This window comes from Photorhabdus kayaii (genome assembly GCF_025384895.1).
GTDB classification, from domain to species: domain Bacteria; phylum Pseudomonadota; class Gammaproteobacteria; order Enterobacterales; family Enterobacteriaceae; genus Photorhabdus; species Photorhabdus kayaii.
Window position 1 is genome coordinate 1 of sequence record NZ_JAJAFZ010000037.1, and the last position, 49,412, is coordinate 49,412.

A 49,412-nucleotide genomic window follows, 5' to 3' on the forward strand; every position below is an offset into this window, starting at 1 on the left:
TAGAGAAACCCTGAGAGAAATTTCAGGGTTTTTTGCTGTTTATGAATATTAAAATCAATAATTACCTTATTCTATTTGATAGAATCGGATAGTTTTTATAGTTATTCTGCATTTAAGAGGTTTTTTACGTGGTAAAAAAAACCTATGCGATAAGATATGTTGCTGGACAACCTGTTGAACGTGTCTTTCCTATGTCGACTCATCAGCTTGGGAATACATTACCTGTAGGTACTCCTTTGACCACTGGTACAAATGAGCTTAGGGTTGTTGTATGGAATATCTATAAACAGCAGCGTCCTTCATGGCGAAAGGTTCTGAAAGAGCTGACTAACGAAAGCCAGTTGATTTTATTACAAGAAGCGCAGACAACCCCTGATTTAGTTGAATTTGCTACCTCAAATTACCTAATATCTGATCAAGTTCCTGCATTTCTATTACCACAACACCCCTCTGGTGTAATGACGTTAGCAACTTCTCATCCTGTCTATTGCTGCCCACTGAGAGAGAAAGAGCCCCTTTTACGTTTATCTAAATCCGCTCTCATCACTGTTTATCTTTTACAGGATAATCGTCAGTTAATGGTTATTAATGTGCATGCGATAAATTTCAGTTTTGGTGTGGATGTGTATAGCCGCCAGTTGAATAACATTGGTGCTCATGTTCGTTTACATAATGGTCCAGTCATTATGGCTGGTGACTTTAATGCATGGAGTAAGCAACGATTAAATGCTTTAAAACGTTTTACCAGATATTTACACCTTGAAGAAGTATCTTTTACTGATGACTATAGAACAATCGCGTTTGGCAGACCTTTAGATTTTATTTTTTTCCGAGAGTTGAATATAGCTAATGCTACTGTAATACTCACTGATGCCTCCGATCATAATCCTCTTGTTGTGAATTTTTATTAATTCTTTATTATAAGAATATATTCGTCTATTTTTCAATGAATTAAATTCTTATTTAATTCATTGAAAAAACATGACTTTATGACTTAAAAATATTATATCATTATTACTTCGTTGTAACTGTTTATTATATGTTTCGACGGGTTTATATTATTAAAAATAAAATTTATTTCTATTGATATGATATATAAATTATTTTAATTAATATGTTTTGATTATATTAAGGTAAATATTAAATATATTTCATTTGGATAAATTAAAATAAATGCCAGATTAATCTGGCATTTATGAATGAAAATTATTTGTTTATCTGATGGATTTGAGAAATATTTTTCTTTTTGCTAAAGAAATAGGTGATTGATAATAAGATTACCCATGTGATTCCCACAATTAATGCAATGCGGGTTTTCTCGAAATAGCCCAGTAATACAATAACAAATACCATAAAGATAATGGTTAATGCAGGTGCTATTGGCCACATAGGAACGGGGAATTTCAGGGTCTTAGCTTCTTCTTTGCTCATTTTGCGACGCATAGCAACCTGAGAAAGTAGGATCATTAACCATACCCATACAGTAGCAAATGTTGCGATAGAGGCAATGATAATGAAAATTTCTTCCGGAATCATATAGTTGAGTATAACCCCAATTAATAGAACCGCTGACATAACGATTACAGTCATCCAGGGTACGCCATTACGGCTCAGCTTGGTGAATGATTTAGGCGCTTGTCCTTCTTGGGCCATGCCGTACATCATACGGCCAGCACCAAAAATATCGCTATTGATTGCTGAAACTGCGGCAGTAATCACTACAATATTGAGAATGTTAGCAGCAGAATTGATACCCAAGCTAGAAAAAATCTGTACGAATGGGCTACCTTCTTGACCGATCTGATTCCACGGATAGATACACATTAAAATAAACAGAGTCAGTACATAGAACAGCAGAATACGGAAAGGGACAGCATTGATTGCTTTTGGAATCGTTTTCTCAGGGTTTTTTGCCTCACTGGCAGTAATACCAATGACTTCAATACCGCCAAAAGCAAACATCACAATAGCGAGTGAAGCTATCACGCCACTGATGCCATTAGGCATAAAACCGCCATATTCCCACAAACTGGCAATACCGGTTGCATGATCTGTTTCTTGGCCGAATCCATAAACCATGATGACCATGCCACCGATAATCATAGCGATAATTGCGGTGACTTTCACAATAGAAAGCCAGAATTCCATTTCACCGAAAATCTTCACATGACAAAGATTAATTGCGCCAATAAAGCAGATAATGCTTAGTACCCAGATCCACTGTTCCACATGAGGGAACCAGAGCTTCATATAAAAACCAAATGCAGTAACGTCAGCCAGGCAGACGATCAACATTTCGAATATATAATTCCATCCGGTTAGAAATCCGGCTAAAGGTCCGAGGTAATGGCTGGCATAGTGTGAAAAAGAACCGGCTACTGGATGGTGAACAGCCATTTCACCTAATGCACGCATCACCATAAATACGGCAGCACCGCCGATTAAATAGGCGAGTAATACGGCGGGACCAGCTTGCTGAATAGCCGCTGCGGAGCCATAGAATAGCCCTGTGCCTATTGCGGAGCCTAATGCCATAAAGCGGATGTGCCGCCCGGTTAGACCCCGTTTCAGCTGAGTTTCATTATTCTGCATTATTTATTCCTGTCACTTTCTCAGTGCTAGATATATTTTAAGCACACAATGCCTCGACAAGTCGCATGTTAGCTAAGCGAAGCAAACCCCGTACCTTATCATAAAGATTGATGTTCGAGGGATAGATATCTGCAATAATGCGCCCTTGCCTAATGAAACCAGAGATTTTTATGTTTTACCCGATTAACGAAATATTCCAGACATTGCAGGGAGAAGGTTTTTTTACCGGAGTCCCGGCAATTTTTATTCGTCTACAAGGGTGTCCGGTTGGTTGTAGCTGGTGTGATACTAAACACACTTGGGAGAAAAAAGCGGAAAAGCAACGGACACTGGAAACAATTTTGCTGAAGACGAGTGAAAGCAATGAATGGAGTGAAGCATCGCCTAAGCAAATTGCGGCGCTGTTTGTTCAACAGAAATATACCGCACGTCACGTTGTTATCACTGGTGGTGAGCCTTGTCTTTATGATCTTATTCCTCTGACCGAAGAGTTAGAAAGCCTTGGCTACCAATGCCAGATAGAAACTAGTGGAACGTATCATGTTAAATGTTCTGTTGCTACTTGGGTGACGGTTTCACCAAAAGTTAATATGCGTGGTGGTTATCAGGTATTGCAGCAAGCTTTACAAAGGGCTAATGAAATAAAATATCCGGTTGCGAGGGAAAGAGATATTGAAGCATTGGATGAGTTATTGGCGACATTAGATGGCAACTCATCACGCATTATTGCACTGCAACCGATTAGCCAGAAAGAAGATGCTACCCGTTTATGTATTGAAACCTGTATTGCCCGTAATTGGCGGTTGTCTATGCAAACACATAAATATTTGAATATTGCCTGAGAAAAGCTTACTGCACTGGAGGTTTCCTAGTGCAGTAAGTTGTTTTATTTGCCGCGGAAAATACATCCCGCATTACAGGTTTCTTTCACCATAACGGCACTGAGTTGTGGAACTATTGGTTTAACTTTATGCCAAATCCAGGTTGCCAATACTTCGCTGGTTGGATTTTCCAGTCCAGGGATATCGTTCAGGTAATGGTGATCTAGCTGCTCCAAAATAGGCTTGAATAGGGCTTTTAAATCGGCAAAGTCCATAATCCAGCCACTATGAGGATTGACCTCCCCGGTCATTTCCAGTCGTACTATAAATGAGTGTCCATGCAGACGACCGCATTTATGGCCTTCTGGGACATGTGGCAGACGGTGGGCGGCTTCAAACTGAAAATCTTTAAAAATCGTTGTGCTCATAGTGGTTCTCCCTGACTTCAAAAAACCCGCTATTCTACCCTATCTTCTGAATTAAACCTGGTTTTTTCATTTTTTTGCCATTGCTCTTATTAACTGTTTTATAGATATATTAAATCTGTAAATATGGTTAGGCGTTTTGGTTATTTGATATTGCGATAGTTTCTTTAAATAGTAACAAGTCGCTGAGATAACCTTACAAACCATCCCTATTTATTTTCTCTACTAAAAATAACGGACATTAGTAATCGTAAAGGGCAGCACAGGACATGAGCATAAAACCACCTTCAATTTCACTTCTTCCGGTTTCACCTGAACAGCTAGTGCGTTTGCAATCGGCAATTGGGGATTTTTCACCAACTCAATTAGCCTGGCTGTCTGGTTATTTTTGGGGAATGGTAAATCAACAACCACAGGTTCAGGCTGTGGCTCCGGCGGTTCCGGCACAGGAGACGATTACATTAATTTCAGCTTCACAAACCGGTAATGCTCGTCGTTTAGCTGAGCAGCTCCGTGAGGATTTGTTGGCACAGAAACTCAATGTCAATCTATTCAACGCTGGTGATTATAAATTCAAACAAATTGCTCAAGAAAAGATACTGATAATTATTGCTTCTACTCAAGGTGAAGGAGAACCTGCTGAGGAAGCAGTTGCATTGTATAAATATCTCTATTCTAAAAAGGCACCAAAATTGAATGGTACGGTATTTGCGGTTTTTGGTCTGGGTGATACCTCTTATGAGCGTTTCTGCCAGGCTGGAAAAGATTTCGATAATCGTCTGAATGAATTAGGTGCTCAACGGCTTCTGGAACGTGTGGATGCTGATGTGGAATATCAACAAGTTGCGGCTCAGTGGCGTAAACAATTAACTGGGATCTTGAAACAGCGTATTCCGGCTGCGACAGGAACTGTGACTACTTCTGCACAGAACAGATCGGTAAATGAAATTTTTTCAACTTCTTATACTAAACAGGCACCATTAACTGCGGCTTTAGCTACTCGTCAGAAAATAACGGGTCGTGGTTCTGATAAAGATGTTCGCCATATTGAAATTGATCTGGGTGATTCAGGTTTGCGTTATCAGCCAGGTGATGCTTTGGGTGTTTGGTTTGAAAATGATCCGGAGCTGGTGGATGAAGTGTTGAATTTGCTCTGGTTGCAGGGAACAGAACAAGTTGAGGTTAATGGTCAGAAATTGTCATTAAGAGAAGCGCTGATCAGACACGTTGAGTTAACCCAAAATACCAGTGTGATTGTGGAAAAATACGCCGTTCTCGCGAAAGATGAAAAATTATTTTCTTTGATTGCTGATAAACAAGCATTACAGCAATACGCTCACAACAAACCGATTGCCGATATGATAAGAGAAGCGGCTTCTCAACCAGAGGCACAGCAATTTATTGATTTACTACGGCCTTTGACACCAAGACTCTATTCAATTTCTTCTTCTCAGGCAGAAGTGGAGAATGAAGTTCATCTTACAGTTGGCATGGTTCGTTATGAAATTAACGGCCGGGTCCGCACCGGCGGCGCATCCGGCTATCTAGCGGATCGCTTACAGGAAAATGGCGATATTCGTATTTTTATTGAGCATAACGATAATTTTCGTTTGCCTGCTGATCCACGCACGCCTGTCATCATGATTGGGCCGGGAACCGGAATTGCGCCATTTCGGGCGTTTATGCAGCAAAGAGAGGCCGATGGCGCGGAAGGGAAAAATTGGCTGTTCTTTGGTAATCCACATTTTACGGAGGATTTTCTCTATCAAGTGGAGTGGCAGCGTTATGTCAAAGATGGCTTGTTGACCCGCATTGATCTGGCATGGTCCCGTGATCAGCGGCATAAAGTTTATGTTCAGGACAAGCTGCGTGAGCAAGGTGAAGAAGTGTGGTGTTGGATAGAGGAAGGGGCACATCTGTACGTGTGTGGTGATGCAAACCGCATGGCGAAAGATGTGGAACATGCGTTGTTGGATATTATTGCTGAGCATGGTGGCATGGATACCGAACAGGCAGATGAATTTTTAAGTGAACTGCGTCTTGAGCGCCGTTATCAGAGGGATGTGTACTAATGAACGATAAACAACATGGTCCTTTGATTGTCGAAGGTAAACTGGCTGACAGTGAGCGTATGAAGCAGGAGAGTAATTTCCTGCGAGGTACGATCAGCGAAGATTTAACTAATGGCTTGACGGGAGGTTTTGAAGGGGACAATTTCCTGTTGATTCGTTTTCATGGCATGTATCAGCAGGATGATCGTGATATCCGTGCTGAACGCACAGAGCAAAAACTGGAGCCACGTCATGCAATGATGTTGCGCTGTCGTTTGCCGGGTGGCGTGATTACGCCACAACAATGGTTGGGCATTGATAAGTTTGCTGAAGAGAATACCCTTTATGGCAGTATCCGGTTGACTAACCGCCAGACATTTCAATTTCATGGCATTCTAAAAGGGAATGTAAAACTTGCGCATCAATTGCTGAATCAAGTTGGACTGGATTCGCTCGCGACGGCGAATGACGTTAACCGCAATGTGCTTTGTACCTCGAATCCTATTCAATCAGAGCTACATCAGCAAGCTTACGAATGGGCGAAGAAAATCTCAGAACATTTACTGCCACGTACCCGTGCTTATGCTGAACTCTGGTTGGATAAAGAGAAAGTCGCAACGACCGATGAAGAGCCGATTCTTGGACCGACTTATTTGCCGCGTAAATTCAAAACCACGGTAGTTATTCCTCCACAGAATGATGTTGATCTGCATGCCAACGATCTGAATTTTATTGCCATTGCAGAAGGTAGCAAGCTGGTTGGTTTTAACGTGTTGGTGGGGGGGGGGTTAGCGATGACTCACGGTGATAAAAATACCTATCCAAGTATGGCGAGTGAGTTTGGTTATATCCCGCTGGTACATACGCTGGCAATTGCGGAAGCTGTGGTGACAACTCAGCGTGATTGGGGTAACCGGACTGAGCGTAAAAATGCCAAAACCAAATATACGTTGGAGCGGGTTGGAGTTGATACTTTTAAAGAAGAGGTAGAGAGACGCGCTGGCGTGAAATTTGAGGCAATCCGACCTTATGAATTTACTGGTCGAGGTGATCAAATTGGCTGGCTGAAAGGCATCGATGATAAATGGCATTTGACGCTGTTTATCGAGAATGGTCGCCTTTTGGACTACCCCGGCAAGCCGCTGAAAAGCGGTGTTGCTGAAATTGCAAAAATACATAAAGGGGATTTTCGCCTGACGGCCAACCAGAACTTAATCATTGCTGGTATTCCTGAAAGTGAGAAACAACGCATTGAAACCATCGCCCGTCAGCATGGATTGATTGACGATAAAACCACAGTTCAGCGTGAAAATTCAATGGCTTGTGTCTCTTTCCCAACGTGCCCATTGGCAATGGCTGAGGCTGAACGTTTTTTACCGGAGTTTGTCACTCATGTTGAACAATTGATGAATAAACACGGTATTGGTGATGAACATATTGTTTTGCGGGTGACGGGTTGTCCGAATGGTTGTGGTAGAGCGATGTTGGCGGAGGTAGGGCTAGTCGGCAAAGCGCTTGATCGTTATAACCTTCATCTTGGTGGTAATCGGATTGGTACCCGTATTCCACGCATGTATAAAGAAAATATCAGCTCACAAGAGATCTTATCCATCATGGATGAACTTATTGGGCGTTGGGCGATAGGTCGGCAGCCAAATGAAGGTTTTGGTGATTTCCTGATCCGCACGGATATTATCAAACCGGTACTGGATTCAGCCCGCGATTTTTACGATTGGCAGGAGGCGGTATGAGCCAATTCAGCTTGTCTCAATTTGTTAGTATGACTGCTGAACAGCAAGAGCAATCATTGGCTGAGATTAATCTTCGGCTTGAAATGATGGATGCTCACCAGAGGGTAAACTGGGTATTGGAAAATTTGCCAGGGGAGTTTGTTCTTTCCTCCAGTTTTGGTATTCAAGCGGCGGTATGTCTTCATTTAGTGACACAAGAATATCCTGATATTCCGGTCATTCTTACTGATACGGGTTATCTATTCCCTGAAACTTATCAATTCATAGATAAACTCACAACGCAGTTGAAACTGAATTTGCAAGTATTCAGTGCTGAGTATTCTCCGGCTTGGCAAGAGGCTCGTTATGGGAAATTGTGGGAACAAGGCGTAGAGGGAATAGAGCGTTACAATCAGATTAATAAGGTTGAACCAATGAATCGAGCTTTGAAAAATCTGAGAGCACAAAGTTGGTTTGCTGGTTTACGCCGTCAGCAATCTGAAAGTCGATCAAAATTACCGGTTCTGGCTGTACAGCGGGGAGTATTTAAGATTTTGCCGATTATCGACTGGGATAACCGGCGTGTGCATCAATATCTGACAAAGCATGGCTTGGAATATCATCCATTATGGGAACAAGGTTATCTCTCTGTTGGTGACATCCATACAACCCAAAAATGGGAACCGGGCATGAGTGAAGAACAAACCCGTTTTTTTGGCTTGAAGCGAGAATGTGGGTTACATGAGAATTAAAAATCCGGTATTTACTGAATGGGATTGATAATAAAGCCCTCGCTTTGCTTTGGGGCGAGGGTGATGATTAATATAATATAGTCTGAAAAACAATTTAGTCTTTTTTGCAGTGGATTTTTATGTATGTTTTATTCGTTCATTTAAAGTTTCAATGATGAACGCGATCACCGAAATCTGATGCTCGGCTGCTGCACAATGTAATCGCTCCCCAAATGATTCGGGGTAGCGCGGAGTATAGCCCTGTTCTAGAGAGGTTGGCTATATTCCATTACAGAACAATTAATTCCTTTTTGTCATTTTATAACTTTACCGCCGACTCATATATTCATTCGAAACAGTTTCAGTACTTATAAATATTTCACTGGATATCAAGGGCAATCGTGGATTACTTACCGATATTTGTTGAGCTAAAAGGGCGGCTTGTATTGCTTGTCGGTGGTGGAGAAGTGGCCGCACGTAAGGCGACTCTACTACTACGGGCAGGTGCATTATTACAAGTTGTAGCGCCTGAATTGTGCTCTGAATTACAACAGCGTTATCAAGCTGGTGAGTTGGAATGGTATAAGGAAGAATTCCAGCCTGAATATCTTGATGGCATCTTTTTGGTCATTGCTGCGACTGATGATTATATTCTGAATCATCGGGTTTTTGCTGAGGCGAATAGGCGCAGTGTTTTGGTCAATGTGGTTGATGATCAAGCTCATTGCTCATTTATTTTTCCATCAATTATTGACCGCTCTCCGGTTTTGGTGGCGATTTCATCGGCGGGAAAAGCGCCAGTATTGGCGCGTTTAATCCGCGAGAAATTGGAAGCGTTACTGCCTTCCAGCCTTGGCATGATGGCAAACATCGCCGGGAATTGGCGTGATCGAGTAAAACAGCGATTAACTTCCATGCGCCAGCGTCGTTCTTTTTGGGAACAGGCTTTCAATGGTCGTTTCGCTATGTTGGTTGCAAACGGTCAGATCCAACAGGCGGAAAAACAGCTTGAGCAACAACTAGAACAGTCTGATTCGCAGGGAGAACTGGCTTTGGTTGGGGCTGGTCCTGGTGATCCGGGATTGCTGACGTTAAAGGGGTTACAGGTTATTCAGCAGGCAGATGTAGTGCTTTATGATCATTTGGTGAGCAGTGATGTACTGGATCTGGTTCGCCGTGATGCAGATAAAATTTGCGTTGGCAAAAGAGCGGGTAATCACTCTGTTTCTCAAGAGGAAACTAACCGATTGATTGTGAAATTTGCCGGACAGGGGAAAAAAGTGGTTCGTCTTAAAGGCGGTGATCCCTTTATTTTTGGCCGTGGCGGTGAAGAACTACAAGTTGCAGCATCGGCAGGTATCCCTTTTCAGGTTGTACCGGGCATTACCGCCGCCATCGGGGCGGCGGCTTATGCAGGAATTCCGCTAACTCATCGGGAACATTCACAGAGTATCACTTTTATTACTGGTCATTGTCGAGAAAAGGGTAATGAGTTGGATTGGCCAGCTTTAGCCAGAGGCAATCAGACTCTGGTGATTTATATGGGGACGGTAAAGGCAGCCTTGATAAGTCATCAATTAATTTTACATGGGCGAGCGAAAGAGACACCAGTAGCCGTCATTGGTGGTGGTACTCGTCTAGAGCAGCAAGTGTTAACCGGCACTTTGCTTGAACTGGAACAGTTAGCACAGAGGGCACCGTCGCCGGCCTTACTGGTGGTGGGAGAGGTGGCTCAACTCCACCATCAGATAGCTTGGTTTGGGCAGCAGTCTATTGCCAAGATAAGCCGTCCGGCAGTAGTCGATTTTGCATAAGGAGTTGTAATGGATGAGAAAAGATTGACACACTTGCAGCAACTTGAAGCTGAAAGTATTCATATTATACGGGAAGTGGCCGCCGAGTTTGAAAACCCAGTGATGCTTTACTCTATCGGTAAAGATTCTTCGGTCATGCTTCATCTTGCACGCAAGGCGTTCTATCCGGGAACATTGCCGTTTCCTTTGCTGCACGTGGATACGGGCTGGAAATTTCGTGAAATGTACGAGTTTCGTGATCGTACTGCTAAGAATTACGGCTTTGAACTATTGGTGTATCGCAACCCGCAAGGGGAAGCAATGGGAATCAATCCATTTGTGCATGGTAGTGCCAAACATACTGACATCATGAAAACCGAAGGGTTAAAGCAGGCGCTGGATAAATATGGTTTTGATGCCGCTTTCGGCGGTGCTCGTCGTGATGAAGAGAAATCACGTGCCAAAGAGAGGATCTATTCCTTCCGTGATCGTTCACATCGTTGGGACCCTAAAAACCAGCGTCCTGAATTGTGGCGTAATTACAACGGCCAGATCAACAAAGGTGAAAGTATTCGCGTATTCCCATTGTCTAACTGGACTGAACTGGATGTTTGGCAATACATCTATTTGGAGCAAATTGATATTGTTCCTCTTTATTTTGCCAAATTACGCCCGGTATTGGAGCGTGAGGGTACGCTGATTATGGTTGATGACAATCGGATCGATCTGAAACCTGGTGAGGTTATCAGCCAGCGCAAAGTTCGTTTCCGTACTCTTGGTTGTTGGCCGCTGACGGGAGCAGTGAAATCTGATGCTGAAACATTGCCGGAAATTATTGAAGAGATGCTGATATCGACGACAAGTGAACGGCAAGGGCGGCTGATTGATAGTGATCAATCTGCTTCTATGGAACTGAAAAAACGTCAAGGTTATTTCTAAGGAGAACAACCATGTCAGCACTTGCACAGAATGAAACTATTGCTCATCAAATTAAACAACAGGGCGGCGTAGAAGCTTATCTGCACGCTCAACAAGAGAAAGGATTACTGCGTTTCCTGACATGTGGCAGCGTGGATGATGGCAAAAGTACTCTGATTGGACGCTTGTTACATGATACCCGTCAGATCTACGAAGATCAGCTTTCAGTATTGCAGAATGACAGTAAACGTATCGGTACTCAGGGTGAAAAATTAGATCTGGCTTTATTGGTGGATGGTCTTGCCGCAGAGCGCGAACAGGGTATCACCATTGATGTGGCTTATCGTTATTTTTCAACAGAAAAACGCAAATTTATCATTGCTGATACACCGGGACATGAGCAGTACACCCGTAATATGGCAACGGGTGCATCGACCTGTGATCTCTCTATTCTGTTGATTGATGCGCGTAAAGGTGTTCAGGAGCAGACCCGTCGTCACAGTTTTATCAGTACATTGCTAGGTATTCGCCATTTGGTGGTAGCGGTGAATAAAATGGATTTGATGGAATATCGTCAGGAAGTTTTTGATCAGATCAAACAGAATTATATGAATTTCGCTGCCCAATTGCCGATAGATTTGGACGTTCATTTTGTCCCAATCTCTGCACTTGATGGCGATAATATTGTCACTAGAAGTCGTAATATGGATTGGTATGAAGGACCAACGTTGTTGGATATCCTTGAAGCAGTTGATGTAAAAAAGGAAGCCTCGAAGCAGTTACTGCGCTTCCCGGTACAGTATGTTAGCCGGCCTGATCTCGATTTTCGTGGTTACAGTGGCACACTTTCGTCTGGGATTTTACGTAAAGGGCAGAAAGTTAAAATCATGCCATCCGGTATCTGCTCTCAGGTGGAGCGGATAGTGACTTTTAATGGTGATTTGAATTTTGCTGTTCCGGGTGAAACCATTACGGTGGTGCTGAAAGACGAAATTGATATCAGCCGAGGTGATCTCCTGATTTCTGCCGATGATGAGATGATGGTTACCCGGCATGCGCTGGTGGATGTGGTATGGATGTCTGAACAGCCTTTGGTGCAGGGGCAGAACCTTGATATCAAAGTGGCGGGTAAAAAGAGTCGTGGGAAAGTTGAGAACATTCAATATCAAGTGGATATTACTCACCTGACACAGCGGGTGACTGTTGATTTACCATTAAATGCCATTGGATCGGTGGAATTTTCTTTTGAAGAACCATTAATGCTCGATAGCTATCAGCAAAATAGCGACACTGGCGGCATTATTTTGATTGATCGACTGACTAATGTCACTGTTGGTGCGGGGTTGGTACGTGAAATTCAGACAGATGTTTATGAAGGGCCAAAAGAATTCAGCGAATTTGAACTGGAATTGAATCGGTTGATTCGTCGTCATTTCCCTCATTGGGGAGCCAGAGATTTACTGGGAGGTAAATAAAGTGGCAGACATTGAAAATTTGCCATCAGAAAATATTGTCTGGCATCCACATCAACTGACCAGAGCGCAGCGGGAGATTGAAAATGGGCATCCTGCATTGGTTATTTGGTTCACTGGTTTATCGGGTTCAGGGAAATCCACTGTGGCCGGGGCTTTAGAGCAGGCCCTGTTTCAACGGGGAATAAAAACGTATTTGCTTGATGGTGATAACTTGCGTCATGGCCTTTGTAGTGATTTGGGTTTCTCTGAACAGGATAGGCAGGAAAATATCCGCCGTGTGGGTGAAGTTGCCAGTTTGATGGTCGATGCGGGTTTAGTCGTGCTGACGGCTTTTATCTCCCCTCATAAAGCAGAGCGGAAAAAGGTTCGTGAACTGTTGGAACCGGGGAAATTTATTGAAGTTTTTGTCGATACACCACTGGAAATTTGTGAATCCCGTGATCCGAAAGGATTGTACAAAAAAGCCCGTGCCGGTGAAATTCGTCATTTCACGGGGATTGATTCAGTCTATGAGGTTCCCGATAACCCGGAAATTTATCTTCCAGGCCAGCAATCCGTTGAAATCTCCGTGGCCCAGTTGCTGGTGGAATTGGAAAAGAGCGGCATTATACGCTCAATGATTCATCACGGATAACGTCAACAAAAAGCACATTATTGCGTTTTCAGTGATGTGCTTGTGTAAAATAGCTGCATTCAACTATTTTTCTCATACCCTGTTTTGTGATAGTGGCGTCATTCTTTGAGTTATGGGATGATTGACAGATATTTTAGGGGGCGGAAATGGGTAAACTGACGCTACTATTGCTGGTTTTACTTGGATGGCTACAGTATTCACTGTGGCTTGGTAAAAACGGCATTCATGATTATGTGCGGGTTAAGAATGATGTTGCGATGCAAGAGCGTAATAACAGCAAACTTAAAGCGCGTAACGATCAGTTATCGGCGGAAATTGATGATCTTACGGGTGGACAAGAAGCTATCGAAGAGCGATCCCGTAGTGAATTGGGTATGATCAAACCGGGTGAAACTTTCTATCGTTTAATCGTTGATAAATCTAAAGAAAACACTTCGCGTCCCTCGACTCCAAATAATACTCAATAATTAAAATGAACAATCTATTACTTCGTTCCTGTGCTGATATTATTGCTTTGGTACCAGCAGCGGGTATTGGTAGCCGAATGAATTCGGATTGCCCAAAGCAATACCTGTCTATTGCTGGAAAGACTATTATTGAGCACACCTTGGCTGCATTACTTGCTCATCCCCGTATTCAGCATGTTGTGATTGTTTTAAATCCCGCGGACACACAGTTTCAATCCCTTGAGGTTGCATCAGATTCGCGCATTACTACGGTAACTGGTGGTGAACAGCGAGCAGATTCTGTGCTGGCTGGTTTAAATCATCTGGTTCATTTGACTGGCAATGATCATTGCTGGGTTTTAGTGCATGATGCGGCCCGCCCTTGTTTACACCATGACGATCTTGACCGTTTGTTACAATTAGCAGAAGCCGATGAACAGGGAAATATGGCATGCGGTGGTATTCTGGCATCGCCGGTCCGCGATACGATGAAACGCGGACGGGTTGGTCAGATTATTGACCATACAGTAGAACGGCAAGGTCTCTGGCATGCACTGACACCGCAGTTTTTTCCGTTGATGTTACTAAGGGATTGTTTATCAAAAGCACTTTCTCAACACGCTAATATTACAGATGAAGCTTCCGCACTGGAATATTGTGGTTATCAACCGGTGTTGGTTAACGGGCGTTCGGACAATATAAAAGTCACGCGTCCTGAGGATTTGGCATTGGCAGAATTTTATCTGTCTAGAAAATAAAGGAACAGACATCATGAGGATCGGACACGGTTTCGATGTACATAAATTTGGTGGTGAAGGACCGATTATTATCGGTGGTGTTCGTATTCCTTATGAACAAGGGTTGTTAGCGCATTCCGATGGTGATGTTGCTCTCCATGCAGCAACGGATGCTTTGTTAGGTGCTGCGGCATTGGGCGATATCGGGAAATTATTCCCAGACACTGATCCGGCGTTTAAAGGGGTGGATAGCCGTAAATTATTGCGCGAAGCCTATTCACGTATCAGAGAAAAGGGGTATCGGATTGGCAATCTGGATATTACGATTATCGCTCAAGCACCCAAAATGTTGCCGCATATTCCACAAATGAGAGTCAATCTGGCAGAAGATCTGCAATGTCACATTGATGATATTAATGTTAAAGCCACAACCACCGAAAAATTGGGATTTGTTGGGCGTAAAGAAGGTATTGCTTGCGAAGCGGTTGCTTTGCTGGTTAAGGAATAATTGATGGTATTGGCTGAATTAAATTGGCTGTATGGGCAATCGGAAGCGACGGGGATATTAAAGGCTTCGCCGGAAGATTTTATTGTCTGTGAAGATTTGGGATTTTCTCCTGATGGAGAAGGTGAGCACTTAATGGTGCATATTCGTAAAACGGGTTGTAATACTCAATTTGTTGCAGATAACCTCGCTCGTTTCGCTGGTATACCGTCTAGATCGGTCAGTTATGCTGGTTTAAAAGACCGTAATGCAGTGACAGAACAGTGGTTTTGTTTGCACTTACCGGGCAAACAAGATCCTGATTTTGCCTCGTTTCAGCTTGAGGGATGTGAAGTTCTGACGACAGCTCGTCAGAAACGTAAATTGCGCATTGGCGCATTGAAAGGAAACTCATTTACACTTATTTTGCGGGAAATCAGTCATCACCAAGTGGTTGAAAACAGACTACAGTTGATTCAGCAAAGTGGTGTGCCTAACTATTTTGGTGAACAGCGTTTTGGTCGGGATGGACAGAATCTGATTCAAGCGCAGCGTTGGGCAAATAATGAAATCCGAGTAAAAGAGAGAAATAAACGCAGTTTTTATCTGTCAGCTAGTCGTAGTGCTATGTTTAATGCGGTAGCCAGTGCGCGGGTTGCTCTGAAACAGCAACAACAGGTAATGAAGGGTGACGCCCTACAATTAACAGGGCGTGGTAGTTGGTTTGTTGCTGACGAAGCTGAATTGCCTTTATTGCAACAGCGGGTGATTGATGGAGAATTACAAATAACAGCACCGCTGCCTGGTGACAGTGAATTGGGAACACAGCACCAAGCTGTGGATTTTGAACGGCAATATTTGCAGCCTTATGAATCGTTGTGGGAACTTATCAAGCGTGAAAGGGTGGAAGGTTCTCGTAGGGCGATTCTGGTGCAGCCTCAGAATCTGAATTGGCAATGGCAAGATAATGACACGGTAAAAATCAGTTTCTGGTTGCCTGCTGGCAGTTTTGCTACCAGTGTGGTCAGGGAAATAATCAATCAGGATCAAAATAATGTTACGAATATTGTTGAGTAATGATGATGGTGTGACCGCTCCAGGGATTCAGGCTTTGGCGGCTGCATTGCGTGAAAGTTATCATGTGCAGGTTGTTGCTCCTGATCGTAATCGGAGTGGTGCATCTAATGCATTGACCCTTGATCGTTCATTAAGTGTTAATACGCTGGAGAATGGTGATATTTCGGTATTGGGCGGCACACCAACAGATTGTGTTTATCTCGGTGTTAATCGGCTGGTTCTTCCGCGCCCTGAAATTGTTGTTTCTGGTATTAATCGTGGCCCTAACCTTGGGGATGATGTGATTTATTCCGGTACGGTTGCGGCTGCGATGGAAGGTCGTCATCTGGGGTTGCCGGCATTGGCTATTTCACTTGATGGCGAATTGCATTATGAAACAGCGGCAGAAATCACATGTCGTTTACTACAGATGCTACAAACAACGCCTTTGAGAGCAGGTAATATTTTAAATGTGAATGTTCCTGATCTGCCACTTGAGCACATTAAAGGTTTTCGGGTGACACGTTGTGGTAGCCGTCATGCCGCGGAAGAAGTTTATTCTATGCAAGATCCGAAAGGTAACATGCTTTATTGGTTGGGGCCACCGGGAGATAAATATGATGCTGGTCCTGAAACAGATTTTGCGGCGGTGGAACAGGGATATGTATCTATTACGCCATTACAGGTAGATCTGACTGCGTATAAAGCGCAGGCGTTAGTAAGAGATTGGTTAGCTAAAGCTGAGGTTGATGGAGAATGCTGAGTCGGGCAATGAAAAATTTGCTGACACAATTACGCCAGCAGGGAATAGATGATGAACGTTTACTGGCCGCCATTTCTGCCGTGCCTAGAGAACGTTTTGTCGATGAAGCACTGGCACATAAAGCGTATGAAAATACGGCCTTGCCTATTGGTTATGGGCAAACGATTTCTCAGCCTTATATTGTTGCCCGTATGACTGAGCTGCTTCAGTTAACACCGGATGCTAAGGTTTTGGAAATTGGTACTGGCTCTGGTTATCAGACAGCAATATTAGCGCATTTGGTCAAACATGTTTTCTCGGTAGAACGGATCAAGGGCTTACAGTGGCAGGCTAAACGGAGATTGAAACAGCTTGATTTGCATAATGTTTCAACCCGTCATGGGGATGGTTGGCAAGGATGGCCGTCGCGTGGGTTATTTGATGCTATTATTGTGACCGCTGCGCCTCCGTATATCCCACAAGAATTGATGCTTCAGCTTGCTGATGGTGGTGTGATGGTTTTGCCCGTTGGCGAGCATACACAAATTCTTAAATCCATGAAACGTCATGGCAATGGTTTTCATAGTGAAGTGATCGAAGCTGTGCGTTTTGTGCCCCTTGTGCAAGGGGAACTGGCTTAAATTCATAGTCTATTGCAACTATTTTTCAATTAATGGTTATATTTGCTTTAATAAGCGAAATTATTTTCGTTTCGAGATTTTTGTGGTTATGTATAACCTTTAAGAATTATTAATTTTTTACGCTTATCTTTGCCGTTATGGGGGAAGGAAATATGAATTCGGGAAGCCCAATGAAAAAAATACAGCGGATTGTAACGTGTTTATTGATGGGAGTCTGGTTAGTAGGCTGTACAAATACACCAACTCGTCCTGCACCTATCACTAGTATTGATCAAAAACAAAGCAGCGGGAGTCGTTATCCGGTAATATCTCCCGGCCATGCTGCTGTATCTACGCCAATGCCATCTTCACCTTCGTCGATGAGTGAGTCTGATAGCAATTTGCAGGGGAAAATCGTTTATAACCGTGATTATGACAGTATTCCTAAAGGTAGCTATAACGGCAGTACTTATACAGTCAAGCATGGTGATACTCTGTTTTATATTGCCTGGATCACAGGTAGTGATTTTCGTGATCTTGCAAGCAAAAATAATATTTCAGAGCCTTACAGTTTGACGGTGGGGCAGACTTTGAGGACCGGTAGTAGCGGGATGTTAACCACTTATAACCATAATCAAATTCAAACAACCCTGGTTGATTCTCAATCAACTAATGCGTATCCTGCAAATTCCGGGAAGCAAAAGAGTGTAAAAATGTTGCCACGGGCAACTACATCAACAGTAAACGATACGTATTTAGAATCACCGACGACAACCGCAAGCAGTGGAAACAGCGCTGTCAGCAGTTGGATGTGGCCGGCTGAAGGTAAAGTGATTGAGAGTTTCTCTGATACCCAAGGGGGTAACAAAGGGATTGATATTGCAGGTAGCAGGGGCCAGTCAGTATTTGCAACAGCAGGTGGTCGAGTTGTCTACGCCGGAAATGCCTTACGTGGATATGGAAATCTGATAATTATAAAACATAACGATGACTACCTGAGTGCCTATGCTCATAACGATACAATGCTGGTTCGTGAGCAACAGGATATCAAGGCTGGGCAAAAAATTGCCGCTATGGGTAGCACGGGTACCAGCTCTGTAAGATTACACTTTGAAATTCGTTACAAGGGAAAATCCGTAAACCCGCTGCGTTATCTTCCGCAGCGATAAACTGGGCAGAGTGCTGAATTCTGCCTGCATTATCATGGGTAGGGGCAGCTTATGAGCCAAAATACGCTGAAAGTTAACGAGTTGTATGATGATGCGGATTTAGATGAAAGTGGTATTGAAGCTGACGACTTCGATGAGAAATTATTGAAGAACAATGGGGATGATCTAACTGATTTTGAGAATGATTTAGATGTATTGCAGGGCATGAGCCAGCGGGTTCTTGATGCAACACAGCTTTATCTCGGCGAGATTGGTTTTTCTCCTTTGCTGACGGCGGAAGAAGAGGTTTTTTTCGCAAGGCGGGCATTACGTGGTGATGTTCTTGCCCGCCAGAGAATGATCGAAAGTAACTTGCGATTGGTTGTCAAAATTTCCCGCCGTTACAGTAACAGAGGCTTAGCTCTTCTTGATTTAATTGAAGAAGGTAATCTTGGCCTTATCCGTGCTGTTGAAAAATTTGACCCGGAGCGCGGGTTCAGGTTTTCTACCTATGCAACATGGTGGATTCGGCAAACCATTGAACGGGCGATTATGAATCAAACCCGTACTATTCGGTTGCCAATCCATATTGTTAAAGAGCTCAACGTCTACTTGCGTACAGCGAGAGAACTTGCCCATAAATTGGATCATGAACCTAGCCCGGAAGAGATAGCAGAGCAGCTGGATAAACCGGTTGATGACGTAAGCCGTATGTTGCGATTGAATGAACGTATCATTTCGGTTGATACCCCTATTAGCAGTGATTCTGATAAAGCGCTATTGGATGTTTTATCGGATGAGAATGAAAGTGGGCCGGAGGGAACAACACAGGAAGACGATATGAAAAAGAGTATCGTCAAGTGGTTGTTTGAGTTGAATTCGAAGCAACGTGAAGTATTAGCGCGTCGTTTTGGTCTTTTGGGATATGAGGCTGAAACGTTGGAAGATGTGGGCAAAGAGATCGGTTTGACAAGGGAAAGAGTGCGTCAGATCCAAGTCGAAGGTTTGCGACGTCTGAAAGATATTATGCAAACTCAAGGTTTGAATATTGAAGCGTTATTCCGTACTTAATTGTTGAATAGTTTGGCTACTTGGGTTCTGAAGAACAGTTGCTCGTATTTTTGCATTGTTGATGCTTGGTATTATCAAGTTCTTCAGTACCCGGTAGGATTCCCTAATTTTGTCTTAGATGATGATAGTAAATTTCAATCAAAGATTTCTGATATTTAAATTGCAGTGATGTGATTAACGCCCTTTTTTAACTTCTTTCCTGATTCCCTTTTTCGGGAAGTTGTGTGGTGGTGATGTCTATATATTGTGAACGATGAGGATTACCACTAATGGTTATGATGTATAACCCCCCGCATCTCGGAATATTAGTTAAAGAGGCTATGGAGGCTCTGAATTTGAGCGCCAGAGGCTTGGCTAAGGCACTGGGTGTAGCGCCATCAACTGTGCAATGCTTGGTTGTTGGTAAGTCTGATGTTTCGCCAGAAATGGCACTGAAATTGTCTGTTGTTATTGGCAGTTCACCTCAAGTTTGGATGGGGATGCAGGTAGACTATGAGTTATGGCAGGCAAAACAGCATATCGATGTGTCTCACCTTCATCGATTGCACATAGCTTGATTAACATATTTCAATATCCCTAATTCTGAGCTATCTCAATTGTTTTGTCATTGGCCTGAAAGGTGAGTATAAGCTCACCTTTCAATCTATACCCGTCATCTTTCAAGTTGCCTCTTTGTTGGCCGCGCTCACTCACCCCGGTCACATAGTTATCTATGCTCCCGGGGATTCGCTCCCTTGCCGTCGCGATCCATCTTGAAATCCATAGGGTTATACATTCAGTTCAGATTACAGGAATGCCACTGTGGAATTTAAAATCGCTATCTGGATTTTGAATCAATTCAGCTTCAACTCGGCCAAAATAGTTTACCCGTTCGGTAATATCTTCATTAGCAATAGATTGCGCTAGTGAAAGATAGTCTTGGTAGTGACGTGCTTCAGAGCGAAGCAGAGAGATATAAAATTTACTCAGATCTTCATCTAAATGAGGGGCAAGTTTGGCGAAACGTTCACAAGAACGCGCCTCAATATAAGCGCCGATAATCAGCTTATCGACCAATGTATAAGGTTCATGGTTGATGATATGGCTGAGCATGCCTTTGGCATAACGGCTGGCAGTGATGCTTTCATAGCTGATATTGCGTGCGTCCATGATTTCTAGCACTTGATAGAAGTGATGCAACTCTTCTTTAATCAGCAGTACCATTTTATCAATCAGATCCTGGCTATAAGGTGAATTAGCTTTGGCGGTGATCTGTTTGGTCGCTTGGTTTTGGCCTCTTAATGAATTGAGAGCGCCAATTTTCTTGTAAGCAAAATCTTCATAAGGTTTAAACCATGCCAGAAGTGTATCCTCACTTCGCTGATCTACGGCATACTTGCGGATCAAAAACATAGCGCTCTGTGCTGCTTTCAGTTCGCATAATAGATGATCCCGTAAAAGCATAGGTAAATTTTCAGGCTGTTTTGCTTTATCTACCCACAAATCCGGGGTTTCACATTGCAAAAAATGGTATATCGGTTGTAAGAGGCTTTTGTCAAACATGTTCTTACACCATATCTTTTAGCCGATAAATCCATTCCAATGCTTGACGCGGAGTCAGTGAGTCTGGATTGAGATTTTCCAATGCTTCAATCGCCGGTGATGTCTCTTCTGTTAGTAGTGCAAGTTGTGGTGTATCGACATGACTTGCTGTTGCATGGTTGGATAGCGATTCCAGCTCTTTAAGTTTCTGGCGAGCCCGTTTAATCACTTCACGTGGAACGCCAGCGAGAGAAGCAACTGCCAATCCGTAACTCTTACTGGCTGCGCCTTCTTGCACGCTGTGCATAAATGCGATGGTATCTCCATGCTCTACCGCATCCAGATGAATATTAACCACGCCTTCAAGTTTTTCCGGCAACGTGGTCAGCTCAAAATAGTGAGTAGCAAACAGAGTCATTGCTTTAATGCGGTTTGCCAGATTTTCTGCACATGCCCATGCCAGAGAAAGGCCATCGTAGGTTGATGTTCCTCTACCAATCTCATCCATCAATACCAAACTTTGTTCTGTCGCATTGTGCAAGATATTGGCGGTTTCGGTCATTTCCACCATAAAGGTTGAACGGCCGGATGCCAGATCATCGGAAGCACCTACACGGGTGAATATACGATCAACTGGGCCGATGACCGCTTTTTCAGCCGGTACAAAGCTACCGATATAGGCCAGAAGTGTAATAAGCGCCGCCTGACGCATATAGGTACTTTTACCGCCCATATTTGGGCCGGTAATAATCAACAGACGCCGCTGTGAAGATAAAGAGAGTGGGTTTGAGATAAATGGTTCACTCAGAACTTGCTCAACAACCGGATGACGACCACCAGTGATTTGGATTCCCGGTTTATCGCTCAATGTTGGGCAAACATAATTCAGGGTTTCAGCGCGTTCTGCCAGATTTGCCAATACATCAAGTTCAGCCAGTGCTTCGGCGCTGGTTTGTAATTCGGCCAAATGAGGCAGCAGTAGATCGAATAATTCTTCGTAAAGCGCTTTCTCTATTGCCAGAGATTTCCCTTTAGAGGTCAGAACCTTATCTTCATATTCTTTTAGCTCAGGGATGATATAACGCTCAGCATTTTTCAGTGTCTGGCGGCGGACGTAGTGAATTGGCACCAGATGGCTCTGCCCTCGGCTGACTTGAATATAGTAGCCATGAACACCATTAAAGCCGACTTTCAGAGTATCAAGACCCAGCTTTTCTCGTTCACGGATTTCCAGTTGTTCCAGATAGTTACTGGCACCATCAGCCAGTGTGCGCCACTCATCCAGTTCACTGTTATAACCCGGTGCGATTACGCCACCATCCCGAACTAATACCGGAGGTGTTTCTACAATCGCTTTTTCAAGCAATTCCTGTAATTCATCAAACCTGCCGATATTTTTCTGCAATTGCTTGATATAAGGGGAATCTGAGGAGTCCATAACTTGATGGATATCCGGTAATTGCTGGAATGCATGGCGCATTCTTGCCAGATCCCTTGGCCGAGCAGAGCGTAGAGCCAAGCGTGCTAGTACACGTTCGAGATCACCTATCTGTAGCAAAAATGGCTGCAACTCCAAGCCAATTTCCTGCAAGGTAGCAATAGCTTGTTGACGATTTTCTAATATCTGGCGGTCCCTGACAGGCGCATGCAACCAGCGTTTCAACATTCGGCTACCCATTGGGGTAACACACAGATCAAGAACAGAAGCGAGAGTATTATCTGTACTGCCAGACAGATTTTGTGTCAGTTCCAGATTACGACGGGTTGCGGCATCCATAATAACCGTATCTTGCTGACGTTCCATCGTAATGCCACGGATATGTGGCAGCGCCGTGCGTTGAGTATCTTTGACATATTGCAACAGGCAACCAGCGGCACGCAGAGCAAGTGCTGCTTTTTCCACACCAAAACCGACGAGATCACGGGTACCAAATTGCAAGTTCAATTGCTGTTTTGCGGTATCCAGCTCAAATTCCCATAAAGGGCGACGGCGCAGGCCATGAAAATTTTCAATCAGCACCATATGCTCAAAACTTTCAGGATAGAGTAATTCAACAGGGCGGCTACGTTGCAATTCAGCGGCTATCGTTTCCAGCTCTGCCATTTCAGATATTTGGAAGCGGCCAGATGTCACGTCTAGTGTGGCATAGCCAAATCCTTGATTATCGTGCCAAATAGCCGCCAGCAGATTATCTTGCCGTTCCTGCAATAACGCTTCATCTGTCACGGTGCCGGGGGTAACGATGCGAACAACTTTACGTTCAACTGGGCCTTTGCTGGTGGCAGGATCGCCAATTTGCTCACAGATAGCGACTGATTCACCTAATTGAACCAGCTTAGCTAGATAGTTTTCTACTGCATGATGTGGCACGCCTGCCATAGGGATAGGATTGCCGGCTGATTGACCTCGTTTGGTCAGGGAAATATCCAGCAATTTTGCAGCCTTTTTGGCATCGTCATAAAAGAGCTCATAGAAATCCCCCATTCTGTAAAACAGCAGGATATCAGGATGCTGTGCTTTAAGGCGGAGATATTGCTGCATCATGGGCGTGTGGGTGTCGAAGGTTTCTGTATTAATCATGCAGTGGTCTTAGTTAAGTTTGTGAATCAATTCTTTCGTTATGGTATCGCACCAAGCTTTAAACTTACACAAGTAAAATCTGGAAGCAATTCGCAAATTTAGCTGTAATTTTGGTCTGGTTAATTTGACTCTGTGTGGAAGATAAAGCTGCGTTGCCGAGGTGGTTTAAAGAATTTCCCAATGTTGACTGGTTTTTGCTGTCTAACCAGAAGTTGTCTCTACTTGATGAGAAATATCTGACAGAAGTTGAAATCAAAGGAAACCAGCTAAAAGCCAGCATGCCTGAATTAGCTGCTTACGAAGTTTTAGATGCTGTGCCTGTATCGTTTTCTTTTGAACATGCTGCGGAACTTTTCCAAGGTTTAGTTAACCTTAGACCGCGCAAAGTAGAAATACTCCTTCATTCCAGCCATGCGATCCAAACTAACCGTTTATATCTTTTTTTGACCGATTATTATGCCCATGTATGGGCTAAGCGTATTGATAAAACTAAAATTGATTTAGGAGCAGGGAAGCGTCAAGTCGTGTTAGGAGGAAAGTTGGATAAACGGTATCAGATTACGGTTCCGGAAAAGTATTTTAATAATGGATTATTTCATGGATAAATATTCTCCGTATTACCGACAAGTAGTGTTGTTGATGAGTGTACTGCCTGTGGTGGCAACAGAGAACTGTTTTGCGTTGAAGGGTGGGACGGCGATTAATTTGTTTGTACGTGATTTTCCCCGTTTGTCAGTTGATATTGATCTGGTTTATATACCGCTGGAAAGCAGGGAGTTAGCGTTACCTAATGTTCGAGCGGCATTAACTAGGATTGCCACTTTACTCCAACAACAAGTGGGGATTTTTGCATCACTACAAGCCAATAATTCTGATGAAATGCGCATTATTGTTACTTCTCAACATGCGCAGATAAAAATTGAAGTCTCACCGGTTGCGCGCGGTACGCTGTATTCACCTCAGGAGCGTGATGTTGTTGAGGCTGTAGAAGATGAATTTGGTTTTGCTTCTATTCAGGTTGTTTCGATTGCTGATCTCTATGGTGGTAAATTATGTGCAGCGTTAGATCGCCAGCATCCACGTGATCTCTTCGACGTCAAGATGTTGCTTGAAACGCGGGGAATAGATCGTTCTATCTTTAATGGGTTCATTACCTATTTGCTTAGTCATCCCCGCCCATTGTCTGAAGTGCTTAATCCTCGATGGAAGGATATTTCTGAGCTCTATACCCTATGGATTTCAAGATGGATCGCGACGGCAAGGGAGTGAATCCCCGGGAGCATAGATAACTATGTGACCGGGGTGAGCGAGTGCAGCCAACAAAGAGGCAACTTGAAAGATGACGGGTATATTCAACCAAAAGTATATCTTTGTCATGAACAATAATGTATGAGTTTGAACCCGTATTGAGCTTACGTGTCGAATATTAGGTTAACTTCAGCAAATTAAGTACCACTGGCCCGATGCAGCGCAGTGAATATTTCCTTTAATGCATCGGGCCAGAAGATTACGCTTATCTTGTGAGAAGTTGGTTCCTTCCAAATTATTTGATCACAGAAGCGTCGATCAAGGTGATACCACCGATGAGAGCCCAGGTGGTCCACGATGATGTGGTTGATGAAGTGGTTTGCCAGAGGTGCCAGAGTGCTTTGTCAAGGCCAAGCACAAAGACCTCGATCCGACCGTCTGAATTCTTCGCTACCGTTGGGGCACTGGCGATAATGCCTGTAAATGAGCTCCAGTTAGACCACGGGCCGTTATGGGAAGTTTGCCAGGTGCGCCAGAGCGTGTTATCAGCGCCGCGAGCAAAGACCTCAAGCTGGCCGGAGATATTCTTCACCGCCGCTGGGGCGCTAGTGATCACCCCATCCAAACATTGCCAGTTTGACCATGAAACGGAATCAGAACCGATCTGTGAAATGTGCCGGAGTGTGCTATCGGCACCGCGAGCAAAGACTTCGAGCCGACCATCGCAGTTGTTGATGACCACTGGGTCGCTAGTGATTACACTTTTTAGTGACTGCCAATTTGACCATTGATCAGTGTGAGCAGCCGTTTGCCAAATGTGCCAAAGGGCATTATCGGCACCGCGAGCAAAGACTTCAATCCGACCATCGGCGTTGAGATGTGCAGCCGGGTTACTCGTGAGCGTGCCGCCCAGAGATTTCCAGTTTGACCACGAATTGGTATGGGCCGCGGTTTGCCAGATGTGCCATAGCGCGTTATCCGAGCCGCGTGCAAAGACCTCAAGTCGGCCGTCAGAGTTGAGACACACCTCAGGGTTGCTGGTTATACCTCCATACAGCGGCTGCCAGCTTGACCAGGTATTGGTATCAGCGGCGGTCTGCCAGTTGTGCCAGAGGGCATTATCCGTACCACGCACGAATACTTCCAATCGACCGTCCGAATTACGATGAACGGCGGGTTTGCTGGTTACTACTCCGTTAAACTTGTTCCAGCCGGCCCAAGAGGAGTTTGGAAGCGGTGCTGTTTGCCAATTGTGCCACACTGCGCTGTCAGTGCTTACACCGAAAACCTCAAGTCGATTATCGGCATTGTTTGCTACTGAGACAATTCCAGATAACGCTATCGCAGAGTTCTCGATTTCTACCTCACCTGCAACATATGCTTCGGTATTATCTGGATTTGGCATTTTAATAGGTTCTTTTTTCATATGTATATTCTCTTTAAAAATAATTTTTAGGATTCAGAAAATAATCATTTAATGAGAGAGGTATTCGTATTTATATATTGATGTTTTCACTCGTCTCCTATGTTATTTTATTAATGAAATAAAGGGTGGATGTTTTTTTGTTATTTATTGAGCTGTAAAATGTTAATTAAATATAGTCTCGTATTATGTAATCACATATTTTATATATTATTCTATACGAAATTATTTAAGTGGAATTAATTTTCACAAACTATTTTTCATTTTAAAGCCCCCGCTGGTTTCTATTTTAAATATATTTGTTTAATGTTTTTTTAATTTTTTTAAAATATTTTATTGAATCATTATTAAAGCACAAAATTCATAATCTGGCTATTGAGAAACGTAGATCCTGATTTAATCATGTACCTAAAAGAGGTTATTCTATTTGAAGTTGTTTTCCAGGCATATTCGACTAATAGTCTGTTTCAGATAGACAAAAATATCTCCTTGTCATCAACGATAATATGCCAACTCGAATCGATGCCAGGTTTGTGTATCGAATATGAGATTTTTACCGGCAAATTAGGTACCACTGACCCGATGCAGCGCAGTGAATATTTTCCTTAGCGTATCGGGCCAGAAGGTGACGTTCGTCTTGTGCAAAGCTGGATTCATTCCAGATTATTTGATTGCTGAAGCGTCGATTAAGCTGCCTTTGAGGGATACCCAAGCGGACCACGATGGTGTGGCTTGCCAGATGTTCCAGAGTGCGTTATCGGTGCCACGCGCAAAAACTTCAAGTCGACCATCGGCGTCTTCCACTGCCGTTGGTGCGCTGGTGATCGTGCCATTTAACGTGGCCCAGTTAGACCACGGACCGGAATGGGAAACCGTTTGCCAGATGTGGTAGAGCGCATTATTGGTGCCGCGTACAAAAACTTCAAGCCGGCCATCGGAGTTCTTCACCACCGCAGGAGCACTGGTAATCACGCCATTCAACGAAGCCCAGTTGGACCACGGGCCGCCATGGGGAATGGTTTGCCAGATGTGGTAGAGTGCGTTATTGGAACCGCGCGCAAAGACTTCAAGCCGGCCATCAGCGGTGCTGATGACGACAGGATCGCTAGTGATTACACCACCGAGTGAATCCCAACCTGACCACTGATTGGAATCAGGAGCGGTTTGCCAGATGTGCCAGAGTGCGTTATCGGTACCACGCGCAAAGACTTCAAGCCGGCCGTCGGAGTTGATATGAACCGCCGGGTTGCTGGTGATCACACCGTTCAAAGATTGCCAGCTTGACCACGGACCGGAATGAGCGGCAGTTTGTGAGATGTGCCAAAGTGCATTATCGGTGCCACGTGCAAAGACATCGAGCCGGCCATTGGTGTTGACATATACCGCGGGGTTACTAGTAATTGTACCCCCTAAAGATTGCCAGTTTGACCAACCGGCATTGGCGGCGGTTTGCCAGATGTGCCAGAGCGCATTATCGGTGCCGCGTGCGAATACCTCTAGCCGACCGTCTGTATTGATATAAACGACAGGTTTGCTGGTTACGTTTCCGTTAAGTGAGATCCAGCCGGACCAGGAAGAGCCTGAGTGTGGTGCCGTTTGTCTGTTGTGCCACACGGCATTATCAGTGCCCACACCGAAAACTTCGAGCCGTCCATCGGAGGTGTTTACTACTGAGACAATTTCAGACAACGCGATTGGTGCGTTTTCGATTGCTATCTCATTTGCAGCAAGTAACTCGGTATTATCTGGCTTTGGTATATTAATAGGTTCTTCTTGCATATATATCCTCGTTAAAAATAATTTTTTAGATTGACTAAATAGTCATTTAATAAGCAAGATGTTTAATTCTGTGAATCAACATTCTCACTTTTACTCTTTATTCTTTGAAGAAATAATTAATGCTTTATTTGATGTTGATTGATGGTCCGTGAAGTATTAAGTGGATGAGATGCTACATTATAAAACCTAGTGTGTTTATATATATTTTTACATACGGTCATTCAAAAATAATAAATTATGAATGAACTGTTTTGCTGTTTTAAGGTTTCATCTTTATTATATTTGAAAATATATTTTTATCATGATTGTTTTAATTGCATTAAAAACATCTGATAATCTTTGCGGAAGCGAACAGTTTGCCGACTGGCATTAAAAAAACACAGATTCTAGTTCATGAATATTCTATAAAACGGGGCTTTATTTGAAATTGCCTTCTTGGGTATATTCGACCAAGAGTCTACATTGGATAGACAAAACTATATCTTTGTCATCAACCACATGCGCAAGTCTGAGTGAATGCTTGGTTTGCGTGTTGAGAATTGGGTTGATTCCAGCAAATGAGATACTGCTGGCCTGATGCAGCATAGTGAATGTTCTCCTTTAATGCATCAAGCCAGAAAGTTATGCGCGTCTTGTGTGAAGCTAATCTTTCCAGATTATTTAATGGCTGAAACGTCGATTAAGTTGCCGCCGAGGGATGCCCAGCTAGACCATGACGATGATGTAGTTTGCTGAATGTGCCAGAGAGCGTTATCCGCACCGCGTACAAAAACCTCAAGCCGGCCGTCAGAATTCTTCGCTACCGCAGGAGCGCTGGTAATCGCGCCTGACAATGAAGCCCACTCAGACCATGAACCCGATGCTGCCGTTTGCCAGATATGCCAGAGAGCGTCATCGGGGCCACGCGCAAAGGCTTCAAGCCGGCCATCGGCGTTGATATGTACCGCTGGGTCGCTGGTAATGGCACCAGACAGTGACCGCCAATTTGTCCAACCTGAGTTAGGAGCGACCTGCCAGATGTGCCAGAGAGCGTTATCGGAACCGCGTGCAAAGACTTCAAGCCGACCATCAGAGTTGCTGATCACCACTGGATTGCTCGTTATCACACCACTCAGTGACTGCCAGTTTGTCCAAGGATAGGTATGAGAAGCCGTTTGCTTGATGTACCAGAGAGAGTAATCGTTGCTGCGCGCAAAGACCTCAGGCCGACCACTGGCGTTAACATATACTGTTGGATCACTGGTGAGCACGCCATTTAGTGACTGCCAATTAGACCACGGGCCGGCATGGGGAGCGGTTTGCCAGATGTGCCAGAGGGCATTATCGGAGCCGCGTACAAAAACCTCAAGCCGTCCATCGGAGTTGACATATACCACTGGGTTGCTGGTGATCTGACCACCTAAAGATTGCCAGCCTGACCAACCGGCACCGGGGACGGTCTGCCAGTTATGCCATAGCGCATTATCTGTGCCACGCACGAATACTTCCAATCTGCCGTCTGAATTAATGTAAACTGCGGGTTTGCTGGTCGCTCCTCCATTCAGCGAGTGCCAGTCGGACCAAGAAGATCCGGTGTTTGGTACCGTTTGCCAGTTGTGCCATACAGCATTGTCGGTGCCTATACCGAACACCTCAAGTCGACCATCGGCGTTGTTTGCCGCCGAGATAATTCCGGGTAACGCCGTCCAAGAAATTTCATTGGATACTTCTGTTTCGTTTTCAACAAATGACTTGGTATTATCTGGAGCTGATGTATTAATAGATTCTTTTTTCATATATATATCCTGTTTAGGCATAAATTTTTAGATTCACTAAGTAATCATTTGATAAGCAATATGTTTAATTTCACATTAATATTTCCGATTGCATTCTGTATGTTTTTATTCATAAAATGAATAAGTAATATTTTATTTGATATTAAACTTTAATTATTAAATTGCTGGGTGTGATTTTATATTATGGAGATCTATGTGTTGATATGTATTTTTAAATACGAATATCTAAAAAACATTAATTAGATATAAACTATTTTCTTATTTTAAAGTTTTCTTGGTTTTCTATTTTAAGTCTGTTTTTTACGGTTATATTTGTTTTTTATTCAAAATATCTGATGATCATTATTAAAGTATACAATTCGTCATCTGGCTATTGGGTTAACTCCAGAAAATTAAATACCACTGGTCCGATGCAGCGCAGTGAATATTTTCGTTAATGCATCGGGCCAGAAGATTACGTTTGTCTTATGCGAAGCTAATTCTAACGCTTTCCAAATTATTTGATCGCTGAAGCATCGATCAAGGTTCCACCAAGTGAGGCCCAAGAGGACCATGATGATGGACTCGTCCTCTTGATGTTCCAGAGTGCGTTATCAGTGGCGCGTACAAAGACTTCAATATAGCCATTAGCGTTTTCCACGACATCTGGGCCGCTAGAAAGTCCGCCACCCAATGAGGCCCAGTTGGACCATGAGCCGGAATGGGTATCATTTTGCCAGTTATGCCATAACGCATTATCGGAGCCGCGTACGAATACTTCTAATTGACCGTCTGAATTGAGATAAGCGGCGGGTTTGCTGGTCACACTTCCACCGAGTGAGCTCCAGCCGGTCCAGGAAGCACCTGTATGTGTCGTTTGCCCATTGCGCCACACTGCATTATCGCCACCTACACCGAAAACCTCGATCCGACCATCAGAGGTGTTCGTTACTGAGACAATGCCAGATACCGCGATGGTAGGGTTTTCGATTTCTACTTCGTCCGTAACAGATAACTCAGTATTATCTGGATTTAATGTTTTAATCGGCTCTTTTTTCATATGTATATCCTCGTTAAAAATAATTTTTTAGATTCACCAAATAGTCATTTAATAATTAATGTCTTAATTATTTAAAATTAATATTTTTGTTTATGTTTTTATTTCTTCTTAAAAAATAATGAATAATGTTTTATTTGAAATTAACTTATGACAATTAAGTTATCGATAAGATATGATTGTATATTATAAATATCTATAGGTTGATATATATTTTTACATACAATCATTTAAAAACAATTAATTACATGTAAACTATTTCATTATTTTAAAGTTTCATTTTATTTCTATTTTAAATATTTTTTTAAAGTTGTTTTAACTTCATTGGAAATATCTGATGGCATATTGTATTTATGTGAAAATTTAAACCAATGCTGAGGTTTTATATTGATATATTGATATATTGATTTTACTCTAATTACATTCTGTTGCCAAAAAGTGGCATATCATGGATATGCCACCAGCTTAACGAATGAATTTAAAAATAAGTTGTGATACCGGCACGAAACGTTCTTCCCGGTGAAGGGATATAACCGAGGCTAAGTGGCTGGATATAATATTTGTCGAACACATTATCCACACCAAACTCAAATTCGACATGCTTATTTATGCGGGCAGTCAGAGAGATATCGGCCACAGTTGCAGGTCGCCAGATAATGGGCGCCAATAAAGGAGCAGAACCGCGTCCTGGTTTTCCTGCTGGCACAGATCGTTGTCCATAATGGGAAACTCTGGCGTTGACAGATACATTGTCATTTAAGAATCGCTGTGTCAGATCGAGTGATACCGCATATTTAGGAGGAATGTGATTAGTCGCATAATCCGAAGGGAGGCTACGTGCCACGCATCCTTCATTTTCCGTACAGAATTTGACTTTTGTGTAGTAATTCATCGATAAACGCGCATCAAAGTGATCGCTATGGTAAATACTCGCCAATTCCAGTCCGGCAAATTTTGCTTCTTTAATATTACTGATGTACATACTCCAGTAATCATCCATCCATGCTCGGCTGATATAGTCCTTTACCCGGTTATCAAAGTAGGACATTTTGATATCGAAGCTATCATTTTGAGCAATGATATTTGGGAAGCGTGATGTCAGCCCAACTTCGATATTTTTTGAAATTTCAGGTTTTATATGATCGTCAACACTCATCATATAGCCACGAATACCTTCAACCATTGATGGAAAACGTGGGGAATAGGCATATTTGGCATGTAGTGCTGTTTCATGATTAAGTTCAAGCTTAGTACCTACCCAATAGCCGTGAGCATGGTCTCGCTTATTGTTTACTTTCCCAGAGGTGAGCTGTGGTAACCAAGAGCTACCCGGACGAGCTGGACTGTCATCTTCGATCTGGTAGGATTTAAAATCCCATCCGCCCATTAAGGTCAGACGGTCGGCAAGCATATAGTTCCCGTTTAGGAAAAAACGGCCTTCTTTACGCTCTCCTTCCCGATTAACGGCATATTTCCATTTACCTGCGCTTGGGCCAGTGCGTTCACGAATAAAGCTGGCGCCGTAGTTTAACTCAATATCTTGCATTGAAAGCTCAAATAATGAGGTGTTACTCAAATTCATCCCTACTGTACGCATGAATTTTTTATCACCGAGGGCATTATTTGCGGTTCGAGGGCGATCGTTAACCCGCGTTTGCCATACTCCGATATCCAAATTAATCCAGGGATTTGACGCAGGTTCCCATTTATAGTTGAGGCTGTGTCTATTCATGTTGAGTCGTGTCAGTGGCCCCTGTTCCAAGATCATAAATGTTTGGCTCAGGTTTGCCATATCCGCGACATAGGATTCTCCGTAGAGATTTTGGTAATGGCTAATGATAGCCGAGATTTCATGACCATCACCAAAACGAACTTTTCCTTTACCCAGTAATGACTGGCTATCTTCAGAAGTATTTGGGACGGCATCTCCCATTGCGTACAGCGAATAACCGGCCATTTGTTCACTGAATTGTTGAATGCGGCAATCTTGTGGATCACTCTCACACAAATAGCCTGGCATGCCACGTTCCTTAGCGCCCGGTCCGTGTTTACCTGAATGGTAATTACCTCGCTTGCGCTGAGAAGCACCAAACAGTAATTCATAGGAAGGTTCGGCTATCGCGAAAACAATACTCCCGGTGCGATTCTTTGCGTCGAAAAGAGAGGTTTTTGATGGGGAAGCCCAATCATTGCGTTGATAATCGTCAGGATTGGAATGGTTGTTCAACAGACTTCCTTTCAGGCGCAGTCCTGCCTTTTGTCCATCAAGGAGGATATCACTGGCTTCAATGGTTTTTATCTCCACGGTACCGCCAATGGCACCCATGCCGCCTTTTCCTGTCGGGCCTTTGCTAATATCTACCCGGCCAATGAAATCGGGATCAATAAAGGAACGGTTGGAGACACCTTGATAGCCGCGGTATAGCGCGGTCTGGTTAGATGCACCATCAACGGTGGTTAGGACTCGGCCTTGTCCTTGCAAGCCCCGGATATTCACATCCAGGCTGCCTGAACTACGCGCTTCGCCGGATAATACCCCCGGTGTTGTTTTGAAAATATCAACGGGGTGGATCACGCCAAATTTTTCAATATCTTTGCCTTTGATGGTGGTACTGTCGAATCGCAATGGTTCATTACCTGAATACCCGCGATTGCCAGCTACCGTAAGGGGGTTTAGTACGATTACACCTTCATTGGTCATATTCTTTGTCATTTTTACCAGCGTATAACTGCCATCGGTACGTTGGGACAGTTGTAAATGGCTGCCTGTGAGCAGTTGTACTAAACCTTGATGAGCGCTGAAACTGCCGTTTAATGAAGGTGCTGTTAGCCCGTTGGTTAAATTCGGATCGAAAGAGAGCGCCGTACCGGTTTGCGCCGCAAAGTGGGACAAAGAATTACCTAATGAACCTGGCGGAATATGAACGGCATAGAGTGTATCTGCTGGTGTGGTAGCGTAAAGGGGACATGCCGGTAGCAGTATTAATGGCAATAACAGTGTGGCTAAAGACTTTTTCTGCCAACGTGGTTGTGAATCTCGGCAGTTAATATGATATGGCACAGTAAGTTCTCCATAACTTTTTAAACTTCTTTTATTTCTATATTTCTATGCCGTATGAGATTGAAAAAAGTGTCAGTAAAAATGATTATTTTTATTAACTGGGTGAGTAGAGGGTAATCCAATAGCGGGTCAGGCTGCGTATTGAGAGCCGATAAGTTTGTAATAGCATATGCAGCGCCAGGTCCGTATCCCGTATGGGAAAAGCACCAGAAACCCGCAGATTAGCGACTGCATCATCACAACGGATGACACCGGAACGATAGCGATTCAGTTCAGTAACTACTGTTGCCAGCGGTAAGTTATCAGCTACCATCATGCCATGTAGCCAGCTTAGAGATGTTGTTGAACGGGGATGTTGTGGGGCAACGGCAAATTGAGTGAAATGAGTCGCCTCTCCAGCATGCAGTATGTGTGGCAAACCGTTATCTGGCGTAATGCGAACCGCTCCTTCTACTATTTCCACCTGAATGTATGAGGCTTGTTGGCGAACGCTGAATTTTGTGCCCAATGCCACAATAACGCCTTGTTTGGTTTGCACTTTAAATGGGCGTACCGGCTGGTGGCTATCTTTATGGGTTTCAATATAAATTTCCCCTAGCTTTAGATGAACGAGCCGTTGGGTATCGTCATAATGGACATCTGTTGAGCTTTGAGTATTTAAAGTCACTTGACTGTTATCCGGTAATGACCAGCACTGAATTTGCCCGGTTGCAGTGTGATAATCGCTGGTGAGAAGCTGAAATTGCTCAGAGCGCCAGAAGAGCGATGATGCGCCAGCCGGTATTAACAACATGAGTGTAAGCTTTCTGATGGCTTCTCGACGAGAAAGGGGCTGTTTGTTGTTTAACAGAGGTGAGGCGATATGCGGTGGTAAATGGTGTAACCGTGCTAACAGACATTGTGCCCGTTCCCAGGCTTGAGCATGTTCTGGACTTTGTGCACACCAGGCAGCGCAGGCATTCCGATCAGCTTCGCTGGCATGACTATCATGCAAAACGGTCAACCATTCTGCGGCTTCGGCAAGTATCGTTTCAGAAGGTGTACTTGATGAAGAAGATGTGTCGGTGGAAGCCATACCAATCCCTCTTATGTCATCGCTATCAGACATTGATAAAAGCCTTGTTTCATATAACGTTTTACTGTGGACAGCGAAATATTCATCTGATTTGCAATATCTTCATATTTCATCCCTTCTATCTGGGAAAGTAAAAAGACAGTTTGCACTGGCGCGGGGAGTTGACTAAGCATAATGTCAATTTCTTGCAGTGTTTCGAGGATGATAAGTTTTTGCTCTGGTGCGGGAATAAGCGGTTCAGGCAGACTGACGAGTAAGTCCAGATAAGATTGTTCAAGTGAGCGGCGGCGATACCAGTTAACCATCAACCCCTTGGCGATAGTGACGATGTAGGCACGAGGTTCATTGAGTGGCTGTGGTAAAGGTGAACGAAGTAACTTAACAAAAGTATCTTGGGTCAGGTCTGCGGCAGTTTCATCGCAGTTAAGACGATGCTTAAGCCAACGAAATAGCCAATCATGATTGTGGATGTACATGCACTGGATCTGTTGAGTGTCTGAAACATTAACGGTCATTTTCATGCGATGCTATCAATGTAAATGCAAATCATTATCATTTTTGTATGTTACAGGTAATTGCTTTCCGTTACCAATAAATAATGGATGCGAAGCGGCTGATCAAATGCATTTTTATTTACTATAAAGCAAATTAATGAATTAATTTGTAGTTTTGATCGTGATTGGCAGGGATAAATTATAAGTGCCTTAAACAGAGATCGAGAATTTAAACTAAACATTCCTTTATAGTGCTATAGAATATGAGTAGCACTTCAAGGCAATTTTAAGGTTAAATCAATGGAGAAACTGATTCTTATTTATGGCCTAATTGATTTGATCTCTTGTTCATCCTCTATTGAGTTTTACTGTTAGTCGCGTGTTTAACGTGTTGAGAATATTTGAATTGTTATTTTTTTAATAGTTTCAAATTGAATTTAATATTAAAAATATTTTCACAAGGGAAAATTTTAAATCATTTTAGATTTAGGGGTAAGGTAATATGATGTTGGGGTTATTGATGAGTGCCTAATATATCATGTAATTATCTTTTAATATTGATGTAATGTAGGCGGTTGGAATAATAAATTTGACGTTCAAAAATAGCAAAATTCAGATATATAGCTATAATAGATGATTATATATAAGATCATTACAGTGGTTAATATATTAAAAGCTTAAATGAACGAGGGATAAGATGGAAGGTATTTTAATTATTTGTATTGATTCGATTCTGAGATTTCGTTCAGATTACGATACGACAATAGCTGTACCGATGTTATCAGTCCAGGAACAGTTAGGGAAAAATGATCCGTTATTTTTCCTTAAATATTTCAGAAATAAGGTCCTAATAGAAAAAGGAGTGACAATATCAAATATATTTCTCGCGATAGAACCGTGGCAGGCTATGTTAAGCACTTGGTTGGAAATTGATATTGCTGCTTATATTGCAGAGATTAGAAAGCCTTCTCAAGAAGAACCGATATTTGATTGGATCAGTATTCAGAGAATCACATCGGTTCATCGGGTATATCAGCGAAAAGATATGAAAGATAATGAAAAACTGTCTGAATATTTTAATCGTGAACATACGCCAACAAAATATTTTAATATTGAATCAGTTTGTATGGCATCGGGTTATAGAAAAGGCGATAAAGAGCATTACAGTATCAGTGAGTATATCCATGAAATTAAAAATATTCCAGTTATTGCTAGTGACAGACAAATATTAATTGGCTATGATGATAATAACACGGATATTTTGAATGATAAATGTTTTGGTATATATGATAATAGAAATATCAAATATATACAGGGAACAACCTCGTTTGCGTTTTATGAATTGATGGAAGCTATTTTTAATGATGGTTTATTCTACAATTCACCACAAACAGCTTGCCATAGCTTAGAGATGATAAAGGAGATGTTAGAAATTATAGATCGCGGAAATATGAATCACGAAAAGGATAATAAAGGGTGTGTTAATCAACAAGAAAATAATAGTAGAAACATTAATGGAGGTAATGATGATGGAGAATTAAATGTTGAATTTTATGATAGTGCTTTTGATCCACTGATAGAGCATATAGAAACAGAGAGGGAGTATTGGAATTATATAAAATTATTATGTCATTCGCATGGTCATTTGCCAGTAAGAATTGGCACGATTAATGAAGCTAAAGTTCCTGAATATCGCTTCTATAACAATATTATAGATGATGAAAGTTAGCTTTTATGCATGAGCTATGTTTCATCATCAAGTGTTAACGTGCTAATAGATATTATCTTTTTGTATCTGGTCTTATTTTATTGGCTAAGAGCCTATCTCAATAGGCGTAATTGTTGCAGGCAGTAAGTTGTTTGTTTTACTTTTTCATGTATTGTGTTGGGGGAAATATGAAGTAACGGAAGTGAATATGTGTGGTAATATATATCTTATAAAGTATAATTTCTTATAAAATACGCATTATCCTTTGACGGAAGTTTGAAAATATTTTAACTATACCCTATGGATTTCAAGATGGATCGCGACGGCAAGGGAGCGAATCCCCGGGAGCATAGATAACAATGTGACCGGGGTGGGTGAGTGCAGCCAACAACTTGAAAGATAACGGGTATATCATCAATCCGGGCGTATAGCGTTTTAACATCGTGTTTAATAGGAAGGTAATAATGCCGAAATTAATTTATTACGTCGCTGCGACAATAGATGGTTATATTGCTAATAAAAATAATGAACTGGATTGGTTGTATGAGTTTATGCTTGGGGATGATGCAACACCTTATGATGATTTTTATCGAGGTATTGGTGCTGTGATTATGGGAACAAAAACATACGAATGGATCATGACAAATTCACCGGATGATTGGCCATACAAAAATGTTCCCGCCTTTGTTCTTTCTCATAGAGCGCTGTCAACGCCTGAAGGGTTAAATATCACCATAACCAATGAAACAGTAAGAGCTATTGCTGCCAGAGCGAAGAAAGAGGCTAATGGTAAAGATGTCTGGTTAGTTGGGGGAGGTAAAACCGCTGCATATTTTGCTGAGGCTGGTGAATTACAACAAATATTCTTAACCACGATTCCGGTATTTTTAGGCGCGGGCATTGAGGTTCTTCCTGTAAGTGAAAAAGTACATGTCATACCTAAGACGCAACGTTTTTTACGTAGCGGTGCTATTGAAAGTTTGCTGGATATATATCCTATGGATTTCAAGATGGATCGCGGCGGCAAGGGAGCGAATCCCCGGGAGCATAGATAACTATGTGACCGGGGTGAGCGAGCGCAGCCAACAAAGAGGCAACTTGAAAGATGACGGGTATAGATGTTGGGTAATCCTACCCCATATCATCTATCCTGTTTTCAGCTAAACAGGTTTAATGCGACAGCCAGATGTATTGCCCACATTAATAGCGCCATATTGGTGGCACGAAAGTGGCGCGATTATCTGAATTGCGCCATAATCGCGCCAGTATTCTTACTGGGAGCTGTTGTTCGCTATGAGTTTAATGACCGATATTTATGAAACCTTGTGTGTTGCATCACAACCTATGTCCGTTTCGGATTTATTGGCGGAGTATCCCTCCGTTCCTAGAAGGACCGTTCAACGTTGGTTGGGGCGACTTGTTGAAGATAAGAAAGTACAGATATTGGGTGAAGGTCGAAGTCGCCGCTATGTTATCGTTACGGAGGAAACATCATATTCGGTAGCGGATAGATCGGATAATTTCCCGAGCTATATTCCACTGTCTGAGGATAGTAAGGATATTCTTCGTTATATTGATCAACCTATCAAAGCGAGGACGCCTGTCGGTTATCAGCGAGAGTTTCTGGAATCATATGAGCCGAATGTCACTTATTATCTGTCGGTTCCAATTCGTAATCAGCTTTGGCGAATTGGAGATACGAAACAAATCTCACAGCCAGCAGGAACCTATGGTAGATCTATCTTGGATCGTTTGCTCATTGATTTATCGTGGGCTTCAAGTTATTTGGAAGGAAATACTTACAGTCGATTGGATACGGTGAAGTTGATTGAATATGGAAAAGTTGCGGTAGGAAAAAACGCTATTGAAACTCAAATGATCCTAAACCATAAAGCCGCTATTGAATTACTTGTCGATGGTATTGAGGAACTTGATTTTAATCGATATACCGTTCTCAATTTACACAGTACATTATCTGAAAATTTATTATCTAATCCTGTCTATGAAGGACGTATCCGTCAACATCAAGTTGAAATAGGAAAGAGTGTTTTCAGACCGTTATCGGGTGAGGCCCATATCAGTGAAATTTTGGATTCGTTGCTCGGGAAAGCAGGAGCTATATCAGATCCGTTTGAGCAATCCTTTTTTATGATGGTCCATTTGCCGTATTTACAGCCTTTTGCTGATGTTAATAAGCGAACTTCCCGCTTGGCCGCTAATTTGCCGTTGATTCGTTCAAATCTATGCCCGTTAACTTTTGTCGATGTACCGGAAGAGGCATATAGCCGTGCAATGCTTGGTATTTATGAAATGACCCGAGTTGAATTACTACGGGATCTTTATTTGTGGGCTTATGAACGTTCTGCCCGAGAATATTTGGCTGTCACGCAGGGAATCACCACACCAGATCCGTTAAGATTACAATATCGAAATATGATTAAGCAGATCGTTTATCGGGTAGTTGCTGCGCCAGAGATGGATTCAATTGACGTTATAGATAAATTAATTTCCGATGAATTAAGTCAATCTGAGCGTGACACGTTAAAGGCATTGGTTATTGAAGAGCTACGGCGATTGCATGAAGGTGTGTTGGCAAGGTATGGCCTCCGACCTTCGCAATTTGAAAAATGGAAAGGAAAACACCGATAGTCTTTGTATTCATGCTATTGAATAGCTACATAACCATAAAAAATTTCCGGGTTAATTACGAGGTTATCTTAGATAAGCTATTAATTAGCTCTTTTGTTATGCCGTCGCATCAGAGCTTAAATTTATACAGATAAGGATTAAAAGCGATTTGTGGAATAATTGTAATTGACATCGCTAAACACCCATCAGTACTTTCATCTCACCTTGGCCTGACATCATATACGCAGGGTTATCAGTGTAAATGAACCTTTGGTAAAACGGGTACAGACCTTAAAATATAATTATCTTTATTTATCAGATAGATGAATATAGGTTGGCTACCCAGTCAAACAGCTCCTTGCACTACGATGTCACTTTAATTCTGGTTTATGCTCAGAAGTAGGCCAAAAATTCATCTGTTTAGGTAGTGAGTTTTTATACAGAATTATCCTAAAAAAACAGAAACTAGTATTTTTCTGATCTAAATTTTCGCATTATGTTCTAAAAATAGGTAAAAGAGATGTTTTAAGTAAGGATTTTAGATGGAAATGCCGATTTATTTTCAATACTGGGGTAAGGCGAAGCGAGTCTTAGAGATTGATAGTGCAGATTATCATCTACTTCCTTACCATTGTTTAGATGTTGCTGCGGTAGGAATGCAGTTACTCTCTTTAGAAAGATCGCTAACTAGAGATCTTGCTAACTTTTTAGCGTTATCTACGCAGCAGTTACGAAGCATGGTCTCTTTTATATTGGCTTTGCACGATATTGGTAAATTTTCATCTGCTTTTCAAAAATTACTTCCCGGTTTGGCAGTAGGTCTGCATCGACCAGATTGCCCTAAAGAGTATGATGGCCGTTATTTTTGTCATGATCGTATAGGATTGTATTTCTGGGAAAATATCAAAACGGGGTTACTTAATAGACTTGTTAATATTGAAGGCGCTGAACAAAGAGAACAGCGAGAGATGTTTGATACCTTAATGGTATTCATTGATTGTGTATTAGGGCATCACGGCCGGCCAATTGAGAAAACAGGCTATAAAGCGATTAAACATTTTACTGAACCTCACAATTTTAATGCTGCCATACTCTTTGCACATCATTTGGTTGAATTATTTCAACCTGAGTTTCCCATTGAAAAATTACAATCCAAAGAGTGGCGACGGCAATTAGAACAAGTGAGTTGGCAGTTTGCTGGTATTGCAATATTGGCGGATTGGATTGGTTCTGATAGCCATTATTTTACGTATCAATCTAAACCTATGCCGTTAACAGATTATTGGAAACATGCTCAAGCAACGGCAAAAAAAGCGGTTATGGCGATAAATTTAGGTAGAACGCCGGTAATCAAACCGTTTATTTCCATTCAGAAATATTACGGTTTTGCTGCAACACCATTGCAACAGTGGGCCGAATCAATACCTGTAGATGATTCTCCTCAGTTGTTTATTTTAGAAGATGTTACTGGGGCTGGTAAAACAGAAGCGGCTCTTGCTCTTACACACCGATTGATGCAGGCAAAAGCCGCTGATGGTTTTTATTTCGGTTTGCCTACAATGGCGTCTTCTAATGCAATATTTAGCCGGATTGCTAAACATTACCAGCAAATGTTCTCGATAGAGGATGATGGTAAACCAAATATCGTTTTAGCTCATGGTACGTGGGGGGTGAATAATCAATTTCGTGAACCCGTTTTAGCGTTAGGTCATCCAGATAGAAACGATGGTAAAACAGATGTCGCTGCTTCAGCGCAGTGTAATCAATGGCTAGCTGACCCACGTAAGCAGGCGTTGTTAGCGCCTGCCGGAATCGGAGCGATTGATCAGGCTTTATTGGCTGTATTACCAAGGCGCTATCAATCATTAAGATTATTTGGGCTTAATCGTAAAGTATTAATCGTTGATGAGGTTCATCCGGCTGATGAGTTTATGTTTAATTTACTGGAAAATTTATTAGCGCTGCATCTTTATCAGGGTGGTTCAGCTATTTTATTGACAGCAACATTGACCTTTAAACAGCGTCAACGTTTAACGGATATTTGGCTAAATGTTGGCGGATTGAGTTCTCAATTATTGCAAAAAACCGATTTTCCTTTAGCAACCAAAATAAGTTTAAATGCCACATTGCCCGTTATTGAACAACCGTTATCAAGCCGAAAAGATGTTAGCCGAGAAGTCAAAGTTGATTTCTTAAATAGCTTTGGCAGTTGTGTTGAAAAGGTATTAGCCGCCATTGTACAAGGGCAATGTGTCGTTTGGATACGAAATACAGTAGATGATGCTATTGAGGCTTATCAGACATTGCGAAGTTTACTTACTGAACCTGAGCGTTGTCTGTTATTTCATAGCCAGTTTATATTGCAACACCGAAAAGAGATTGAAGATCGTGTATTGGCTATTTTTGATAAAAATAGTCATGGTGAATTGCGGCGGGGCAAAGCATTAATTACCACACAGATATTCCAGGAGAGTTTAGATATTGATGCCGATGTCATGATTTCAGATATTTGTCCTATTGATGATCTCATTCAGCGAGCCGGGCGTTTGCATCGCCATACTCGCGATAGTGATGGTATTTATCGGTGGGGTATTAAAGATTCACGCCCTGCACCAATATTGTGTATCTATGCGCCTGAATGGAGGGAGCAACCTGGATCAGATTGGCTAAGCCATAATTTTCGTAACACACAATATGTTTATCGCTCGCCTGCACGTTTGTGGTTAACCATGCGCGTGTTGAGAAAACTGGGTGCTATACGTATGCCTGCGGAAACGCGTCAATTAATTGACGCGGTTTATGGTCATGCTTATGAGCAAACGCTTGAAGTGTTAAAACATCAAGAGAATGAATTAATTGATGAGGAGCGAAGTCAGACAGCTAAAGCTAAGTCTTATTGGTTACAGTGGCAATTATATGGTTATTGTGATCGAAGTGCTGATAATTGGTATGAGGATGATTCAGATATTAATGCTCGCTACAGTGATATTGAAACCGTTGAGGTATTATTACTGAAAAAAGGTGATTCAGGACAACTTGTACCTTGGGTAAATTCAGTCGAATTTTCGGTGTCACTGAGTACGATTAAATTATCCAGAAATAAGTATGCGGATAAATTAGCCCCAATTCCAACAGAATTAATACCTGCTCTCAATGCATTGCAGCAGAAATATTACCAAATTAGATATTTGCAACCTTGGTTGCCAGATCAAGATCCGAATTTTACTTATTCTTCAACAATAGGTTTTTGTGAAAGATAAAAGCAGGAGGTGTTATGAACTTAGTTCAGGACCCGTGGTTGCCCTTTCGGTTACGTGATGGCAGTGAAAAAGTACTGCCCATTAATGCGATATGTGATCATGATGTTATGGACTTTGCTTTACCGCGAGCTGATTTTCAAGGAGCCGCTTGCCAATTTGCCATTGGTTTATTACAAACCGTTTTTGCGCCGGAAGATAAATATCAATGGCATGCTCTGTATGAAACATCACCTGATAAGAAGGTATTACAACAAACTTTTAATAAAGTGATACATGCTTTTAATGTTACCGGTATAGGGCCTCTTTTTATGCAGGATTTCGATCCGCTGCAAACAGTAAAATCAACCACTGTAGCTGGATTGTTAATTGAAGCACCGGGAGCGAATGGTTTAAGACTGAATACGGATCATTTCATTAAACGTGGCATCGGAGATGTGATGTCTCTTGAAATGGCGACTTTGGCACTGTTTACCTTACAAATTAATGCACCGTCAGGAGGGGTGGGACATCGAGTAGGATTACGAGGTGGGGGGCCATTAACCACGTTAGTGGTGCCGCAACAAACGGATGCCACATTATGGCAAAAACTGTGGTTAAACGTTATTAATCGAAGTGAATGGCATTATTCAGAACCGGATTTAACCAGTGCTCAGGTTTTTCCTTGGTTAGCGCCAACAAAAGTGAGTGTTAATGAAGGGACGGAAATTCATGCTACGGATGTACATCCCTTACATATGTATTGGGCAATGCCGAGACGTATACGTCTTGTAGTGGAAAAGGGTGAGAATATTTGCAAAATTTCAGGTAAATATTCTGAGTTCACTGTCTCTGAATATCGGACACAAAACTATGGCGGCAATTATACCGGTAATTGGATCCATCCGTTAACGCCCTATAAATGGGATACTAAAAAACCAACACAACCCTTATCTATTAAAGGCCAACCGGGAGGGGTGACATATAAAATTTGGGATGCTTTAGTATTTACCAGCCATGAGAGAGGACAGCGTTGTGCGCCGGTTGTGAGTCATTTTTATTCTTTATGTCGTCATTTTGCTGAACTCCGAAGGGCAATGCCTCGTCTATGGGTATTTGGCTACGATATGGATAATATGAAAGCACGTTGTTGGTATTCTGTCACTGTGCCGTTGTTTTTTGTCTTACTTGAACAACAGGAAAAGATTCTATATCAAATCAAAGAGCTGCAAAAATTGGCAATCAATATGATTTGGCTATGCCGGAATCAAATAAAAGCGGCTTGGTTTGAAAAGCCCATTGATGTGAAAGGAGACACTTCCTTTATTGACCTGACTTTTTGGCAACAAAGTGAATCCCTATTCTTTTCTGTGGTGCATCAACTTATCAATAATGCAAATTCCGATATGCCGTTTCTGACACCAGAACAGGCCAAACATTGGCTCAATACCTTGCGTTATCTCTGTAGAGATTTATTTGATGAATATGTTGCTTTATCTGAATTAGGTAATGAACGTTCAATGGCGAAACGTATGAAAGCGCGTCAGCAGTTAATGATCGGGTTATATGGACAAAAAGCGTTAAAAGAGATCAAAACATTTATCACTAATCATCATATTCACTCCGGGAAAGAGGAGGTGTAATGGACAGTAAGAGTGAAATCATATTATTGCATTGGTGGCAAAGTATGTTTATGTCACCAAAACAGCTAAAAGAGAAAGGTATTATTCCAGCGCCTTCTACTTATAGAGCCCAGTTAAAGCGCTGTGAAAGTGTTGAGACGGCCATGTTAACTGAGGGCTTTCGGGCTTTATGGCTCAGCTTACCTGATGAAATTAGCTTATCAGATAATCCGGCAAAATTGGAATATTGGGCCACAATGGCGGTGGCATTAGTTTATGTTAAAAACAACAGTGATATCAAATTGGCGGTAGCGGCGGGTAAGAAAGGAGGAGGAAATAAACCGGTGGTCAGTGAATTAAGATTTTCACAATTACAAAATGCTAAAACACCGAATGAATTATTACGTCGATTACGTCGGGTTTTGCAGCAAATCAAAGGCAATATTTCTGTTTTGGCTTTAGCGCGGGATATTGAGGAGTGGTTTGCTGAATATGGACAATTACGGCCATGTAAGGCGGATAGGCGTATCAAAGTGAGGTGGGTTATGGATTATTACCGTGCTGCTAGTGGTAAATCAGTTGATTTATCGGATTTTTATTAATTGAGTTTAGGATGATTATTATGAGTCAGTTTATTCAATTACACCTATTAACTTCCTATGCGCCATCTAATCTGAATCGTGATGATTTAGGCCGGCCTAAGACAGCGAAAATGGGCGGTTTTGAACGTTTACGCGTGAGTTCTCAAAGTTTAAAACGTCATTGGCGTACTTCTGAATTGTTTGAACAGGTGCTATCAGAGAATATGGGTATTCGCACCAAGCGACTTGGTATCAAGGTGTTTGAAACGTTGATCAATGCTGGAGTGAATGAAAAATCTGCTAGAGCATTGGCTACGACTATTGCTGGTGTTTTTGGAAAAACGAAAAAAGATGCTTTAGAAATTGAACAATTGGCACATATCAGCCCGGAAGAGCAACAATCTGTCATGTCGTTGATTGCGGTGCTGACGGAAGAAAACCGGGCACCAACGGCTGAAGAGCTTAATTTATTAAAAACTAAGCAAACCGCGGTGGATATTGCTTTGTTTGGTCGGATGTTAGCTTCGAGTCCGGCATTTAACGTCGAGGCTGCCTGTCAGGTCGCTCATGCTATTAGTGTACATAGTGTGGTTATTGAAGATGATTATTTTACAGCGGTGGATGATTTAAATGATGGTAAGGAAGATACGGGGTCGGCCCATATAGGGGAATTGGGGTTTGCCGCCGCGCTGTTTTACAGTTATATCTGCATTAATAAAACGCAATTAATAAAAAATTTGGATGGTGATGAAGCCCTTGCTAATAAAGCGATTAAAGCATTAACAGAAGCCGCTGTGAAAATATCGCCTACGGGTAAACAAAATAGTTTTGCTTCTCGTGCTTATGCCAGTTTTGCTCTCGCTGAGAAAGGCGAACAACAACCTCGTTCTTTATCTGTTGCATTTTTAAAGCCCATTAACGACAGCGACCAAGGCTCATCGGCAATTGATGCATTAGAAAGCCAAATGCGCAATATTGATCTGGTTTACGGTACTTGTGCCGATGCCCGCTATAAATTCAACACATTCACCGGGGAAGGAACTTTGACCGAGCTGCTTGAATTTGTTGCACAGTAATGGGGGCAGAATGAAAGCATATTTAGTCTTCCGATTATATGGCCCGATGGCAAGTTGGGGACAACCTGCGGTTGGGGGAGAGAGGCCAACGGAATTGTATCCTGGTCGCTCTGCGATTTTGGGATTATTAGGAGCAGCGTTAGGTATTCGACGAGATAATGAGTCTGAATTAGCAAAATTACAAAAAAGTGTGTTAATTGCAATTAAGCAGACAGTTCCTGGCTCTTTAATGCGTGATTATCATACGACACAGGTGCCGACGCACAATAATAATGTGGTTCATCAGAACCGTAAAAGTGAATTAAGGTCAGATAAACTTAATACCATCCTGTCTAATCGTGATTATCGTTGTGATGGTATTTGGATCGTTGCTATTACATTAACTGAACACGCTTGTTTTACGCTTGAACAATTCCGGGATGCTTTAATTAAACCTGTATTTATCTTGCATCTTGGACGTAAATCTTGCCCGCTTGCTTTGCCTCTCAGTCCTAAACTCATTACGTCATCGGCATTAAAAATGGCATTGGATATCTCTTTTCCACCGCTGATTCATTCTGATAGCGAAGATAAGTTGTGGCTAGGCGCAAACGGTATTGTGACTTATTTTTGGGAGGGAAATAAAGATGAAATTATCTCTTCAAATATCTTAATCAGCCATCCTTGGGATGAGCCGATTAACCGAGGGCGTTGGCAATTCCGGCAACGTACTATGTATCAACTTTCTATCGAGGAGGGTGTTGATGTATTTGTCTAAAATTGTGCTTCGGCAATCGAGTCAAACAGCAAATATATTAGCAAAATTGGGTGAAAATGGCGTTTATACTTCTCATCAATTGTTATGGAAATTGTTTTCAGCAGACGAAAAACGGCAATTTCTATTTCGGGAAGAGATTGGAATAATGGGATTACCTGTATTCTATGTTTTATCTAAAACCTCACCTCAAACTCAGTCACCATTGTTTGAGGTGGAAACGAAAGCATTTTATCCTCAATTGAAGGAAGGGCAGCGTTTAGCTTTCAAATTACGCGTTAACCCAACAATCTGTATTACTGATCCTTCTGGAAAACGTCAGCGTCATGATGTTTTGATGCATGCTAAGTTTAAGGCAAAACAGCAAGGTGAAACGGAACAGGGGAAAATAAGAGTGATGATGGAGAATGCTGCCCGTAATTGGCTGTTAAATCATCGTCGTATGCAGCAGTGGGGTATTCAGTTTGACGATTTACTGGATATTGAAGGTTATACTCAGCATCGAAGTGTAAAAAAGCAGGGGCAAAAAATACAATTTTCCAGTGTTGATTTTCAAGGGCTTCTGACGATTACCAACGGTGAGCTATATTTGGAACAGTATGCAAAAGGCTTTGGTCGCGCTAAAGCGATGGGATGTGGATTGATGTTAATTAGAACAGTATAATGGCATTGATGTCATTTAAATTTATTTTTGTTGAAGATCGTAATGCAGTATTCTTTGTTGTATGAAGATATTGATGTTAAAGGTAGCAAATTCGCTGTTGTTAGGCGTTCGTGTTATGTTTCAAAAGCACGGTAAAAAGTGATATTGCTAACTAATATCATCCTGTAGAGTAAGGCGTGGTCGTTACTCTCGGAAATATTGATAAAATAATTACCGTGTTCCTCACCTCTGTGGGGATAAACCCGAATTTTGGTATACATTTGCACAGGGAAAAATATGTTTCCTGTGTTTAATGGGATAAACCGCTATAATTAGTGGTAGGATATCGTGTTAGTGAGTGTTCCTGGTCATTACCGGGGTAAACCAAACTCGATAAATCTCGTCAAAGAGAGAATTTAAGTGTTCCCTGTATTTACGGGGATAAACCGCGGCATGAGTGATGCTTTACTATGTTCACTAAATGTTCCCTGTAATTACGGGGATGGACCTAGCAGTGCTCCAAATAGTTATATAGCTAAGGATGAGTTCCCTGTATTGTACTCACGGGGATAAACCGTACGAGAATGACACTGATCATTGGCTTCCTTGGTGTTCCCTACCTCTCTGGGGATAAACCGGACAGTAACAGTGACATAGTCGGTAGTCATTGGTGTTCCTTGTGTCCACGGGGGTGAACCGAACTGATACTGTTGTGCTTTGGATTTGGAAGCGTGTTCCCTGTACTAACGGGGATAAACCGAACAGTTAGCGTTTGAGCTGGCAGAGATGGACTTGTTCCCCGTTTCTACGGGGGTAAACCGCTAAATACAGAACTATCTCCATCTGTTGCAATTTGATCCCTGTAATCTACGGGGATCAACCGTCATCCGGAAAGGTCATTGACATAAAGGGTCAGAGTTCCTTGACTTGATGGGGATAAACCAGATTCAGGTTTCATGATGATAGTTGAAGTAGAAATGTTCCCCGTTTTTACGGGGAAAGAGCAATTCGCTGCCACCTTGACCACAATTTTCAGGCCGATGATAAATCTGCGGTTCGGGCATATCGATACCGGGCAGTATTCGCTCGGTGATTTGACAGCGCTTTTTTCGGTATTAAGGTCAACGGCTTATCGAATTTTTTTACGTAAGAGAATGGCTCAGGATAACTAACGGAAATTTGTAATGAAGAAAAAGCGACTAAGAAAATTTCAGAAAGAACTTGAGACGTTGGGGTTAATTGAAAATGATCCAGATGTGGTCGGTTATGTGCTGTTTAACACGCGTAATCGCCGATTTGTGATACTGGATAAATATGAATTGGGGAGGGTGACTTACGCCGATGATATTGAAGAAGCTTATTTAGCAATGTCACGATTTGCCGCATTAATGGATATTGATTCTTTGCCGGAGCCAGACAAATTCGATATTGTTGTTATCCCTGTTATTGATAACCCTTTATTTGGGTTAACGCCTAAAAAAACAGATTAAAGTTAAATCCCTTTGTATTTTCATCAGACACCTCATCTATGCGCATAAAACATGCGCATAAGTCTATGTAGATAGTGAGCATCATCAAGAGGCTCTAAACCGAACAATGGCATTCGGTTAAGATTTCATAAAAAAATTTGAACACAAAAATAATTGTATCAATAAAGTTGACACGCAACTGTTTTCTCATTGGCGTATATACAAATG

General features: G+C 42.3%; 42 protein-coding genes and 3 pseudogenes. 31 read left to right on the plus strand and 14 right to left on the minus strand.

The annotated features are described in order from the left end of the window. The first annotated feature begins 128 nt into the window (after positions 1-128). Positions 129-911 (plus strand): endonuclease/exonuclease/phosphatase family protein, encoded by a 783-nt coding sequence (locus tag LGZ98_RS14180; protein ID WP_112879886.1) that lies wholly within the window; start codon positions 129-131, stop codon positions 909-911. Positions 912-1,206: 295 nt separating this feature from the next. On the opposite strand, the gene LGZ98_RS14185 is transcribed toward LGZ98_RS14180, so the two are convergent. After that, positions 1,207-2,592 (minus strand): L-histidine transporter HutT, encoded by a 1,386-nt coding sequence (locus LGZ98_RS14185; RefSeq protein WP_113044063.1) that lies wholly within the window; start codon positions 2,590-2,592, stop codon positions 1,207-1,209. Positions 2,593-2,762: 170 nt separating this feature from the next. Between LGZ98_RS14185 and queE the strand changes: the two genes are divergently transcribed. Further along, positions 2,763-3,434, plus strand: a complete 672-nt coding sequence (gene queE / locus LGZ98_RS14190) for a 7-carboxy-7-deazaguanine synthase QueE (protein ID WP_113044090.1) — start codon at positions 2,763-2,765, stop codon at positions 3,432-3,434. 44 nt (positions 3,435-3,478) lie between these two features. Here queE and queD read toward each other — a convergent pair whose 3' ends face one another. Then, positions 3,479-3,841 carry a 6-carboxytetrahydropterin synthase QueD gene (gene queD, locus LGZ98_RS14195; RefSeq protein WP_113044064.1) on the minus strand — a complete coding sequence of 121 codons (363 nt, stop codon included), beginning with the start codon at positions 3,839-3,841 and terminating at the stop codon, positions 3,479-3,481. A 266-nt stretch (positions 3,842-4,107) separates the two neighbouring features. On the opposite strand from queD, the gene cysJ reads away from it, so the two are divergent. From cysJ to LGZ98_RS14210, 3 genes are read left to right on the plus strand one after another with little or no spacing between them, the layout of a single operon-like run. Further along, positions 4,108-5,910, plus strand: coding sequence for an NADPH-dependent assimilatory sulfite reductase flavoprotein subunit (gene cysJ / locus LGZ98_RS14200; RefSeq protein WP_113044065.1), 1,803 nt, complete (start codon positions 4,108-4,110; stop codon positions 5,908-5,910). After that, complete coding sequence (gene cysI / locus LGZ98_RS14205; protein WP_113044066.1) at positions 5,910-7,640, plus strand: assimilatory sulfite reductase (NADPH) hemoprotein subunit; 1,731 nt, start codon at positions 5,910-5,912, stop codon at positions 7,638-7,640. The genes cysJ and cysI overlap by 1 nt, the downstream gene beginning before the upstream one ends. Continuing rightward, a complete protein-coding gene (locus LGZ98_RS14210) occupies positions 7,637-8,371 on the plus strand; it encodes a phosphoadenylyl-sulfate reductase (RefSeq protein ID WP_113044067.1) in 735 nt (244 codons plus the stop codon). The genes cysI and LGZ98_RS14210 overlap by 4 nt, the downstream gene beginning before the upstream one ends. A gap of 117 nt (positions 8,372-8,488) precedes the next feature. Here LGZ98_RS14210 and LGZ98_RS14215 read toward each other — a convergent pair. Next, positions 8,489-8,608, minus strand: a pseudogene (locus LGZ98_RS14215) (toxin-antitoxin system HicB family antitoxin); the annotation flags it as partial. A gap of 143 nt (positions 8,609-8,751) precedes the next feature. Between LGZ98_RS14215 and cysG the strand changes: the two are divergent. The 13 genes from cysG (at position 8,752) to LGZ98_RS14280 (ending at position 20,031) form a co-directional block, all read left to right on the plus strand. After that, positions 8,752-10,164, plus strand: a complete 1,413-nt coding sequence (cysG, locus tag LGZ98_RS14220; protein WP_113044068.1) for a siroheme synthase CysG — start codon at positions 8,752-8,754, stop codon at positions 10,162-10,164. 9 nt (positions 10,165-10,173) lie between these two features. Continuing rightward, the gene (cysD, locus tag LGZ98_RS14225) at positions 10,174-11,082 is read left to right on the plus strand and encodes a sulfate adenylyltransferase subunit CysD (protein WP_113026078.1); all 909 of its coding nucleotides are present in this window, start codon (positions 10,174-10,176) and stop codon (positions 11,080-11,082) included. 11 nt (positions 11,083-11,093) lie between these two features. Then, entirely contained in the window at positions 11,094-12,536 is a 1,443-nt protein-coding gene (cysN, locus tag LGZ98_RS14230; protein ID WP_113044070.1) for a sulfate adenylyltransferase subunit CysN, read from the plus strand. A gap of 1 nt (position 12,537) precedes the next feature. After that, entirely contained in the window at positions 12,538-13,170 is a 633-nt protein-coding gene (gene cysC / locus LGZ98_RS14235; RefSeq protein ID WP_113044071.1) for an adenylyl-sulfate kinase, read from the plus strand. Positions 13,171-13,316: 146 nt separating this feature from the next. Beyond that, positions 13,317-13,637: a cell division protein FtsB gene (ftsB, locus tag LGZ98_RS14240; RefSeq protein ID WP_065390098.1), complete on the plus strand. Its 321-nt coding sequence runs from the start codon at positions 13,317-13,319 to the stop codon at positions 13,635-13,637. Between the two features lie 5 nt (positions 13,638-13,642). Continuing rightward, positions 13,643-14,374: a 2-C-methyl-D-erythritol 4-phosphate cytidylyltransferase gene (gene ispD, locus LGZ98_RS14245; RefSeq protein ID WP_113044072.1), complete on the plus strand. Its 732-nt coding sequence runs from the start codon at positions 13,643-13,645 to the stop codon at positions 14,372-14,374. A 13-nt stretch (positions 14,375-14,387) separates the two neighbouring features. Beyond that, positions 14,388-14,861 (plus strand): 2-C-methyl-D-erythritol 2,4-cyclodiphosphate synthase, encoded by a 474-nt coding sequence (gene ispF, locus LGZ98_RS14250; protein WP_011145090.1) that lies wholly within the window; start codon positions 14,388-14,390, stop codon positions 14,859-14,861. Between the two features lie 3 nt (positions 14,862-14,864). Next, on the plus strand, positions 14,865-15,914 hold the full coding sequence (truD, locus tag LGZ98_RS14255; protein WP_113044073.1) for a tRNA pseudouridine(13) synthase TruD: 1,050 nt from the start codon (positions 14,865-14,867) through the stop codon (positions 15,912-15,914). Continuing rightward, on the plus strand, positions 15,892-16,656 hold the full coding sequence (gene surE, locus LGZ98_RS14260) for a 5'/3'-nucleotidase SurE (protein WP_112895934.1): 765 nt from the start codon (positions 15,892-15,894) through the stop codon (positions 16,654-16,656). The genes truD and surE overlap by 23 nt, the downstream gene beginning before the upstream one ends. After that, positions 16,650-17,276 carry a protein-L-isoaspartate(D-aspartate) O-methyltransferase gene (locus tag LGZ98_RS14265; protein ID WP_112877122.1) on the plus strand — a complete coding sequence of 209 codons (627 nt, stop codon included), beginning with the start codon at positions 16,650-16,652 and terminating at the stop codon, positions 17,274-17,276. Before surE ends, LGZ98_RS14265 begins: the two co-directional genes overlap by 7 nt. Positions 17,277-17,446: 170 nt before the next feature. Then, complete coding sequence (gene nlpD / locus LGZ98_RS14270) at positions 17,447-18,424, plus strand: murein hydrolase activator NlpD (RefSeq protein WP_228901511.1); 978 nt, start codon at positions 17,447-17,449, stop codon at positions 18,422-18,424. A 51-nt stretch (positions 18,425-18,475) separates the two neighbouring features. Then, the gene (gene rpoS / locus LGZ98_RS14275) at positions 18,476-19,474 is read left to right on the plus strand and encodes an RNA polymerase sigma factor RpoS (protein WP_113044076.1); all 999 of its coding nucleotides are present in this window, start codon (positions 18,476-18,478) and stop codon (positions 19,472-19,474) included. A 269-nt stretch (positions 19,475-19,743) separates the two neighbouring features. Next, positions 19,744-20,031, plus strand: coding sequence for a HigA family addiction module antitoxin (locus LGZ98_RS14280; protein WP_262978209.1), 288 nt, complete (start codon positions 19,744-19,746; stop codon positions 20,029-20,031). Between the two features lie 19 nt (positions 20,032-20,050). Here the strand turns inward: LGZ98_RS14280 and LGZ98_RS14285 are convergent, their stop codons facing one another. From LGZ98_RS14285 to mutS, 3 genes are all read right to left on the minus strand, one after another. Then, positions 20,051-20,176 (minus strand): hypothetical protein, encoded by a 126-nt coding sequence (locus LGZ98_RS14285; protein WP_262978210.1) that lies wholly within the window; start codon positions 20,174-20,176, stop codon positions 20,051-20,053. 78 nt (positions 20,177-20,254) lie between these two features. Beyond that, positions 20,255-21,016: a tRNA isopentenyl-2-thiomethyl-A-37 hydroxylase MiaE gene (gene miaE / locus LGZ98_RS14290; RefSeq protein WP_113044080.1), complete on the minus strand. Its 762-nt coding sequence runs from the start codon at positions 21,014-21,016 to the stop codon at positions 20,255-20,257. A gap of 4 nt (positions 21,017-21,020) precedes the next feature. Continuing rightward, a complete protein-coding gene (mutS, locus tag LGZ98_RS14295) occupies positions 21,021-23,576 on the minus strand; it encodes a DNA mismatch repair protein MutS (RefSeq protein WP_228901509.1) in 2,556 nt (851 codons plus the stop codon). A gap of 128 nt (positions 23,577-23,704) precedes the next feature. Here mutS and LGZ98_RS14300 point away from each other — a divergent pair. Next, a pseudogene (locus LGZ98_RS14300) lies at positions 23,705-24,181 on the plus strand (type IV toxin-antitoxin system AbiEi family antitoxin domain-containing protein); the annotation flags it as partial. Beyond that, a pseudogene (locus tag LGZ98_RS14305) lies at positions 24,174-24,797 on the plus strand (nucleotidyl transferase AbiEii/AbiGii toxin family protein); the annotation flags it as partial. The pseudogenes LGZ98_RS14300 and LGZ98_RS14305, both read left to right, overlap by 8 nt. 322 nt (positions 24,798-25,119) lie before the next feature. On the opposite strand, the gene LGZ98_RS14310 reads toward LGZ98_RS14305, so the two are convergent. The 7 genes from LGZ98_RS14310 to LGZ98_RS14340 all read right to left on the minus strand — a co-directional run bounded on the left by LGZ98_RS14310 (position 25,120) and on the right by LGZ98_RS14340 (position 35,488). After that, a complete protein-coding gene (locus LGZ98_RS14310) occupies positions 25,120-26,250 on the minus strand; it encodes a PLL family lectin (protein WP_113044084.1) in 1,131 nt (376 codons plus the stop codon). Positions 26,251-26,910: 660 nt separating this feature from the next. Then, a complete protein-coding gene (locus tag LGZ98_RS14315; RefSeq protein ID WP_228903114.1) occupies positions 26,911-28,026 on the minus strand; it encodes a PLL family lectin in 1,116 nt (371 codons plus the stop codon). Between the two features lie 656 nt (positions 28,027-28,682). Continuing rightward, a complete protein-coding gene (locus LGZ98_RS14320) occupies positions 28,683-29,801 on the minus strand; it encodes a PLL family lectin (protein ID WP_228903115.1) in 1,119 nt (372 codons plus the stop codon). A gap of 496 nt (positions 29,802-30,297) precedes the next feature. Beyond that, positions 30,298-30,840, minus strand: a complete 543-nt coding sequence (locus LGZ98_RS14325; protein WP_228903262.1) for a DUF8189 domain-containing protein — start codon at positions 30,838-30,840, stop codon at positions 30,298-30,300. 475 nt (positions 30,841-31,315) lie between these two features. Beyond that, positions 31,316-33,898, minus strand: a complete 2,583-nt coding sequence (locus LGZ98_RS14330; RefSeq protein ID WP_228901597.1) for a TonB-dependent receptor — start codon at positions 33,896-33,898, stop codon at positions 31,316-31,318. A gap of 94 nt (positions 33,899-33,992) precedes the next feature. Next, a complete protein-coding gene (locus LGZ98_RS14335; protein ID WP_228901599.1) occupies positions 33,993-35,006 on the minus strand; it encodes a FecR domain-containing protein in 1,014 nt (337 codons plus the stop codon). Further along, positions 34,985-35,488 carry a sigma-70 family RNA polymerase sigma factor gene (locus tag LGZ98_RS14340; RefSeq protein ID WP_228901600.1) on the minus strand — a complete coding sequence of 168 codons (504 nt, stop codon included), beginning with the start codon at positions 35,486-35,488 and terminating at the stop codon, positions 34,985-34,987. Before LGZ98_RS14340 ends, LGZ98_RS14335 begins: the two co-directional genes overlap by 22 nt. 676 nt (positions 35,489-36,164) lie before the next feature. On the opposite strand from LGZ98_RS14340, the gene LGZ98_RS14345 reads away from it, so the two are divergent. From LGZ98_RS14345 to cas6e, 9 genes are all read left to right on the plus strand, one after another. After that, positions 36,165-37,196 carry a hypothetical protein gene (locus LGZ98_RS14345; RefSeq protein ID WP_113044254.1) on the plus strand — a complete coding sequence of 344 codons (1,032 nt, stop codon included), beginning with the start codon at positions 36,165-36,167 and terminating at the stop codon, positions 37,194-37,196. A 443-nt stretch (positions 37,197-37,639) separates the two neighbouring features. Next, a complete protein-coding gene (locus LGZ98_RS14350; protein WP_113044253.1) occupies positions 37,640-38,230 on the plus strand; it encodes a dihydrofolate reductase family protein in 591 nt (196 codons plus the stop codon). A 238-nt stretch (positions 38,231-38,468) separates the two neighbouring features. Next, positions 38,469-39,824 carry a Fic family protein gene (locus tag LGZ98_RS14355; RefSeq protein WP_113044252.1) on the plus strand — a complete coding sequence of 452 codons (1,356 nt, stop codon included), beginning with the start codon at positions 38,469-38,471 and terminating at the stop codon, positions 39,822-39,824. A 521-nt stretch (positions 39,825-40,345) separates the two neighbouring features. After that, the gene (cas3, locus tag LGZ98_RS14360) at positions 40,346-43,063 is read left to right on the plus strand and encodes a CRISPR-associated helicase Cas3' (RefSeq protein WP_262978211.1); all 2,718 of its coding nucleotides are present in this window, start codon (positions 40,346-40,348) and stop codon (positions 43,061-43,063) included. Positions 43,064-43,077: 14 nt separating this feature from the next. Next, positions 43,078-44,682: a type I-E CRISPR-associated protein Cse1/CasA gene (gene casA, locus LGZ98_RS14365; RefSeq protein WP_113044250.1), complete on the plus strand. Its 1,605-nt coding sequence runs from the start codon at positions 43,078-43,080 to the stop codon at positions 44,680-44,682. Continuing rightward, on the plus strand, positions 44,682-45,263 hold the full coding sequence (gene casB / locus LGZ98_RS14370) for a type I-E CRISPR-associated protein Cse2/CasB (protein ID WP_113044249.1): 582 nt from the start codon (positions 44,682-44,684) through the stop codon (positions 45,261-45,263). The genes casA and casB overlap by 1 nt, the downstream gene beginning before the upstream one ends. A gap of 20 nt (positions 45,264-45,283) precedes the next feature. After that, entirely contained in the window at positions 45,284-46,318 is a 1,035-nt protein-coding gene (gene cas7e, locus LGZ98_RS14375; RefSeq protein ID WP_112895914.1) for a type I-E CRISPR-associated protein Cas7/Cse4/CasC, read from the plus strand. 10 nt (positions 46,319-46,328) lie between these two features. Next, entirely contained in the window at positions 46,329-47,075 is a 747-nt protein-coding gene (gene cas5e / locus LGZ98_RS14380; protein WP_113044248.1) for a type I-E CRISPR-associated protein Cas5/CasD, read from the plus strand. Next, on the plus strand, positions 47,062-47,736 hold the full coding sequence (cas6e, locus tag LGZ98_RS14385) for a type I-E CRISPR-associated protein Cas6/Cse3/CasE (protein ID WP_113044247.1): 675 nt from the start codon (positions 47,062-47,064) through the stop codon (positions 47,734-47,736). Before cas5e ends, cas6e begins: the two co-directional genes overlap by 14 nt. A gap of 506 nt (positions 47,737-48,242) precedes the next feature. Here cas6e and LGZ98_RS14390 read toward each other — a convergent pair. Then, positions 48,243-48,383 (minus strand): hypothetical protein, encoded by a 141-nt coding sequence (locus LGZ98_RS14390; protein ID WP_158536625.1) that lies wholly within the window; start codon positions 48,381-48,383, stop codon positions 48,243-48,245. A 291-nt stretch (positions 48,384-48,674) separates the two neighbouring features. Here LGZ98_RS14390 and LGZ98_RS14395 point away from each other — a divergent pair, with 291 nt between their 5' ends. Together LGZ98_RS14395 and LGZ98_RS14400 are read left to right on the plus strand one after the other, a co-directional pair. Then, positions 48,675-48,887, plus strand: coding sequence for a hypothetical protein (locus LGZ98_RS14395; RefSeq protein WP_113044246.1), 213 nt, complete (start codon positions 48,675-48,677; stop codon positions 48,885-48,887). A gap of 12 nt (positions 48,888-48,899) precedes the next feature. After that, positions 48,900-49,205 carry a hypothetical protein gene (locus tag LGZ98_RS14400; RefSeq protein ID WP_262978212.1) on the plus strand — a complete coding sequence of 102 codons (306 nt, stop codon included), beginning with the start codon at positions 48,900-48,902 and terminating at the stop codon, positions 49,203-49,205. Positions 49,206-49,412 lie beyond the last annotated feature (207 nt).

Bases quoted from the DNA above. Each gene is read 5' to 3' on its own strand.
- nlpD (WP_228901511.1), top strand. From the start codon at position 17,447: ATGAAAAAAATACAGCGGATTGTAACGTGTTTATTGATGGGAGTCTGG.
- LGZ98_RS14395 (WP_113044246.1), top strand. From the start codon at position 48,675: ATGATAGTTGAAGTAGAAATGTTCCCCGTTTTTACGGGGAAAGAGCAA.
- LGZ98_RS14185 (WP_113044063.1), bottom strand. From the start codon at position 2,592: ATGCAGAATAATGAAACTCAGCTGAAACGGGGTCTAACCGGGCGGCAC.
- LGZ98_RS14320 (WP_228903115.1), bottom strand. From the start codon at position 29,801: ATGAAAAAAGAATCTATTAATACATCAGCTCCAGATAATACCAAGTCA.
- LGZ98_RS14335 (WP_228901599.1), bottom strand. From the start codon at position 35,006: ATGTCTGATAGCGATGACATAAGAGGGATTGGTATGGCTTCCACCGAC.
- mutS (WP_228901509.1), bottom strand. From the start codon at position 23,576: ATGATTAATACAGAAACCTTCGACACCCACACGCCCATGATGCAGCAA.
- LGZ98_RS14265 (WP_112877122.1), top strand. From the start codon at position 16,650: ATGCTGAGTCGGGCAATGAAAAATTTGCTGACACAATTACGCCAGCAG.
- truD (WP_113044073.1), top strand. From the start codon at position 14,865: ATGGTATTGGCTGAATTAAATTGGCTGTATGGGCAATCGGAAGCGACG.
- casA (WP_113044250.1), top strand. From the start codon at position 43,078: ATGAACTTAGTTCAGGACCCGTGGTTGCCCTTTCGGTTACGTGATGGC.
- cysN (WP_113044070.1), top strand. From the start codon at position 11,094: ATGTCAGCACTTGCACAGAATGAAACTATTGCTCATCAAATTAAACAA.
- cas5e (WP_113044248.1), top strand. From the start codon at position 46,329: ATGAAAGCATATTTAGTCTTCCGATTATATGGCCCGATGGCAAGTTGG.
- ftsB (WP_065390098.1), top strand. From the start codon at position 13,317: ATGGGTAAACTGACGCTACTATTGCTGGTTTTACTTGGATGGCTACAG.
- cas3 (WP_262978211.1), top strand. From the start codon at position 40,346: ATGGAAATGCCGATTTATTTTCAATACTGGGGTAAGGCGAAGCGAGTC.
- LGZ98_RS14340 (WP_228901600.1), bottom strand. From the start codon at position 35,488: ATGACCGTTAATGTTTCAGACACTCAACAGATCCAGTGCATGTACATC.
- LGZ98_RS14400 (WP_262978212.1), top strand. From the start codon at position 48,900: ATGAAGAAAAAGCGACTAAGAAAATTTCAGAAAGAACTTGAGACGTTG.
- casB (WP_113044249.1), top strand. From the start codon at position 44,682: ATGGACAGTAAGAGTGAAATCATATTATTGCATTGGTGGCAAAGTATG.
- cas7e (WP_112895914.1), top strand. From the start codon at position 45,284: ATGAGTCAGTTTATTCAATTACACCTATTAACTTCCTATGCGCCATCT.
- ispF (WP_011145090.1), top strand. From the start codon at position 14,388: ATGAGGATCGGACACGGTTTCGATGTACATAAATTTGGTGGTGAAGGA.
- cysJ (WP_113044065.1), top strand. From the start codon at position 4,108: ATGAGCATAAAACCACCTTCAATTTCACTTCTTCCGGTTTCACCTGAA.
- LGZ98_RS14315 (WP_228903114.1), bottom strand. From the start codon at position 28,026: ATGCAAGAAGAACCTATTAATATACCAAAGCCAGATAATACCGAGTTA.
- queD (WP_113044064.1), bottom strand. From the start codon at position 3,841: ATGAGCACAACGATTTTTAAAGATTTTCAGTTTGAAGCCGCCCACCGT.
- LGZ98_RS14390 (WP_158536625.1), bottom strand. From the start codon at position 48,383: ATGACTACCGACTATGTCACTGTTACTGTCCGGTTTATCCCCAGAGAG.
- LGZ98_RS14210 (WP_113044067.1), top strand. From the start codon at position 7,637: ATGAGCCAATTCAGCTTGTCTCAATTTGTTAGTATGACTGCTGAACAG.
- LGZ98_RS14345 (WP_113044254.1), top strand. From the start codon at position 36,165: ATGGAAGGTATTTTAATTATTTGTATTGATTCGATTCTGAGATTTCGT.
- queE (WP_113044090.1), top strand. From the start codon at position 2,763: ATGTTTTACCCGATTAACGAAATATTCCAGACATTGCAGGGAGAAGGT.
- rpoS (WP_113044076.1), top strand. From the start codon at position 18,476: ATGAGCCAAAATACGCTGAAAGTTAACGAGTTGTATGATGATGCGGAT.
- LGZ98_RS14280 (WP_262978209.1), top strand. From the start codon at position 19,744: ATGGTTATGATGTATAACCCCCCGCATCTCGGAATATTAGTTAAAGAG.
- ispD (WP_113044072.1), top strand. From the start codon at position 13,643: ATGAACAATCTATTACTTCGTTCCTGTGCTGATATTATTGCTTTGGTA.
- LGZ98_RS14310 (WP_113044084.1), bottom strand. From the start codon at position 26,250: ATGAAAAAAGAACCTATTAAAATGCCAAATCCAGATAATACCGAAGCA.
- LGZ98_RS14355 (WP_113044252.1), top strand. From the start codon at position 38,469: ATGAGTTTAATGACCGATATTTATGAAACCTTGTGTGTTGCATCACAA.
- miaE (WP_113044080.1), bottom strand. From the start codon at position 21,016: ATGTTTGACAAAAGCCTCTTACAACCGATATACCATTTTTTGCAATGT.
- LGZ98_RS14325 (WP_228903262.1), bottom strand. From the start codon at position 30,840: ATGAAAAAAGAGCCGATTAAAACATTAAATCCAGATAATACTGAGTTA.
- cysD (WP_113026078.1), top strand. From the start codon at position 10,174: ATGGATGAGAAAAGATTGACACACTTGCAGCAACTTGAAGCTGAAAGT.
- surE (WP_112895934.1), top strand. From the start codon at position 15,892: ATGTTACGAATATTGTTGAGTAATGATGATGGTGTGACCGCTCCAGGG.
- LGZ98_RS14350 (WP_113044253.1), top strand. From the start codon at position 37,640: ATGCCGAAATTAATTTATTACGTCGCTGCGACAATAGATGGTTATATT.
- cysI (WP_113044066.1), top strand. From the start codon at position 5,910: ATGAACGATAAACAACATGGTCCTTTGATTGTCGAAGGTAAACTGGCT.
- cas6e (WP_113044247.1), top strand. From the start codon at position 47,062: ATGTATTTGTCTAAAATTGTGCTTCGGCAATCGAGTCAAACAGCAAAT.